The following is a 42,843-nucleotide window of genomic DNA, read 5'->3' as shown; positions in this document are numbered from 1 at the left end:
CCGCGGCCGCCGTGGCGGCGGCCGTCAGCCGGGGCATCGACGGCGGAGACCTGGAGGACGCCTTCGCCGCGGCGATCACGGCGGCCGAGGCCGGCGCCGAGCGGGGCCACTGGGTCGCCGGTGCCGATATCGCCGCCCGCATCCGCTGGGCCGTGGACCTGGTCCGCGGTCTGCCCGAGGACCAGGCCCTGGACCGCGTCTGCGACCTGGTCGGCACCAGCGTCGCCAGCCAGGAGTCGGTCCCCGCGGCCTTCGCCGTACTGGCCCTCGCCGAGGGCGCCCCCTGGCGGGCGTGTCTGCTGGCGGCGAACCTCGGTGGTGACTGCGACACCATCGGTGCCATCGCGGGCGCCATGGCCGGTTCCGTCAGCGGGGCCTCGGGACTGCCCGCCGATGCCCTCGCCACCCTGCGCTCGGTCAACGGCCTCGACCTGGAACCGCTGGCCACCGCCCTGCTCGCGCTGCGCGCCGGCCCGGCCGAGTGAACACGCGCCCCGCCGAAATGAACACGCACCCGGCCGAGTGAACACGCGCCCGCCCATCCACCCGCACCGGAGCGCCCCCCGTACAGAAAGACAGGTACCACCATGGCGGCTTCAGAGAAAGACCGCGTCGGCTCCGTGGAGACCCGTGGCATCGAGCCGGTTCCGGACACCGAGCGCCACGGCCACGCCGGACAGATGTTCTGGACCTGGTTCGCCGCGAACATCAGCATCCTCGGCCTGCCGCTCGGCGCGGCTCTGGTCAGCTTCCGCGGCCTGAACATCTGGCAGGCGGCCGTCGTGGCCGTGCTCGGGTCCTTCGGCTCCTTCGCCCTGGTGGGCGCACTCAGCATCGCCGGTAAGCGGGGCGGGGCGCCCGCCCTCACGCTGTCCCGGGCGGTGTTCGGGGTCCGTGGCAACGCGGGCCCCACGCTGGTCACCTGGATGAGCCGGCTCGGCTGGGAGACCATCAACACCACCACGGCCGCCTTCGCCCTGCTGGCGCTGCTCGACGTCGCGTTCGGCATCCGGCGCAACACCGTGCTCACCGTGATCTGTCTGCTGGTCTTCATCGGCTGCACTCTGCTGATCAGCGGCCTCGGACACGCCACCATCATGTGGATCAACAGATGGGCCAGCTATGTCTTCGGCCTGCTCAACCTGGTGGTGATCGGTTTTCTCGCGGCCACCGTCGACTGGGGCAAGGTGGGCCACGCGCCGGCCGGTCCGGTGAGTGCGATGGTCGTGGGCGTCGGCATGATCGCTGCCGGGACCGGGATCGGCTGGGCCAACACCGGCGCCGACTACGCCCGTTATCTGCCCCGGCGGATCCCCGGCGGGCGGCTCGTGGCCGCGTCCGCGTTCGGCGCCGGTATTCCGCTGGTCGTGCTGATCTCGCTGGGCTCACTGCTCGCGGCGGGTGAGCCGGATCTCGCCTCCGCCTCCGATCCGGTCTCGGCCATCAACGCGATGCTGCCCACCTGGATGTCCATCCCGTATCTGATCGCCGCCTTCGGCGGGCTGCTGCTCTCCAACCACCTGTCCGTCTACTCGGCCGGACTCACCATGATCACCCTGGGCATACGGGTCCGACGCACCCTCGCCGTCGGCCTGGACGTGATCGTCACCTTCGCGGGCGGGATCTACTTCATCCTGATCGCCAAGGACTTCTACGGCCCGTTCATCACCTTCCTCACCCTTCTCGCCGTGCCGATCAACGCCTGGGTGGGCGTCTTCGCCGTCGACCTCATCGTCCGCCGGTCGTACGACAGCGCGGCCCTGATGGACGTCGGCCGCTCCAGCCGCTACTGGTTCCGGGGCGGGGTCGCCTGGGCCGCGATGATCGCCTGGGCGATGGCCATCGTGGTGGGCCTGCTGTTCACGGAGGCGAGCACCAGCCCGACCGACGTGTGGTTCTCCGGGCCGCTCGCACACAGCTGGATCGGCTCCAACGGGCTCGGGTGGGTGGTGACGCTGACCCTCTCGGCCACCGTCTACGCGCTGCTGCGCAGGCTGGACGGCACCGTCCGCCAAGAGGCCGCCGGACAGCGTCCCCAGCAGCAGGTCCTGTCCGCTCCGGCCACGCGGGAGATCTCATGAACGGGCTCGTGAACCCCGCCGCCGGGCACGGCGCCACCGGCGAGCCCACGGACGGCCGGCTGGTCCTGGTCGGCAACGCCATCGTCGACCTGGTGATGCGCGTGCCCGCACTGCCCGAACGCGGCGGCGACACCGTGTCCCAGGACACCAACCTCACCACAGGCGGCGGATTCAACGTCCTCACCGCCGCCCGCCGCCTGGGCCTGCCGACCCTGTACGTGGGCGCCCACGGCACAGGGCCGTTCGGCGACCGGGTGCGGGCGGACCTCGCCAGGGAGGGCATCGAGATGGTGCTGGACCGGGTCGCGGAGGCGGACACCGGATTCTGCGTCGCCTTCGTCGACGACGGAGGCGAGCGCACCTTCGCCACCAGCCTCGGCGCGGAGGCCCGGCTGACAGAGGCCGATGCCACGGCCGTGCTCGCCGCGCTGCGCCCCGGCGACATGGTTCAGATCTCCGGATACGGGCTCGCCTACCCGGTCAACGGCCCGATCCTGGCCTCGCTCGTCGCGCGGCTGCCGGAGCACACCCGGGTCTCCCTCGACCCGGGTCCCCTGGTCGACCAGATTCCGCAGGAGGTGCTGGCACCGGTCCTGGCGCGCTGCGACTGGGTCAGCTGCAACCAGCGCGAGGGAAGGCTGCTGACCGGCCTGGCCGACCCCTATGAGGGCGCGGCCGCGCTCGCCGCCCGGCTCGGTCCCCGTACCGGGGTGCTCCTGCGGGCCGACGCGGCCGGCTGCTGGCTGGTCCCGCCCGGCGGCGAGCCGCTGCACCTCCCCGGCCGCCGTGTGACCGCGGTCGACAGCAACGGCGCGGGCGACGCCCATACGGGAGCCTTCCTGGCCTTCCTCGGCCACGGGCTCGACCCGATCGCCGCCGCACAGGGCGCCAACGCCGCGGCAGCCTTCGCGGTCACCCGGCACGGCCCCGCCACCGGACCGACCTTCGACGAGCTCTTCGACTTCCTCGATGGCGATCCGCCCGCCGCGCTGCTGTCCGCGGCGCTCCGGCGGTAGTGCGTCGTCCCTCTTCTCAGGCCACTTCTCAGGCCACGGCCGCCACCGGGCGACCGCGGAGGGCGAAGGTGTTCCACAGCTGGACGAGCAGACGCATGAGAAGCGCCTCGAGTACGGCGACCGCGGCCTTGGTGAGGAGAGTGGTGAACAGCTGCGACATGACAGCGGCCTTTCTTGTACATGCTTCACTTACCGCTCCTTTGTGCGGTGCCGGAGCTTCGTACACATGGAGCACAAGGGGCTGTCAGGTGAACCGTCGGTGTCATTCCGGGGCCGGTGAGATCACGCGCGAGAAAGTGCCACACGGCGGGCAGTACGACGGGGGCCGCCGCCGCTGCCAGCCCGATCGTCCAGCCGACCGGGCCGAGGGGCCGACTGCCGAAGAAGTGGCTGAGGCCGGGGAGCGCCACCACCAAGCCGAGGGCCACGAGGGATCCGACGGCGGCGAGGGCGACCACGGGATCACGGCCCGCGTCGGCGAGTGTCTGCAGCAGCTGGGAGGCGACGAGCGCGACCAGGGAGACGGTGTCGGCGCGGGCCCTGGTGCCGGTCGCCCGGGCGACGGCCCACGCGCTGCCCGCGGCGAGCGCCGTGAGGGTGGCGCGCAGGCGGATGTGCCGGGTGAGGGCTCTGCCCAGGGACACCTCGGGCCCTTCGGCGAGCAGTTTCTCGGCCCTGCCCGCCGGAGGACGGGCGGCGATGGCCATGGCCGGCAGCATGTCCGTGAGGAGATTGACGAGGAGCAACTGGCGTGCGTTGAGCGCGCTTCGTCCGGTGAACATGGAGGTCGCCAGGACGAAGGTGATCTCCCCGAGGTTCCCGCCGAGCAGGATGCCCAGCGCCTTGCGGACCGAGGCCCACATGGCCCGGCCCTCCACGATGGCATCGACGACGGTCTCGATACGGTCGTCGGTGACCACCACATCGGCGGCGGTGCGCGCCGCGGGGGTCGCCCGGGAGCCGATGGCGATGCCGACGTCGGCGAGCCGGATGGCGGGGGCGTCGTTGGCGCCGTCGCCGGTCACGGCCACCACCCGGCCGACCGAACGCAGCGTGGTGACGATGCGCACCTTGTGGGCGGGGGTGACCCGGGCGAAGACCGAGATCTGCGGCAACGCCTCGGCGAGCGCGGCGTCGTCGAGCGCGTCCATCTCCACTCCGGTCATCATCCGCAGCCCCTCGTCCGGCTGCAGCTCACCGGCGATCGCGGCGGCGGTGCTCGGGTGGTCTCCGGTCAGCATGACGACCCGTACGCCGGCCCGGGTCAGCCGGCGGACGCTCTCGGCGGCGGTGGCCCGTACCGGGTCCGCAAGACCCAGCAGGCCCAGCAGCCGCAGCCCCTTGACGTCCGTGCCGTCGAGGGCCGGGGGAGTGGCGGCGACGGTGTCCGGGCCGATGCGTTCGGCGACCACCAGCACCCGCAGGCCGCGGCGCGCCAGGCGGTCGATGTCCCGGTCGATCGCCTCCCGCAGCCTCGCGGTGAACGGCATGGTGGTGTCATTGCGTCTGACCTGTACGCAACGGGTCAGAACGACCTCGGGTGCGCCCTTGACCACCAGCCGCGTCCGCCCCTCGGCACGGCCGAGTACGGCGTGATATCCGCGCCCCGGTTCGAACGGCAGCTCCGCCAGCCGCTGCCAGCCGTCCGCCGCCTCCCGCCCCTCCGGGGCCGGGGCGGCGCCGACCCGCTCGGCCCCGGAGGCGATGGCCCGGTCCGTGGGGTGGGTGAGCGCCGACGTCGGGCCGACAGGTCCCGCGAGGGCCGCGGTGGCGACGATCCGCCGCAGCCGTGGGGTGAGCGCGTCGAGCGTGCGCCGCTCAAGGCCGTCGGACACCTGCTGGAGGCTGATTCTGCCTTCGGTGAGCGTGCCGGTCTTGTCGAAGCACAGCACATCGGTGCGGCCGAGCGCTTCGATGGTGGGGGCGCTGCGCACCAGGGTGTTACGGGTGGACAGCCGGCGGGCCGCGGCCAGTTCCGCGACGGTGGCGACGAAGGGCAGACCTTCGGGTACGGCGGCGACGCACAGGCTGACCGCCGAGCCCAGGGCCGCGCCGAGGGGCCGCCTGCGGGTGAGGTCGGCGAGGAACAGCGCGACACCCGAGGCGATGGACAGGGGCAGGAACCAGTGGCCCAGAGTGTTCAGGCGGTGTTCCACACCGCTTTCCGGGAGCGCGCCCGCCGGGGCGGCCTGAGCGGCGCTGCCGGCCTCGGTGGCGGTTCCGGTGGCGACGACAACGGCGAGCGCGCTGCCGGCCGCCACCGTCGTGCCCTGGTACAGCATGGAGTGCCGGTCCGCGACCGCCCTCGCCGCGGTCGGGGCGGGCGTCTTCAGCACGAGCTGGGATTCGCCGGTGAGGCTTGATTCGTCCACCTCCAGGCCCGTCGCCTCGAGCACCCGGCAGTCGGCCGGGACCGCGTCACCGGCGCGCAGCTCGATGACATCGCCGCTCACCAGATGGTCGGCGGATGTCTCGGCGAGGCCGGCCCGGCCCGCCCTGCGCAGCCGGGCCCGGGCCGAGGTCGCCTCGACAAGCCGCTCCGCCGCGCGGTCGGCGCCCAGCCGCTGGGCTCCGCCCACCAGCGCGTCGACGGCGAGCACGACACCGATGAGCACCGCGTCCAGGACGGAGCCGAGCGCCGCCGAGATGCCGCCGCCGATCGCGAGCACGGGCGTGAGCGGATTGGCCAGTTCCTCCGCGACTCTCCCGACAAGGGTGACGGCGGCGGTCGGCCGCTCGTGCCCGTCGAACCGACGGCGCCGCCCGGCCTCGGCCTCGTCGAGCCCCCGGGACGATGTGCCGAGCCGGGCGACGACCTGACGTACCGTCATGGCATGCCAGGGCGTCCGCTCGACGGCGGCGGGGGCCGGATGGCCGCGCAGCGCCCATCCCGCCCATACCCCTGTCCCGATCCCGGCGATGGCCGTACCGTCGCTCACGACGCGCGCCCGCGCCCAGGCGCCACGCCGGGGAAGTGCGAGAGCCAACGTCGCACCGGCAAGCGCGCCGACCGCTTCGATACGGACACACAGCCGACTCAGCCTGCGGGCGTCCGGAACAGCGGTCAGCAGCAGATACGCCACATCGGGCGGCGCGGCGACATCCGCGTCCCACGCCACCCGGCGCAGACCACCGGACACCCCGATGCCCAGATCGGCCTGGGCCAGGGCGCGTCCGCTACGGGTGGCGACCACGGCCACACCGCGGCCCTCGCCCTGGAGGGAGCGGACCAGAGCCGCCGTACGGGTCCCGCCGGTGGGCACGGCCTCGTCCAGTCCGAAGCGGCGGTGCAGGCCGACCGGACCGCCCGCGAGCACCACTCGGCCGCATTCGCGCGCCGCGCGCACCAGGTGTTCGGCGAGCGGCTGCAACTGCGGCACCAGGCCCGCGACCGCGACGGGGCGGCCGTCCCGGACGACCAGGAGCACCCGCGCACCCTGCTCGGCCCACTCCTCGGCCAGGGCGGCCGCCTCCCCGGGCAGCTCCGTTTCCGCGTCCTGGCGCTCGGTGAGTGGCCGTAGTGCCCAGCCACCGTGTTCCAGGGGCTGTGCCGGGTCGGTGCCGTCGATCAGCTCGTGGATCACGGCGTGGATCTCATCGAGGTCCGGACCGGCGACCGTGGTCCCGCCAGGCGCCAGGGGCGCCACCGTACCGACCGTCCACGTACCGGTGGCCAGCACCCGGGCGTCGAGGACGACCGTGTCGATGCGGTCGAGCCGACGCAGCGCCTCCGGGCGCAGCACGAGGGCTCCCCGATCGGAGGCGCACTGTCCCACCGTGGCGGCGAAGGTCTCAAGCCCGGACCAGGCAGCTCTGGGGATACCCGCGATCATCGAGGCCAGCGCCCGGTCACGGCTGCGGGTCAGGGCCCCCGTGACGCCATAACCCGCCACTGCCGCCGGGACAGCCGCATGCGCATACCGCCCGGCCGGCCCCTGCGGCAGCGGCATCGGCCGCTCATCGGCCGGAGCGGCATCGTGGCGGTACGCCCCGTCGCGCCCGCCCAGCCGCAGCGCCCAGTCCTGCCACGCCCGGCGCCTGGCCTTCGTCTCCGTGTACCGGACGGCGGCCAGAAGACCGGAGACGACCGGGCCCAGTGGGCGGAACGTCAGCGTCGTGGTGATCAGGTTCGCCGTCGCCCAGCCGACATCGGCAGCCGCCGCGCCGAGCTTGCGGGCGGCGGCGTCATGCAGCCGTGGAGTGGCCTCCGTGAGCTCGAGCAGGGCCGGTACGGCCGGTGGCAGGCCCGGGATCCTGGCGATCCGCCCCACCACCGCCACGCCGAAGGCCACCAGACTCCCGGCGACCTGGACCGCGGCACCGACCTGCGCCTCGGGGCCGCCGGGGAAACCGACCGCGCGCGGGATCCGCACCCTGTCGGCGCCGGCCTTGCCCGCGCCCTCCCCGCGGGCCGTCTCCCGGGCGGCGGCCTCGGCCTCCGCCTCGGCTTCCGCCACCAGGCGGACGACGGATTCCAGGTCGCTTCCGTCCGGTTCACAGCCGACGAACACGCAGCCGAGCGTCCCGTTCACCTCCGCCCGGACCACTCCGCGCACCTCACCCAGCCGGGCCTCCAGCCCACGCGCGAGCTCGGCTGCTCCGGGCCGTCGCACGTACCGGAGCTCGATCTGCACCCCGCCGGGCACCTGCCACATACGACGCGTCCGCGGCGTCAGCATCCGCCCGAGTGCCGAGAGCACTACGGGAGTTGCCGCCACCGCCCCCGCGGCACTCCGGACGGTCCCGGAAAGCAGGCTCACGATCACATGGCCTCCGCCATTGGTGGCCACTGGCACGGCACCGCCCCGACGGGCGGTGCCCTTCGTTCCCTCAGTATGTGCACATCCCCGCCCCGCTGTCCTGCCGGAGCCCCGGTGGCCGCTCGGCTCAGTTGGCGGGGCCTTTCAACATGCGGCGTACCCTGCGCTCCACGAGGACCGGAATGAACGCGCGCACCGGCCGGTCGCGCAACGCGGCGTACGCCGTGGCCACGGCGGCATCGATCTCCTCCGGAGCACACCTGCCCGCGTATACGGCCTTCAGCCGTTCGGCGACCGTCAGGACGGCGTCGCGCTCCGTTTCCTCGGGAGCTTTGTGTCCATGCATGGGCGTCACCAACCAGGAGGGGCCCAACAGCGCCCGCGCTGCCTACGTTCCCATGTTCACCCGGGGGCCGGATCGCTACCAGCGGTCGGCAGCCGGCCCCCTCCACGGACACCATTCCGGTAGGAACCCTTCCGCGTCGTCGGCGGCTCCTAGTGGGTGAGGGGGCAGACGACATGGGGGGTTCTGTTGAGCAATGACGTACCTGCGCACCCTGACCGCATCAGAGCGAGCCACTGGATGGCCGTATTGGCGCGGCAATTCCCGGAGTTGCGGGCGGAGTTGGCTCCCTCCCCGCACCGCCCCGGGCTCGGGCGTCGGCGCGGGGGCGCCGACCGGCACGGGCCCTCGGCGCCGTTGCGCATGCGGGTCTGCGACACCGTACGGGACATCACCGACGGTGTGGTGGAGCTGGAGGAGGCCGTCCACGACCGGCTGGGGCTGCCGCCCGCCGGCAAGGGATCGGTCGAGGTCAGGCTGGGCCGCCTCGCGGGGCTGCTGGACCGGGTCGAGACCGACCCGGTGCTGATGCGGCATCTGCTGGACGAGGTCGGCGGAATGGCGCGACGCTGCTCCGACGCGCTCGGGGACGCGGAGCCCGTGGTGCGGCTGCGCGACAGATGTCCGCTGTGCGCGTCGGTCTCGCTGCGGGCCTTTCCGCTGCGCGGGGCGGTGCTGTGCATCAACCCCGGCTGCCGGTGTCCGCAACCGGACTGCGGCTGCCATGAGGACCGCACACATCGGCACTCCTGGCCGGAGGCCGAGTGGGGAGAGCTCGTCGGGCGGGGCGGGACGGCCCTGGAGGAGATCACCGCCGCCCTGGACTGCCGGTCCACCGCCGGGGCGGTGGGCCGATGAGGACCGCTCGGGCGCCCGAGGGCGCGCTGGTGACCGCCGATCTGGCCGCCCTGGAGGTGGGCGTCACTCCCGCCACCATCCGCAAGTGGGTGCAACTGGAACGGCTGCGGCCCGCGGGCCGCCAGGGCAAGGCGTTCCTCTACCGGCTGGAGGATGTGTTCGCGGCCGAACGTGCCACCCGGCGACGCATGTGACCTGCGGGCCCCTTGATCATATAGCGACAAGTGGCAATAAGTGGTTGTGAATAGACACGAGTTGCGTCACACTTGGCGACAGCGGCGGAGCTGTGTCCGGGAATCGGGCCACGGTCCCGCCGCTTTTCGCTGTGCGCAGCCCCTGACAACAGCAAGGAGTGCGCGCATGACCGAGCCCTTGGTGATCTTTCCTGACGTCGAACGCCTCGTCGTCGAGCATCTGAAGAACCGCCCCGAACTGGCCGGGGTCCTCGTGGACAACCGGACCCCGCCCGACTTCGACGGGACCCAGAAGGCCGTTCTGGTGTCCCGCGCGGGCGGCGTCTGGGTGGAGGACATCCATCTGGACCAGCCGCTGGTCGACCTCGAGGTGTACGGCCCCGACAAACCCACCGCCCACACCGTGGCCACGGCCGCCCGTACGGCGCTGTTCACCGTACGCGGCACCACGTTCGGCACCGCGTTTGTCACCGACATCACCGAGGTGGACGGCCCCCGCTGGCTGCCCGACCACCTCCACGCCGCGGCCAGCCGCTATCTGTCCACGGCCCGGCTCTCCATCCGCCCGGCGTAGCCGCCCGCTTGCCGCTCTTCCTCATCTCGTTTCACAAGGAGCCACGCATGCCCGGAATGAACCCCAACGAGATCCGTGTAGCGGGGACCGGCCGCATCCTGACCGCCCCGCTCGGCACCACCGTCCCGGCCGACGTGTCCACGGCGTGGGCGGCGGCCTGGAAGGACCTCGGGTACACCAGCACCGACGGCATCAAGTTCAACAAGAAGGACAAGATCGACCCGGTGGACACCTGGCAGTCGGTCAGCCCGGCCCGCTTCGTCTACTCCGACCGCGACCTGACCGTGAAGTTCCAGCTGCTCCAGCTCAACGAGGACACCCTGCCGTTCTTCTTCGGCGGCGACGCGGTGACGGAGACCGCGGCCGGCTCCAAGGTGTACCGCTATGAACTCGACTCCGAGCCGAAGAAGGACGAGCGGATGCTCGGCGTCGAGTTCGCGGACGGCGATGTCATCAAGTACCGCTTCATCATCCGCAGGGGCCAGGTCACCGAGACAGAAGAGCTCCAGCTCACCCGCACGGCCGCAGTCCGCCTCGGCGTCACCTTCACCGCCCTGGCCGTGGACAACGACACCCCACTGGCCACCTGGCTGATGAACGACCCGGCCTTCGCCGGGTCCTGACCCCGGTCCTGATCCTGGTCCTGACCCTGGTCCTGACCCCACCACCTCCACAGCGAAGGAGTCGCCGTCGATGCCCCCGTTCAATGTCAACGCCGCACGCGCCCAGCGTCTCGAAGCCCTCGGCCAGACCTGGGACTTCGAGGTCGACGGGGAGACGTTCTCCCTGCCCACCGAGATCCCCCGCCGCTCGGCGCACGCCCTCGCCGAGCTCAAGGACAACGACCTGGACGGGCTGCTCGCCCTGCTCATGGGGGAGGAGAGCTACCAGCGGCTGTGCGAACACGAGGTGAGCGTGCAGGACATCGCCGCGATCCTCGAGGCGTACGGCCAGGACACCGGGCTCGGCGTGGGGGAAGGCTGAGCCTCGGCGCGCTCGTGGAGGAGCACGCCGAGGCGCTGGAGGCTGATCTGCTGCGGTACTACGGCGTCGATCTGCTCGACTGGCACCGGGAGACGCTGTCCTCGCGGCGGCTGTCGGTCCTGGTCCGCCATCTGCCGCCGGACTCGGCGTTCGTACGGGCCCGGGAGGGCGAGGCCGCGGAGTGGCGGCTGACGGACCATCTGCTGGCGGCGGTGGTCGACCACCTCGCGATCGCCAACTGGATGTACGCGTCGGTCAACCGCGACGAGTACGCGGACCCGCCGGAGGCGCCGGTGCCGGTGCCCCGGCCGGGCGCGGGGGCCGCGGGAGCATCCGACGCGCCGGGGCCGGCCGCCACTGACCGTGCGCCGACCGCGGCGGAGCTGGCGCGGTTCTTCGGTTGAAACGGTCCGTTCGAGCCCCCTGGGAGGGTGCGTGAGCATCGGTGAAGAGGCGACGAAGGTCGCCGTGGCGGTCGTGGCGAGTTGGCTCGACCGCTACTGGGCGGGGTTCCAGAAGAAGTTGCACCAGGAGGCGATGACGCTCATCAACTCCGAGGCCAACGCTCTCAAACTCGAGGCCACGGCGTTCAAGGGCGAGGCCAACCTGGCCACCTATTCCTTCAAGGTCGCGGGAAAGGACATCAACCTCCTGGAACTCTTCCAGGAGAGACGCGCCGAGCGGGAAGCACAGCAGACGATCGACGGCATCAAGTCGTCCATCGCCGAGCTCAAGGAGCGTGTCGATCACCTGCACGACTTTGTGAAACAGGATGTCGAGTCACCCCTGAAGCAGCTCCACAGCCATGTGCACCAGGCTCTGACCGAACGTATCAACCAGGCCGTCAACCAGGCCCACCGGGCGAACAGCCGCCTGGACGCCCTGCGTACCCAGGTCAGCCGCAGCGCCCCACAACAACAGGCGCACATCGGCAACACCAGGTCCTTCAGCGAAGCCGCCGAGCGCATCAACCACCTTGAGGCCCGCATCGACAGCCTGGCCCAGGCCTTGGGCTGAGGGGACGGAGGGAGGCATCCGCCATGTCACTGCTCGCTGCACTCAACAGGTCCTCGTCCGCGCTGCTGAGGCTGAAGAACGGCACCGGCCAGACCGATACCACCGTCTCCAAGTTCGCCCGGACCGCGACCCAGGCCGGCGGCGCCGTGGGCCGTATCAAGGACGACGTCGACAAGTCGGCCAACTCCATGCGCACCCTGCAGCGAGAAGCCAACGCCGCCGAGCGCAGTGTCGCCAAGAGCGGCCGTTCCATGACCACCGCGGGCCGCGGCGCGGCGACCGGCGGGGGGCTGATGGGGCGGATGAAGACGGGGCTCCAGGGGGTGACCACGGCCCAGAAGGGCCTGAACACCGCCATGAAGTCGAATGTCTTCGGGGCTGTCATGGCGCTGCTGATGCCGCTGATCATGAAGCTTGTCGACATGGCCATGCAGTCCAAGACGGTCCAGCGCATCGTCCAGGCTGCCTTCAGGATCGTCGGCCAGGTCATCGGCAGCACGATGCGGGTGGCGAAACAGGTGGTGCAGGCGACCTGGGATGCCATCAAGGTGGCGTTCACGGTCGTGCTGAAGGTCATCTGGACCGTGGTGAAGACCTACTTCAACATCTACAAGACCATCATCACCACGGTGATCCACGCCATCATGGCCGTGATCCGCCCGCTGCTGTCCTTCTTCTCGGAGAAGATCCCGGCCGCGTTCCGGGCCACCAGGAACGGCATCCAGCACGCGTTCAGCGGGCTGGCCGGGGTCGTACGGGGCGCGTTCAGTGCCGTGCTCGGCGCCGTGCGGGGGCCGCTGAACGGGGTGATCGGGCTGGTCAACCGGGCGATCGGGGCGCTGAACCGGGTCAAGGTGTCGGTCCCCTCCTGGGTGCCGGGGATCGGCGGCAAGTCGTTCGGGGTGAACCTGCCCACCATCCCCACACTCGCCCAGGGCGGCATCGTGCTGCCCCGCCCCGGAGGCACCCTCGCGCTGCTCGCCGAGGCCGGGCAGGCCGAAGCCGTACTGCCGCTGAACCGGCTGAACGCCCTGCTGGCCCGCACCGGGCCCGCGCCCGGGCTCGCCATCGCGGGCAAACCGGGTGGCGGGTTCGTCATCGAGCACTACCACGAGGCCCCGGGCGCCAGTGCCCGGCAGACCGCCGAGGATCTGATGTTCCTGATGAAGGCGAGGGGGTGACATGGCGAGCGAGACCACCACCGCCGCCGCCGAGCCGGGACCGCTGATCACGGCCGATGGGCAGGTGCAGTGGGCCGGGCTGCTGATGGGCCCCGGCACCGACTACTGGATCGCCGCAGAGGGACTGACCGGCTGGGAGGAGTTGCCCGCCCTGGACACCTCCGACGCCGACCGCCCGGTCGGCCACGGCGGCTGGCCGGGTTCGCAGTGGGCGCAGGCCCGTACGGTCACCGCGCAGGTGTGGTTCGCGCCGGACCCGGACTCCGGGCCCGAGGGTGTACGGGAGGCCCTGCGCGCGCTGCGCGCGGCCACCGCCGTGCGCGACGAGGAGGAATGGCTGGCGGTGCGGTTGCACGGCGAGACGCTGGCGGTGCGGGCCCGGGTCACCCAGCGCGTCGTCCCCACCGACCGGCAGTTCGCGGCGAGCCGCCTGGCGAAGATGACGCTCCAGTGGAAGGCCAGCGATCCGCGCCGCTACGAGGCGGTGGGGCGGCGCGACACCGTCGGCCTCCCGCAGCGGGAACCGGGCCTGACCTGGCCGCTCGTATGGCCGCTTGTCTGGGGTGCGCCCGGTGCCACGGGCGACCTCACCGTGGAGAACGACGGCAGCGCCCCCGCCCATCCGGTGATCACCTTCACCGGGCCGTGCACCCGGCCGCGCCTGGCCAACCGGGCCGGCGGCGACTGGCTGGAGTACGCGATCGCCCTGGCCCCGGACGACGAACTCGTCGTGGACACCGCCGAGGGGACCGTGATGTTCAACGGCACCGCGTCGCGCCGCCACACCGCCGTCCCGGGAAGCGCTCCGGAGGAGTCGTTCACCTTGCCGCCCGGCACCTCGCAGCTGTCGTTCCGGGCCGCGTCGGGAGGGGCGGGCGCCACCGCCACGATCGCCTGGCGGCGCGCGGAGTGGTGAACCGTGGCACCACGCCCGGCCACTTCACGCGCACATCACACGCCGCACACCCACACGAGAAAGACAGAAGCCCTGTGATCAGCATGGGAGCCGTTCTATGACCGTTCGTTCCGCCTGGCATCTGCCCACCGGCCAGACCCGCGAGGACACCCGGCTCGCCGTCGGCCTCGGCATGGCGTCCGCCGGGCCGCTGCTGACCCGCGCCGGGTGCGTGTTCGGCGGGCTGCAGCTCGCCGGCACCGCCGCCGCCGGCATGCAGGCCAAACTCTCTCCCGGGCAGGTGTGGATCGCGGGCACGTCCACCGGCTCGCAGGGTGGCTACCCGGTCACCGTCGACTCCGACACCCTGCTGACCATCACTGACGGGCACGCCAGCCTGCCGCGCGTGGACGCGCTGGTCGTACGGGTCTACGACAACGACTACGACGGCCTCGGCAGGTACGAGGCCACCCTGGAGCTCCTGCAGGGCACCCCGGCCGGTTCCCCCACCGCCCCTGCCGTGCCCAAGAACACCGAACTCCTCTACGAGATCGCCGTTCCCGCCGGGGCGTCCGCCGCCAAGGGCATCACCTGGGCCTCCGCCATCACCGACCGCCGCCGCTACACCGCGGCACTGGGCGGTATCGTCCCCGCGGCGGGCGGGGCGCCGCACAACGGGGCGTACGTCGGGCAGTACCGTGACGTGGGCGGCCGGCTGGAGCGCTGGGACGGCGTCCAGTGGACGAAGTTCATTCCGAACGCGGTGCTGATGCACACCGCGGACTGGGGCGGCACCACCTCCACCTCGTATGTCGAAGTCCTTCCCATCGACACCACCGCCCCCCTCGTCGCCACCTTCACCGCGCCGGCCTCGCGGTGGGTGTCCCTCACCTTCGGTGCCTTCACGGGCGCCGATGGGGACGCCACCGCGTACATCTCCTTCAGGATCAGGCTGCAGAGCGGCACCGAAGTGCTCGCTCCCTCCGACGACCGCGCGGCGATCCTCGTCGGCGCGGGCAAGGCATCCATCTCCACCTGCTTCCCGGTGGGCAACCTCACCCCCGGCGCCGTCTACACCGCGACCGCCGCCTACCGGTCCTCCGTCGCCGGGACGCGTGTGCACTTCGACAGCCGTTTCATCCGCGTCGACCCCGTGGCATGAGTGCCGTGGACGCCCGCTACCGCGCCGTGTTCACCGATCTGCGCACCGACCAGGCCATCGATGTGCTGCCCCTGCAAGGCGTGGAGTACGACGACTACCTCGGCAAACCCGGATCGCTCAGCGCGACCCTGCCGGTGCCCGACGCCCGGATGGCCCGGCGTGTCCGGGAGTTGGTGGAGGGGCGCACCGCCGTCTATCTGGAGCGTGGGGACGAGGTGTGCTGGGGCGGCATCGTATGGACCCTGACCCCGGCCACGGACGACCGGGGCAGCACGACGGTCGGGCTGCAGGCGGCCACTTTCGACTCGTACGCGGGCCGCCGCTACATCCGCGCGAACCTGAACTTCTCCGCGGTCGACCATCTGGAGATCGTCCGTGGGCTGTGGGAGTACATGCAGGGGGCCGAGGGCGGCCGGATCGGGGTGGAGTACGAGACGACGGCCCCGACCACCTCCCGTACGGTGGCCTACCGCGACGGGGACGAGACCCTGGTGGAAGAGGCGATCGGGCAACTGGCGGCGATGGAGCCCGGCTTCGAGTACCGGATCGCGGTGTACCGGGATCCGGTGACGGGGCGCCGGGTGAAGCTGCTCCAGCTCGGCTCGCCGAAGATCCAGGCGGGCAGCCAGCCCGTGATGCTGGATCTGCCGGGTGATGTGCTGTCGTACGCCTTCCCCCGCGACGCCACGCGCGGCGGGACGACCACGCGGGCCAGGGGCGGTACCCCGGGGGGCGGGGCGAGCGGTCCGGTCCTGTCCGGGGAACAGGTGGCGCAGGACCTGATCGCGGCCGGGTTCCCCCGGCTGGACACCACCTCCGACCACAGCAACGTCACCGACAGGGCGACGCTCGACGCGTTCGCCCGCTCCGAACTCGCCGCCCTGCGCGGCCCGGTGGTCATCCCCTCGGTCCGGATCCGTCTCGGCTCCGACACCACGCCCGCGCTGCTCGGCACGACCGTGCGGCTGCGCATCAAGGACGTGTGGTTCTCCGAGGGCCTGGACGCCCGCTATCGCGTGGTCGGCATCAAGGTCACCGCCCCCGAGCGGGGGCGCCCGGAGACCGCCGATCTGTATCTGGAGGAGACAGACTGATGGCGAACCTGCCCGAGGACATCGTGGACCGGATCAGGGCCCTGGAACGGCAGGTCCACCGGCTCACCACGTACGTCAACAGCAAGCCCGGCACGATGCCGGCGGCCCTGGCGGCAGCGGAGCCGCCGCCACCCTCCGCCCAGGAGGACCCCGCGGACGAGCCGCCGCCACCTTCTCCTGCGTCAGGGAACCCGTGACTGTGATGTGTGCCGCTGCCGGTCTTCGCCGCCTCGACGTGCCGTGACGGTGGCCTTCATCTTTCCGGGGTTGAGGGTGAGCTGGGGCAGCCGGGGGAGGGAGAGGCTGTCGGGGTGGAAATCGATGTGCCAGTGGCTGACGAGGGAGGCGAGCAGCAGGACTCCTTCGACGAGGGCGAACTGGTCGCCGATGCATTTGCGGGCGCCGCCACCGAACACGGTGACCGGGACCTCCGGCCCCCGCTCGGCCGGCTTCCAGCGGTCGGGATCGAAGGTTTCCGGGTCCGGGTAGAGGCCGGGCAGGTGGCTGATGAGATAGGGGCTGTAGGCGATCGTCGTGCCCTTCGGAAGGTCGTACGAGCCCAAGCGGGTGTCCGATTCCGTCCGCCGGGTGAGGAACCAGCCGGGCGGGTACATGCGGATGGCTTCGGTGAACACCTGCCGGGTGTAGATCAGACGGGGAAGGTCGCTCCAGTCGGCTGTCCGTCCGTCCAGCACCGTGTCGATCTCGGTGATCAGCCGGTCGTGGACCTCGGGGTGCAGGGCGGCCAGGAACAGGGCCCAGCACACCGCGCTCGCCGTCGTCTCCGTCCCCGCCGAGTACATGGTCACGGCCTGGTCCACAAGTTCGTCGTCCGTCAGGGCGGGCGAGTCGCTTTCCGGGTCGCGGGCCGAGATGAGCAGGGACAGCAGGTTCGTTTCGCCGGTATCGCCGTGGGCGCGGTATGTGGTGGTGAGATCGGCCATGGTCCGGCGCACCCGGCGGGTGGCGCGCTCGTAGCGGAGGTTGCCCGGTGTGGGCACCTTGCGCAGCGGTTTCGGGGTGAGGGTGTGCCGGGTGAAGCCGGCCAGCAGGGTGTGGAAGTCGGTGGCCAGGCGGGTGTGGACGGCCGCGTCCAGGCCGGTGCCGAAGATGGCGGAGATGACCACGTCGGCGGCGATCCTCCGGGTCTCCGTGGTGAGGTCGAGGGTCTGGCCGTCGTGCCAGCCGCCGAGGAGGGTGTCCATCCGCTCGGCCATGACGTGGGCGTACCCCGGGAAGCGGCTGTGGTGGAAGGCCGGCTGGATCAGTCGGCGCTGTCGGCGGTGTTCTCCGCTCGGGCAACTGGCGAGGCCCTGTCCGCCCGCCTCGCGCAGCCTCTCGTAGAGGGGCCCGCCCTTGTCGAAGACCCGGTCCTGCACCAGCACCGTACGGGTCAGCTCGGGATCGCACACCACGATGACACGCTGCCTGCCGAGCCGGATCGTCACCAGCGGACCGTGTGCGGGCAGGCCGCGCAGAAACGGCAGTGGTGCCCGCAGGAACGCGGTCAGGTGTCCCACGACAGGTATCGCACCGGGCGCCTGAACCACCGCGGAACCGCTGTCCATGTCACCATCTCCTCTTGGTTTCCCATTGCTGAGGCTTACGGTTGCCCGTCGAGGTCGTGTCCGGCGGTGGCCGCCGCCCCGCGTCCGCGTGGGCGCTTGGCCAGCAACCGGACGGCCGCGGCGACCGGGGCGAGCGCCACCCGGAGGCCGCGGGCGGCCGAGGGGCTGACCGTGCCGATGTCGTCGATCCGCACCCGCGGGGCGTCGGGGCGCAGCGCCCGACGGACCGATTCGGCGGCGGCCAGCCCCGATCGGACCGCGCCTTCCATACCGGCCACACCCGCCGGGGCGGCGCAGAAGTCCCCGGCGATATGCAGATTGGCCAGTGCGGTCGAGCTCACCGGCCGGTACTGATCGGAACCGGGCCCCGGGGCGAAGAACGGCTCCGCGAAGTGCGGCTGATAGCAGACGTGTTCGATGTCGTCCCAGGTGAGCACCGGCAGATAGCCCATCAGCTCCTCCACCAGGACCTTGACCGCCTCGGCTTCGGACAGCTCCGCGAGCCGCGCGACACGGCCGACCACGCAGTTGAGGAGGGTGGTGCGGTGTCCTTCCCAGACCTGACCGACGTCGATGAGGGTGATGGCGTGACGCGAGCCGACCAGACGTATGTGCTCGTCCGGCAGTCCCGGCAACCGCCGCCGCAGATATACGTGCAGCGCCCCGAGCGGACGGGAGCACAGCTCATCGACCCCATGGGGCGGTCGCAGCGCACGGGTGACGGCGCGGCCGAGCCCGGACAGACGCCCATGCGGGACTGCCAGCACGACGTGGCCGTTGACCTCCTCGATCACCGTGTCCCCATCACACAAGGTGATGGTGCCCAGACGGTCTCCGTCCACGGAGACCTCGAGCAGTTCCACACCGGTGCGGACCTCGACACCATCGGCTTCCAGGCGCCGACGGAAGGGGCCGATGAACCAGGTGTCCAGATCGCCCTTCGGCATCCGTACGCGACCGGGCTGCCGGGAGAACGCGGCGATGCTGCCGCGGAAGCTCGCCGCCGACGCCGCTTGGCTCTCCGCGGCGCTGGACGCGACGAACAGGTGCTCGATGTCGGCGATGGCCGTGTCGGTCAGATACCAGCGGCTGTGGAGAAAGCCGTGGAGGGATTCGTCGCGGCCTTCGTATCGCTGGGCGAGCAGATCGATCAGCCCGTAGTAGAACAGCAGCCGGTCGGCGGCCGGTGTGACCCCCGAGCGGATGTCCTTGACGAAGTCCCCCAGGGTGAAGAGCGAGCGGAAGGTGCGGAAGGTGGGGAACTCACCCGGCATCAACTGGTAGAAGTTGTCGCACTCGCGCAGGTTGTCGACGATGCTCAGCTCTTCGACGAGGCGGAGCGCATTGCCGTACCAGGCGGGGAAGATATGCACCCCGTGGTCCTCGACCCGGTTGCCGATCACTCGTGACCCGGCCATTCCGCCGAGTTCCGGTGCGGCTTCCAGCAGCCGCACCGGCACTCCGAGCTTGCGGATGGTCCACGCCGCCGTCATCCCGGCGAGGCCACCTCCGATCACGGTCACACCGGTCATCGCCACTCCGTTCCGTCGGCGCGTGCCGATCCGTCGGTGCGCACCGAGCCGCTGGTACGGGCCGATCCGCCCATACGGTCCCGGTAGGCCGACATGGCCATGACGGGATAGACAAGGCGCAGCAGGCTGTCCCGCCAGTACAGGCCGTCGTGGTGGACGACCCAGGTGTGCCAGGGTTCATCCCAGTCACCGTCGGTCTGCTGGGTGCGGATCAGGAAGTCGAGGCCGGCGCGTACCGGCTCGCTGTCGGCACGTCCGGCGGCGATCAGCGCCAGCAGCGCCCAGGACGTCTGTGAGGGGGTGCTGTCGCCGGTCCCGATCCACGCCGGATCGTGCAGCGCGCGGATGTCCTCGCCCCATCCGCCGTCGTCCTGCTGGTGCGCGACGATCCAGGCGCACGCCCGGGTCACGGTCGGGTCCGTGCCCGGGACCCCGCACGCGGTGAGTCCGGTGACGGCGGCGCTCGTACCGTGCAGGTGGTAGCAGGCCCACCAGCCGGGCCACGACCCGTCCGGACGCTGGTTGCGGCGCAGCCATTCGACACCGCGGCGGGCGGCGGGAGTGTGCCCTTGGCCCTCGGCGCCCAGCGCCTCCAGCACATGCCCGGTGATATCGGCGGACGGCGCTTCGAGGAATCCGATCCGGGCCAGTGTGTCGCGTCCCGGCAGCTGCCAGCGCATCGGCTCGAAGGCCGCCCAGCCACCGTCCTTGCCCTGCTGGGACAGCATCCACCGGCAGGCGCGCGCACACGCGTCGTCGACGGCCGCGTGGGTGCCGGGCGGATGGAGCCGGCGCAGCGCGGCCACCGCGAATGAGGTGTCGTCGGCGTCGGGGTTGGCGTCGTTGGCGAACTCGTACGGCCATCCGCCGGGGACCGGGTCCTTGGTCAGCACGGCCCAGTCGCCGAGTTCGGTGACCTGGTTGGTGAGCAGCCAGCGCACCGCCCGCTCGGCGGCGGACCTCGCGCCGGGGTCGCCCGTCATGGCGGCCGCGGACATGGCGAGGGCGGTGTCCATGACCACCGAGGTCCACATCTCCAGCCGGTGCTGCCCGTTCCTGGTGACCACGTACCGGTCGAGCGCCGCCATCGCCGACTCGACGACCGGGTGGTCCTGCTGGTAGCCGACGGCGTCCAGGCCCACCACGACATTCGCGGTCTGCGGCCAGTTGCCGCCCCAGCTGCCGTCCCGCTCCTGGGTGCGGACGAGCCACTTGGCGGCCTTGCGGATCGCCCGGCGGCGCAGGAAGCCGATCGGATGGCGGGCGTACCAATGGCTGAGCGTGGTCGCGATCCGTACCGCCCGGGGCCTCGGCAGCTGCCGGGCGGTGGCCACGGGGCGGGCGAACAGTTCTTTGATGTCGAATCCGGCCGGAGTGACCGGGCGGTGCGCCATGAACAGGCTGTTGGCGACGACGATGCCGCGGGCGGCGGCGCCGATCTGGTAGATGTTCCCGGGAAATCTGCTGGGCAGCAGGACGAGCTCCGGCGGGATGAGCGGGATGTCGCGCCACGGCCACAGACCGATCAGGGCCAGCCATGCGAGCATGGTCGGATTGTCGACCGCCTCGACGCCGCCATTGGTACGGATCGACTCGGCCGCCGCGCGCATCGCCGGTTCGTCGGGGTCATGACCGGCGAGCCGCAGCGCGACATAGCAGAAGACGGACAGCAGGAGTTCGTCCGGCCCCTTGTGATAGGCCGCCCAGCCGCCCGTGGCCGATTGCTCGGCGAGAATCGTCTTCGCGGCGGCGGTGGTCACGGCGTCATCCGTCAACCGCAGAAAACGATGCAGTATGACCTCGGCGGCCTCGCCGATCAGACTGGTCTCGAAATCTCCCTTCCAGTAGCCGGCGGGGTCCTGGCGTCGCCGGAGTGCGCCGACGGCCAGGGCCAGGGAGCGCTCGACGCTTTCGGTGAATTCGATGGCGTCAGTGGTCATCGCTGCCTTTCTCTTGTAATCCCGCGGACAGCCGTACGGATGGGCTTGGGCTTGGGGCGCCCTTCGCCGCGGACGCGATCTTCAACTGGCGGATGAACATGAAGAGCGGGAAGCTCACGCACAGCGCCAGCACCGGGGCGCCGATGATGTACGACCACACGTACCGGATTCCGAGCCGCCGTGCTTCGACGACCATGAACCCCGCGAGTGCGATCCATACGAGCGTCAGATCCGCGTAGATGAACCGGGACGCCGCATTGGTCACCGCATCGCGCAGAAAATCCCGGACGACGCCGGATGGACCGTTCTCACGGTGATTCAGCACGTAGGCGACGGCCATCGAAGCCATGACGAGGAAGCCACCGACGGTGAACAACCCGTAGAACAGGCACAGCGCGCGATCCCTGCCGCGCACGTCAGCCGACCACGTCGTAGCGGTAGTCGTCGAGGTCGAAGCGTCTGGCGCGCCGCGCGGCCTCGTACGTCGTGGCCGGCCGGACGGCCGGTGCGTCGCCGCGCTCGTCGAAGTAGTAACTGTTCGACCCCCTGCATCTGTCGCTGGCGAAGATGGTGTTCCGCTGCCGGCGCAGCGTTTCCTGGAACGACCTGTCGTGTTTTTCCGGCCGGATCGCCGCCTCCGTGGCGCGCCGTCGCCGGGCCTCCTTGATCACCCGCAGCGCATGCGTGACCTGGTAGTCGATCGCGCCGAACCAGGACCCACCGGTGAAGGAGTAGGGCCCGACGATGAACCACAGATTCGGGAAGCCCTTGACCGAACTTCCCTCGTAGGCCTGAAACCGTTCGGTCCGCCAGAATTCCCGGATCTCATGGCCGTCGGTGCCGTGCATCGGGAAGGGCGGCAGATTCTCCAGGACATGGAATCCGGTGGCCAGCACCAGCACATCGAGTGCTCGCTCCCCGCCGTCCACCGTGCGGATGCCGGTCTCGGTGATCCGCTCGATCCCTTCGGTGATGAGCTCGACATTGTCGTGGGTGAAGGTGCGCCAATAACTCTTGGCGAACGACGGCCGTTTGCAGCCCAGCGCGTACGCGGGCGTGAGTTTTTTCCGTAACGCACGGTCGCCTTTGACCTGGCTGCGCAGATAAAGCCGGGACATCGCCTCCCCGGCCCGCACCAGAAAGGGAAACCGGCGGTGGTGAACCATGGCGATCACAAAGCTGAGCTCGGTCACGGCATCCGTGAGCAGCCGTACCGTCCGCTGCGTCCACGGAGCGGTCCTGAACAGCCGGCGGACGGCCGCGGGCAGCGCGAAGTCCGGTTTCGGAAACAGCCATATCGGGGTGCGCTGGTAGACATGGAGCCGCGCCACCCGAGGGGCGATCTCCGGAATCACCTGCACCGCCGACGCCCCGGTGCCGATCACTCCCACGCGCCGGCCGGTCAGATCCAGGGACGGATCCCATGCCGCGGTGTGCACGACATCGCCCTTGAACCGGTCCAGCCCCTCGATATCGGGCGCCTTCGGCCGGGTGAGCCACCCGGTGGCACAGATGATGAACCGCGCCGTCGTCGAGGTGCCGTCCTCCAGGGAGAGCTGCCACAGGTGTTCCGACGCGTGGTACTCGGCCCGCACGACCTTCGCCTTCAACCGCAGATGGGGCCGGAGCCCGTACTTGTGGACGCAGTGATCCGCATACGCCTTCAGCTCCGCTCCGGGAGGAAAGACCCGAGACCACGACGGGACCGGCTCGAAGGCGAAGGAGTAGGAGAACGCGGTGATGTCCACGGCCACGCCGGGATATCTGTTGGCATGCCAGGTGCCACCGACACCGTCCTGCTCGTCCACCAGCACGAAGTCGTCGATACCGGCCCGGCGCAGTCCAATCGCCGCGCCGATACCGGCGAACCCGGCGCCGATCACCACCACTTCGTGCTCCGGTGCCACCGGTGTTCCCCTCCGGGCGGTCATCGGGCGAGGCCGATCGCCAGCAGGGCCCCGAAGACGAGCAGCAGCAGACAGGTGTGCTCCAGCGCCGCGACCAGATCGGCTCCGCGCGCCCCGGTCACCACCCGGCGCAGGGGAAACACGGCGAACGGAGCGGCGGCGAACACCAGCAGCGCCCACGGCCGTGCCACGGCCAGCGCCGGCCCCGACGCGAATGCGGCACCGACGCAGAACACGTAGAGCATGCGGGTCCGCCGGTCACCCAGCCGCACCGCCAGGGTGATCTTCCCCGCCGCGGCATCGGTCGGAATGTCCCTGAGGTTGTTCGTCACCAGCAGCGCGCATACGAGCAGGCCGATGGGGACCGCGGCGCCGAGCGCGAGCAGGGGCACCCGGCCGAGCTGGATATAGGACGTGGCGCAAACGGCGATGACCCCGTGGAACAGGAAGACGCTCACCTCGCCGAGCCCCCGGTAGCCGTAGGGCCGGGAGCCGCCGGTGTAGAACCAGCCGCCCAGCGCGCAGCACGCCGTCAGCGCCAGCAGCCACCACGAGATCGTCACGGCCATGAGCACCCCGGTCAGGGCCGCCAGGGCGTACAACACCATGCCGCTGCGCAGCACCTGCCGCGGCGCCGCCTGCCCGGATCCGACCAGCCGAAGGGGTCCCACCCGGTGGGTGTCGGCTCCCCGGACGCCGTCGCTGTAGTCGTTGAAGAAGTTGGTGCCGATGACAAAACAGAGCGCGAACACCACCGTCAGGGCGGCCCGCCACCAGCTGACCTGGCCGAGTGAATGGGCGACCGCCGTTCCCACCGCGATCGGCGCGAAGGTCGCGGGCAGGGTCTTCAGCCGCGCGCCGATCAGCCAGTTCCGTGCGGCGCTCCGGGCCGGGCGCCGCTGATCGGTCACCATTTCGTCCCCACACCGAGAAAGAGAACGGCGGTGGATTTGGTGCGGACCATACGGACCTCCTCGAGCCGCCGCGCCAGGAAGCGGATCCCGTCCCCGAAGTGCGGCCGCACACCGAGCAGTTGGAGCTCCACGCCATGCGCTCGCGCGACGCGGATCAGCCGCGCCCGGTTGACGAAGAGGCGGTGGTCGTGGGTGCCACGCGGCGGCCGGCCGGGTACGGGCAGGTTCTCGGCGATCGTGATGGACACCAGCCGGGCCGCCCTGGTGTCGGCGATGGTGTCGACGATCAAGGTGCCCCCGGGGCGCAGCACCCGGCACAGCTCACCCACCACCGCGAAGGGGTCCGGTACGTGTTCGAGGCACTGCCCCGCCGTGACCACGTCGAACGACTCGTCCGCGAAGGGGAGCGCGACGATGTCCGCCTGGGCGACCGCATGGAAGCCATGGTGGCGGGCCTCGCAGAGCGAAGCGGCCGACAGGTCCACGCCGATCACGCGGTATCCCTTGCCGACCAGATGCGGGCCGAACAGACCACCCCCACAGGCGACATCGAGGAGCATGGCCTGTTCGTTCCGCGGTACGGGGACGAAATCGGCCCGGGCACGGGCGATCCAGCCGAGCGGGGCAAGCGGCCCTCGTGGGTCCCACCATCGATCGGCGAGACTGTCGTAATCGGTGATGAAATTCCTTCGGAGCCCTGACACGACCACCATCCGGGAGGGCGCAGGCTAAGCCTGCTGGAGCCTTGGCATGACATGTTCGGCGAACAATTCGAGCGAGCCGCGTGCGAGTTCGGGATCGATATCCGAGAAATAGAACTGGATACTGGCTGTCTCGAAACCCCCGCACGCCGCGTGATAGTCGAGCAGCATCGTGGTGATCTCGTCGGGTGAGCCGACGAGCGCGGAGCCGCGCTCATGGAGCCGGTCGAAGTCGTCCTGACGCAGCTTTTCGATCATCTTCTCGTAGCCTGGATAATCGGTGCTCCGGACTCCGGTGGTCCATTCGCTCGCGGCCTCCGCCAGCATCCGCAGATAGCGATTGATCGGTTCGCGAGCGAGGGAGCGCGCCGTTTCGCCGTCGGCCGTGCACAGCATATGGAACGCGAGCATGACGCGACCGTCGCCGGGGTGCCCGGCCTCCTTCCACGCGTTCCGGTAGACATCCAGGTTTTCGCGCAGCGAATGGGGAACCACCGGCTGCGCCATGATGCCGTACCCGAGCTCACCGGCGAGCCGGAAGCTCTCCTTCGAGGACAGCGCCGCGATCCACAGCGGCGGATGGGGCCGTTGTGTGGGCCGGGGGAGCGATGTGGTCGGCGGGAAGTGGTGGAACCTGCCGTGGTGGGCGACCTCCTCCTCGGCCAGCAGCTCCCGGACGACCCGTATGCCTTCGTCGAAGCGGCCCCGGCTTTCGTCCATGTCCACGCCGAAACGCTGGAACTCATGGGGGAGAAAAGCCCGCGCGAACCCTATTTCGGCGCGGCCCCCCGAGATGGCGTCCAGCATTCCGATCTCGCCGGCCAGCTTGAGCGGATGATTGAAGGCGGGCAGCACCGCACCGGTGATCAGTTTCAGCCGACGGCTGCGCTGGGCGGCGGCCGAGAGAAAGACGATCGGATTCGGGGAGTATCCGCCATATCTGCGGAAATAGTGCTCGACGATCCGCACATGCTGAAAACCGAGCCGGTCGCCGAGTTCGACGAAGCCGAGGCAGCGCGCATAATACTCGGCAGCCCCCCGGTCGCGTTCGTCGACATCGGGGAAGAAAGCCAGGCCAACGTCGATCATTTCACCCCTCCGGGTGCGCTGGGCATACGTTTCCTCGCCGCGATCAGGCCGTGCGGAGTCCAGGTCTTCCCGGGCAGCCGCACCACCTCGCAGAACCCGGCTTCGGCCAGCCACTCTTCGTACTGCGCCCAGTGGTAGATCATGCTGTTCCCCGTCGGCAGCGTGGCGAAGTAGACGTTGTCGAGCGCGGCGTACAGCGGGCCGTCCCCGGTGTCATCGGACATCGCGCTGAAAATCAGCACCCGCCCGCCGTCCGGCAGCGCCTCATAGGCCTTGCGCAGCAGCGAGCGGTTCTCCTCGGGCGACCAGATGACGAGCTGGTTGGCGAAGAGCAGACAGTCGTGTCCCGTCGGGAAGGGATCGGCGAACATATCGCCCTCGACGACGCCGACGCGGTCACTCAGACCCTGGAGCCGGATCTTGTGCTGTGCGATGGCCGCCGTCCCGGGCAGATCGAAGACGGTGAACGCGACACCGGGGTTGGCCATGGCCAGCGCGATCGAGTTCACACCGTCACCGCCGCCGACGTCGAGGACGTTTCCGACCCCGGAGAGATCGGCGTTCTCCACCAGGATCGGATTCGACAGCGTCGACCAGGACTTCATACAGCGGTAGAAGAGCTGTGACAGCTGGGGGTGGCCGGTCAGCCGCCGGTACAGATCGTCGCCGTCGCCGGGGATGTGGCGCAGCCCGACATTGGTGTTCTGTCGCAGCGACGCCACGAAATCGAGGGCGGCGGGGCCGGTGACCTTCTGCTGGAACTCGGCAAGGTCCTCGATGATGTCCCAGGTGCCCTCCTGGAACAGCTCTTCGACCAGCTCGCCGTTGCGGTACCGGCCGTCCGTCCGGGCGGTCAGGCCGAGCGCGGTCGTGCCGAGCAGCAGGATCTGAACCGGCCGCGCGTGCAGGCCCAGTTCCTTTGCCACCTGCGACGGGGACAGCGCGGGGCGTCGCCGCAACAGCCTGAACAGCCCCAGCTCACAGCCGGCGTGCAGCATCTGGAACGCGCCCGCGCCGAACAGGATGCCGACCAGGTCGTCCTTCGTCAGTGGGCTCTTGGCGGTCACCGATCATCCCTCTCAGGTCACACGGGACATGTCGACGGGCAGTTGCTCATAGCCGCGGCTCTCGACGAGGGCGCGCAGCCGGTCGAGACCGTCCCAGACGTCGACGAAGCGGGTGTAGAGCGGGGCGAACCCGATCCGCAGCCGATCCGGGGGACGGAAGTCGCAGATCACCTTGTTCTCCGAGCGGAGGCCACGGGAGATACGGGACGCCTCGGGGTGCGCCAGTGCGATATGTGAACCGCGCCGGGCCGGGTCGCGCGGAGAGGCGAGCCGGAAGCCGTGCGGAGCCAGCCACTCCTCAGCCAACCTGACGGCGAGCGCGCCCAGTTGGACGGACTTTTCGCGTAGCCGGCTGATCGGCACCCGCTCCATGACATCCAGGGCGGGCTGGATCGCGGCCAGGGAGAGCAGCGGGGGAGTGCCGACCAGGAAGCGGTCGATGTCGCCCACCGGGTCGTACACCTCACCCATCCCGAACTGGTCGCGCTGTCCGAACCATCCCCAGATCGGCTGCCGCAGTTGTCGCTGGAGGTCCTTCCGCACATAGAGGAAGGCGGGTGATCCCGGACCGCCGTTCAGATATTTGTATGTGGAGCCCACGGCGAGATCCCCCTGGGCCGCGCCGAGTCGCACCGGAATCACCCCGGCGGCGTGGCTGAGGTCCCACAGGACGAGTGCCCCGGCGCGCTCGGCGGCGCTGTTCACGGCCGCCATGTCGAGAAGCGCTCCGGAACGGTACGAGACGAGCGACAGCACCACCAGGGCCACGTCGCCGCTCAGCGCCCGGCGCAGTACGTCCAGGTCGAGCCCGTGATCGGGATCGGAGCGCAAGGTCACCAGGCGGAGCCGCCGCTGCTCGGCCAGGCCCTGCATGATGTAGCGGTTGGTGGGGAAGTCGCCAAGGTCGGCCACGATCGTCCGGCGCCCCGGTCTGGCGTCCAGCGCCGCGGTGGCCAGCTTGTAGAGATTCACCGATGTCGAGTCGGAGATCACCACTTCGCCCGGTTGGGCGCCCAGTGTGTGGGCCGCGAGCCGGTCGCCGAGTTGCCGGCTCCAGTTGATCCAGGTTTCCCAGGAACGCACCAGCCCGGCACCCCAGCCGTCACGCACCACCTGCCCCAGAAAACCGGCGGTGGCGGTCGGCAGCCGGCCGAGTGAGTTCCCGTCGAGATAGATCGTGTCCGGCTCGGGGCAGACGAACTCGCGCCGAAACGCCCGCAGTGGATCGGCGGCGTCGAGGTCCGCGGCTGTGTCGCGAGCCACCTTGGTCTTCATGCTCATGCCGTCGTACCTCCCTCCCTCACTCACCGGTGGACCTGATCGACCAGAGCTCAGGGAAGAACCGGTGTTCCGCGATGGCGGCGAGCCACGGTGAACCCTCCGTCCCGCCGGTGCCCGGCCTGTTCCCCAGCAGCCGTTGCACCGTCACCAGGTGGGTGTAGCGCCAGCGCGCGAACAAGTCGGCCGTGTCCATCAGCGCCTCGGCGAGCAGAAACAGACCGGGGTGGCGGCCGGGCTGCTCGTAGATCAGCCGCCAGGCGGCGGCAACCTTTTCGTCCGGCTGGTACGGCAGCGAAAAGTCGCGGTCCGCGTGGACCGGCGGGATGTCCAGGCCGCGCCTGGCCAGGTGGCGGATGGCCTCGTCATACAGGCTCGGCTCATACAACTGGGCCAGCACCTCGCCATACCTCGACGTGTTCCGATGCGGCTCGAGGAGTTGGGGGTTCTTGTTGCCGAGCAGAAACTCGAGCCGGCGGTACATCCCGGACTGAAACCCGGACGCGGGGCCGAGTGCGTCCCGGAACGACGCGAACTCCCCGGGGGTGAGTGCGCCGAGGGCGTCCCAGCAGGACAGCAGCAGCTGTTGTACGCGCCGGGCGCGACGCAGCGTCCACAGCACCTCGTCGAGCCGGTCTGCCGCAAGGTGGTCGCGGGCCGTGCTGAACTCCGTATGGCAGAGCTTGAACAGCAGTTCCTTGACCTGGCTCAGGATGATGAACCCGGGCTCGGTTTCGGCGCCGGTCCGGGGATGCTGCAGCGACAGCAGGGTGTCCATGCGGGCGTACGCCGCATAGGGAGTCTCGCCGTCGCTTGCGGGCTGGTGGGTGTTCGGGCGCACGCTATCCCTCCTCGATGTCATCGATGCGCGTCAGCACGGCCTTGCCGAGCGCGGTGTGCTGATTCCCCAGGTCGTAGGGGAGGTCGAAGTGGTTGCGCGTCGGGCATACGAGCTCGGTGACCGCGTTGCGCCGCCGTAGCAAGGCCGCCATGGTGTCGTGCTGGCGGATGAACTCCCCCGTTTCACCCCCGCCGCGCGCGATGACGATCGGCGGAAGCCGCTCGGGCAGATGATGGATCGGGCTGTTGCGCAGCGCGGCATCGGCATCCAGCCCCAGGGCGCCGTTCACGTACGTATGGCGCAGCGGCTCCAGGTCATAGATACCGCTCAGCAGAGTGGCGCCTGCGATCCGTTGTGCGTCGTCCCGGATGAGCGCCATCGCCACGAGGTGTGCGCCCGCGGAGCTTCCGCTGAGATGGATCCGCTGGGGGTCGATTCCGAAGCGAGGGGCGTTGGCGTGGAGCCATGCCACGGCCTCACACACCATCGTGACGATCTCATCCAGGGAGTAAGCGGGCGCCAACCCGTAGTCGAGCGCCGCGAACGCGATGCCCTCGGCGACGAAGTCCGGGGCCGCGAAGGCCGACTGCTCCTTCGTGACGTCCTGCCAGTAACCGCCGTGTACGAACACCTCAAGGGCCGATGCGCCGCCCTCCACGGGGAACAGATCGAGCCGCGCTTCGGGAGACGCGCTGTAGCGGAGGTCGGTGAGCGGGGTGTGCTCGTTATGCGCGGCGGCGCTGAGGGTGGCGTACTCGTTCAGATAGAACGGCAGGCTCGGGACGACGGAGCTGGGGGAATACTCCCGGTCGAGATCCGCGCGGCTGAAGCCCCTGTAGCCGTTGCCGTTGCTCATGCGCCGACCCCGTGTTCCGTACATGCGCGCTGAAACAGCTCGACGAGCAGCGGCTCTATGGCACCCCTGCTGGGCTTGTAATGACTGCCGAAGCGCCGGTGATACTCCTCGAACCATTCCTTCCGGTCTTTGAGGAACAGAACGTCGTGCAAGGCCATGGGCCGGATCGCCACCAGCGGCACCGGTGAGCGATTGACCGGAAACTCGGGATTTCTGACGGTCGGCACCTCGCACAGAGGATGGAATTGACCGATCATCATGCCCTGACGCACCGCCGCCGACTTGACCGCCCGATGTGTTTCGTCGAGTAGATGACATTCGGCCGGCGCCAGATCGGGCATGGCCACGAGCAGGCTCCGTAACGCCGGGTTCGAGCCTTCCCACTCGATCAGATCGAACTCGTCGAGCGCGTGGCGGACCATGTCGATGACGGTCCCGACGACGGGGGCCGGCCCCACCGTCCGCACCCGAATCTCCAGTGACCCCGCCCGCAGCGACGGCGCCACGAACGGGCACACGGCCCCGTCTCGTCCAAGCTGATCGTTCGGCTGGGTGATGTATCCGTTCAGCCAGTCGTGGATCAGCGCCTTCGTCGCACCGTACGACGGAAGGGCCTCCGAGTCGGAACGAGCGGTGCCGGAACGGGCGGTGCCGGAACGAGCGGTGCCGGGCTGCGCCCGGAGTGCGGGATGCTGGGATGCGAGCCGGTCGACGAGGCTGCGCAAATAGCGCCCGATGATCGGCGCTCGATGGACAAAGGACGGATGTGACTCCACAGCGCGCAGCGCGTCCGTCACATGCCGCTGTGCCACATCCGCAGCCCGACTGATCGCTCCGGACTCATGGATGAGGGAAAGAATTTCCTGGCACCGGTCGGCGGAGAGTGGCTGCTCGCACAATGTCGGAAGCAAGCGATCCGGGAAATCCTCGATGGCATAGATCACCGGGAGTGTGTACACGCCGTTGAGCAGATCCTTCGCGACTTGCTTTCCGGTTTCCTCGCTGCAGATGTCGAGGATGTCGTCCCAGATCTGAAACGCCATGCCGAGATTGTGACCGAAACTCTCCAGCGCGTCCTGGACGTCGTTGCTCGCATTGCACTGCAGGGCGCCCATCGTGGTGGCCGTCCGCATCAGGCGCGCGGTCTTTCCCGAGACGGCGGTGAGGTAATCCTCTTCGGTGCGGAGTGGGTCGAAGAGCTGACTGGACTCGAGCATCTGCCCCACGCATACGTCGATCAGCGTTTCAGCCATGGACATCATGGGCGAAGCGCCGAGGGACGCGGCGGCCTGCATACAGCGGGCGAGGAGATAGTCGCCGGTGAGCAGCGCGATGGCGTCCCCGTATTTCGCGTTCGTGGTGGACCGCCCGCGCCTGACCTGCGCATCGTCGATCAAATCGTCATGGTGAAGGGTGGCGATGTGCAGGATCTCGACGGCAGCAGCCGCATCGATTACGCGGTGGTGCGTGGCCGCGCCGGTTTCATCCTCGAGGAGATACGAGGAGAGGAGGACAAGAGTGGGCCGCAGAAGGCGACCCGTATGCTCTACGGCATACATGATCGGGTCCTGAATTTTACGATGCGGCGGCGCCACCAAAGAGCGGAGTCTCTCTCTGACCTGCGCCAAGTCTTCCTGTAGCCGTTCTTGAACCTGAGCGAATCTGTCGTCCACCGGATATTCTTCTGCGATCAGACCCGGAGTGTCCGTCATCGATACTTCCTTCAGTTGCGACACCGTGGAAGTCGTGCCACGGGCCAGGGGGCATCGACAAGACCGCACCGGGGTGTGGTGATCGTGGTGCGGGAAATAAGGAAAGCGTTTTGGCAGGATTGTGCTCGGCTGTGCGTGGCAGCGCCTCCCCCTGTGCGGCCCACAGCGAGAATTATCCGCACCGGAGTTCCGGGCTGTCATTGACCATCGGCGCACAGACATTTGGCATTCCGCGCAACGGCGCCCGCAAAGGCGGACGTGCCTCACCCGACGCCACTAGGTGGTCACACTGGGTCGTGGACCCCGTTGCGCACTAGACCTCGAATAGAGTCGTGGTCTACATTAGAAACCATCACCACTCTGCTCGAGGTTAGGAGCCCCGATGTCCTCATACGTCCTTCCGCAGCCGCGCGTCGCAATCGCCTTTCACTCCGGCTACGGGCACACCGCTGTCCTCGCCGAAGCGGTACGGCGCGGCGCCGAGAAGGCCGGTGCGCACGTCGCCCTCATCCCGGTGGACACGATCACCGATGAACAGTGGAGCGAACTCGACGCCGCCGATGCCTTGATCTTCGGAACGCCTACCTACATGGGTGGTGCGTCCGCCGGCTTCCACGCGTTCGCAGAGGCCACCGGCGGTCGTTTCGTCGACGGCACATGGGCCGACAAGATTGCCGCCGGCTTCACCAACTCGGCTTCGAAGAGCGGCGACAAGTTGAACACGCTGACCTTCCTCTCCGCCTTCGCGGCGCAGCACCGCATGATTTGGGTAACCCTCGGCCTCGCCCCGGGCTGGAACGCCCTGGAGGCCAGTGAGCACGACCTCAACCGACTCGGCTTCTGGATCGGCGCGGGTGCTTCGACCCCGCAAGACGGTGGAATCGACACGGTGCACAGCTCGGACATCGCCACCGCTGAACATCTCGGGGCGCGCGTCGCGGAGCGGACCGCGGTGTTTGTCGCGGGCCGTGCCGCCCTGGCGGGTTCGGCTGACGCTTGAGCGAGCTCACCGGCGAGCGTTCGTCGCACACATGCGTGAGGCACCTCGCATGCGCGGCTGCCCGGACGGACGGAAGCCGCGCGCCGCGGCCTCGGTCTTCCTGGTCGACGGCCTAGCGGCGGTCGTAGGCGGCGCGGGCCTCGTATACCGTGGCGGTCCGCTTCTCGGTCCAGGTGCACAGGGCCCGCGTCTCCTCGGCGATCTCACGGCCGAGTTCGGTCAGTTCGTACAGCACCAGAGGCGGAGCCATCTTGACGTCGACGGTGCGCAGGACAAGGCCGTCCCGTTCCAATGTCCGCAGGGTCTGCGACAGCATCTTGCGGCTGATGCCGCCGAGGGATCGCTGCAGCTCGGAGTAGCGCTGGACACCGGATTCGCGAAGACTCGCCAGCATGAGCAGAACCCACTTGTCCGCCAGGTCCACGAGCACGTCACGACTCGGGCAGAGCGCGTCAAGAATGTTCATCGGCCGGTTCGGGTCGATGCTCGCTGATTGCTCTTCTGCGGCCATGACAATATTCTATACCATGCCTTAAAACGGAGCTATTACTCCTTTTGAGGTATGGTCTCCTCTGGAGACGACTCGCGGGTGTGTTCCCAGGCCGTCGCTCACACGGCCTGGCTGAGCGCCTGGAACTCGGCGTCGCTCAGGGTGATCTGCGCGGCTCGGGTGTTCTCCTCGACGTGAGACACGCTGGAGGTGCCAGGAATGGGCAGCGCCACGGGGGAGCGGCGAAGCAGCCAGGCCAGGGCCAGCTGGGAAGGGCTCGCGCCGTACGTCTTGGCAAGCGTGTCCAGCGGGCCACCCGGACGCGCCAGCTCGCCGGTGGCCATCGGGAACCACGGGATGAAGCCCAGGTTCTCCTGCTCGGCGTAGTCCAGTACATCCTCGGCGTCGCGATTGGCGAGGTTGTAGAGGTTCTGCATCGAGACGATGTCCACGATCGTCCGGGCTTCCTGGATCTGTGAGACCGTCACCTCAGAAATGCCGATGTGGCGGATCTTGCCCTCTTGCTGCAGCAGCCGCAGCTCGCCAAGCTGGTCGCCCAGCGGCACCTTGGGGTCGATGCGGTGGAGTTGGTAGAGGTCGATGCGCTCCACGCCCAGGTGGCGCAGGCTCAGCTCGGTCTGCTGCCGCAGGTATTCGGGTCGGCCCAGGGGCCGCCAGTCGTCGGGGCCTGAACGGGACAGTCCACCCTTGGTGGCGATCACCAGGCCCGCCGGGTATGGGTGCAGTGCCTTGTGGATCAGCTGTTCGCTGACGAAAGGGCCATAGGAGTCTGCGGTGTCGATGAAGTTCACGCCCAACTCGACAGCCCGGCGCAACACGCGCACAGCCTCCTCGGGATCCTTCGGCGCCCCCCACACGCCGGGTCCCGTCAGCTGCATCGCTCCGTATCCGAGCCGGTTGACGGGCAGGTCGCCGCCAAGCTCGAAGGTCCCGGCAGCGTCGGCAGGACGTGAGGCTTCCTGTGTCATGGTCGGTACTCCCTGTTGCTGGTTTCTGAAGTAGACCAGATGCCTATGGGGTCCAGTGGGTGGGCGCGAGTGTTGCCGAACACCCTGCCCGTGCCGTGGGAGAGAGAACTTTCGGGCCGGCGTAGCGGGAGAAGCCCCTGGTGGAGCGGTACGAGCGGGGCGACGGCCCGGAGGGTCCGGAGGAACGAGGCGCCGAAGCCCGCACCGCCGATGATGCCTTCCACCCACAGCGGGGGAGCATGCCGGCGGCGGCACCGGCCGCCCTGCGGAAGCTTCCTCTCCCGGCGGCTGCGGCAGCAGGCGGCGAACAACTTCGCTGGAGCCGCCCTGCCAGGGCGAATGCCTATGGGCAGGCGTCCCCGCCCAGCCACGCTAACTCGGGCAGGCGGCAAGTGCATCCCGAGCGTGCTGGCAGTTGCCGCATTCTCGAGGAGGTACTGACCCGATGAGGACACTGTTGCGTGGCGGCAAGGTGGTCAGCATGGACCCGGCCGTCGGCGATCTCCCGCAGGGTGACGTGCTGATCGAGGACGGCCGGATCGCCGCGGTCGCCGCCACCGTCGACGCGGCCGACGCCGAGGTCGTGGACGCCACGGGCTGGATCGTGATGCCCGGTTTCGTGGACACCCACCGGCACACCTGGCAGACCGCGTTCCAGGGCTGGCCGCGGGGTGTTGCGGTGCGTTAGAAATTCCGTCATGGGGGATGCCCGCGACGAGTTCAGCGGAATGGATTTCGGCCCGGTCGTTCAGGCGGGCGGCATCAGCAGTGTTTTCGTCACCGCCTTCCCGGCCTCTTCCCGGGAGGCCGACAGCCTGCCGCCCGGGCCGGAAGTTTTCTTCGGCCGTGCACGCGAACTTGAGGCGCTACTGGCGGACCTCAGCCCCCGTAAGGCTCCTAAGGCCCCGAGAACGCCTCCGCATGCGCGTACCACGCGCGCGGCCAGGCGGCAGGCACAGCGGGCCTGGGCGGCAGAACACAGCGTGCTGATGTTGTCCGGTCAGGCCGGGGTGGGGAAGACGGCGCTGGCGCTGCGTGCTGCCGGGGAGGCGGTCCGGCGCCACTGGTACGTCAAGGGCATCTACGCGGATGTCGGCCGCGCCGCGGAAACTTCGGCGGAGACCGCCGTGTTCACCGCGCTGGGCGGCCTGCTGCACTCGCTGGGAGTGTCTGAGCCGCAGGTCGCGGCGGTGGCCGACGGCCGCGTGGCCCAGTACAGGTCCGTGGTGAGCGCCCTCGCCAAGCGGGGCAAGCCGGTGCTGGTGGTGCTGGACAGCGTCTCCTCGCTCGCCGAGGCGGAGCCGCTGCTGCCGCCGCATCCACGTAACTGCGCGGTCGTCATCGGCCGACACCGGCTGACGGGTGGCGGGCTTGCGGGGGCGTGTCATCATGCTCTGGGCCTGTTCGAGCCCTCGGAGGCCGTCGAGTTCGTGGTGCGTGCGCTGGCGGCCGCGGACGAGCACGACCGTCGGGCGGCCACCGACCCGGAGGCGGTCCGCGCGCTGTCAATGGCCTGCGGCCGGCTCCCGCTCGCGCTGGACCTGGCCGTGGGCCGGCTGGTGACGGACCGACGGATGCCGGTGCCAACGCTGGCCGACCGGTTGCAGGACACCCCGCGGCCGTCCGCGCCGGAAATACAAGTGGACCCTGTCCGAGCGGTATTCGCACGGTGCTGCGGCCGACTGCCGGCCGGACAGGCCCGGCTGTTGCGGCTGCTGTCGCTGTATCCCGGTGCGCACTTCGGGGCTGAGGAGGCCGCGGCGCTCGGTGGGCTGCCGGTTGCCGAGGCGGCGGACGTGCTCATGGAGCTGTCCCGGGCTCGCATGCTGGCGGCAAGCGGACCGAGGTTCGGTGGTCACCGCTTCCAGGGCCTGCTGTGGTCCTACGCCACCGATCTGGCCCAAACCGAGGAGTCCTGCACACAGCGCAAGGACGCCGTCGAGCGGCTGCTGCGGTTCCACGTAGCGGCCACCACCGAGGCCGACACGTGGCTGGACCCGGCCGCCGCGCCCGCGGAGGGCGACCGCTTCACGGGCGTTGGGGAGGCCGTCCGGTGGCTGGACGAACACCGCCCGATCCTGATCGAGTCGGTCCGGACCGCGATAGCCCTGGGGTCACACGGCCTGGCCGTACGGCTGGCCCTCGGGCTGACGAGGTATCTGGAGCTTCGCGACCGCACCGCCGACCGGATGACCGTCCTGGAACTGGCCGCGTCCGCGGCGCACTCGGCGGGGGACCGGGGCGCGGAGGCGGAATGCCGGCGCCGACTGGGCCACATCCACGCCCAGTCGTACAGTGCTTCGTCCGCCCTGCCGTACTACGGCAACGCCATGACGCTCTTCCTGCTGGCCGGTGACGGCAGCGGGGCCGCGGCGGTGGTCGGCGACGTGCTCGCGCTTCTCGACCGATACCGTGCGCGTGAGCGGGACACCGCCACTTTGATCATCCGGTACGAATCGGGGCTTGCCATCTGCCGACGCGGCGGCGATCCGGCCGCGGTGGCCGCCATCCTCGACACCCTGGGCAACCTCCATCAGCGCACAGGCGCTCACCACCGGGCGGCCGACTGCCACGCCGAAGCCCTGGTGCTGCGCGAGCAGACGCACGACGTGGACGGTGTCGCCGAGTCGCTGGCGAACCTCGCCGACGCGCAGCGTGTCGGTGGCGACGGACAGAACGCCGCGGCGAATTACGAGCGGGCCGCCGGGCTGTCCCGTGACCGGGGAGACAGCCGCCGGGAGGCCCAGGCATGGGAGAACCTCGGCCTGGTGCACCTGCGGGCGGGTCGCATGCGGCCCGCGCGGCAGGCGTTCGAGCACGCTGCGGAGGTCTTCAACCGCGGAGGTCCGGCGCAGGACGCCGAGCGGGTACGGGGCCGCCTGCGTCAGCTCCGCGGCTGGGGCTCTCGCCGCCGGGCCGTCGACGCGGCCCGGCGGCAGACCGCCCATGCGCCTGACAGCCAGGGGGTGTGGCGCGCGAGTGGCGAGGGTCGCCACGAGGGGTCCGCGGGGACGGGTGCCCGACGCCCGGACCGCGCCGACGCCGATGTGTCCGATGTGCCCGACACGGATGGTGTTATCGACTTCGCCGTGCTGTGGACCGTAGCGGACTTCGGGCTGGACTACGGCGACGACACTTTCGACGACGGGTTCGGCGACGACTCCGACGACTCCGACGACTTCGGCTTCGACGACGACTAGGCCGTTTCGCTCGGAATACGGCCTGCCGCACGCGGGATACGTGGCAGGAGCGGAAATATGGCCGCGAGCTGGGATGCCGAGCTGGTTAGAGTGGCCGCTATGAGCGATCACTCCGGACCTCAGGTCGTATCGCCGGTGCTGTTCGGCGTGGGTGGCGGTGACTGGTTGTCTGTCACCGCGGGCGAGTCGGGAGCCTCCGTCTTTCGCAGTGCGGACACCACCCGGTATGCCAAGTGCGTACCCGCTGCGGATGCAACCGATCTGGAGGCCGAGCGCGACCGGATCGCGTGGCTCAGCGGTCAGGGCGTACCTGGCCCCCGGGTGCTCGACTGGTACTCCGGTGACTCGGGCGCCTGCTTGGTGACAAGTGCGGTCTCCGGCATACCTGCTGATCAGGTCTCCGCTGAGGATCTGCGGATGTCATGGGAACGTATCGCGGACGCGGTCCGTCGGCTGCATGAGCTGCCCGTGTCGGAGTGCCCATTCCGCCGGGGCCTGGATGCCATGGTCGCCGTGGCGGGCGACGTCGTGGCCCGTGACGCCGTAAACCCGGAGTTTCTTCCAGTCGAGCAGCAGCACACGCCCGCTGTGGAGTTGCTGACCCGCGTCATCCGGCAGGTACCCCGGCGTCGGGAACAGGAGGTCGCCGACACGGTCGTCTGCCACGGGGACCTGTGCCTGCCCAACATCATCCTCGACCCGCAGACCTTGGACGTGTCGGGCTTCATCGACCTGGGCCGCCTCGGACTGGCCGACCGCTATGCCGACTTGGCACTGGTGCTCGCCAATGCGCGGGAGACGTGGACGGACGAGGAGCGGGCACGGGCAGCGGACGTGGCGTTTGCCGAGAGGTACGGCATCGCCCTGGACCACGACCGCCTGCGCTTTTACCTTCATCTCGACCCGCTCACCTGGGGCTGAAGGGTCCCTGAGGACGCTCGCATGGGCCACCTCGCGGCTCGCATGGGCCACCTCGCGCGGGGTGGTGAACTGGGTGCGGTCGTTGGTGTTGCCGCCCGTGACCACCAGCGCGAGCGGGTGACTGGGGGGACCGGACCGGCTCGCGGCCGGCTGTGGGCGCCACGATCGAGTGATGCTCGATCGAGTGATGCTTCGATCCTACGGTTCGCATTCGGAGTGTTGCTGCCGGGCGGGGGACAATTCACATGAAGGGGAATCTGTGATCTCGAAAAGCAAGCGGGCCGTCTGTTCCATGGCCGTGGCGCTCGCCGCAGCAGCCGCGTCAATTGTCGGCGTGTCGAGCGGCACCGCCTTCGCCATCGACCACGTTCAATGCGTCGGCGGCGAAAACTTCTTGAAGATCTGGTCGCACCTCGACGGCCGCCAGAGCGTCGACTGCTACGCGAACGCCGGCAAGACCGACTTCGGCGGATGGTGGGTCGACCGTATCTCCACGGGCAACAACGACCTGATCTATTACGACGCCAACGGCGACTCGGTGAAGATCGAGCGCTGGCACGACATCACCTTCCCGAACCGCCCGCCGAAGGTCGTCGCCATCCAGATCCTGTGACCACCTGACATCCGGCTGCCGGAAAGCGGGCTGGTCACGTCCTTCCGGGCGTGACCAGCATCGGTACGCGCGACAGGTCAGCCATAGCGCGGCCGTGCCGGCCTGACCAGCAAGATTCATCTGGCCTGCGACGGGCAACACGATTCAGACCAGTTCGGGTTGCGGTTCCGGTTGCGGCGCTGGTGTGGTCTTCTGCTCCCACAGTTTGGTGGTCCGTACGTAGGCGTAGATCACTGACGTCATCGCCAGGATGAGAAGCGGGCCGAACACCCACGGATATTTGGCCATTTCCATCGGCAGATAGCGATACGACACCAGGAGCGCGGCGAAGACCGCTGTGCCGTAAGCGACCAGCTGGAGTCCTGACCGGTCCCAGCCACGTTCGTGCGAGCGCAGAGCTGCCTCGATCGTGAGTGTGAACACCACACCGGCGATGAGATCCACGCCATAGTGGTAGCCGAAGCCCAGCGTCGCGGTGAGCGTGGCAATCAGCCAGAAAGTGCCGGCGAATCGCAGAATGCGTGGGCCCTTGCGGGAATGAATGAAGATCGCGGTAGCCCACGCTGTGTGCAGGCTGGGCATGCAGTTGCGCGGGGTGATGTCGTCGTACGGCACCGGGTGCGGGGGATTGAGCGGCGGTGGTGTGTCCGGCCATAGGTCGGCCACCGCCCAGTGCAGGCCGCCGGTGCCGTAGGCGCCCGGGCCATAGGCGAAGATCGGCCCGACCACCGGGAAGATCATGTAGATGGCCGGCCCGACGAGGCCGATCACCAGAAAGGTGCGCACCAGATAATGGCTCGGGAAGCGGCGCTCGACCGCCACATGGCGCAGCTGGTACAGCGAGACGACGACCGCGGCCACCGCAAGCTGTATGTAGACCCAGTCGAGAAGGTGGGTGCCGATCGGGTCGGTGGCCCTGACAATCCGGCCTACCAGCCACGACGGGTTGCCCAGTGCATGATCGGCGGTTGCCACATACTCGTCGAGCACGGTTGGGCGGGTCTTCGACGTGATGAGGAGCCAGGTATCGCCGGTCTTGCGGCCCGCCACCAGCAGTAGCCCAAGACCGACGCCCTTCAGCAGCAGGGCACGCTCCCGGCCGGTGCGGCGAGTGACAGCGATGACCCCGTAGCCCAACATCACCCACAACGCGCCGTTCCCGAAGGGGTGGCCCTCGGTGATCTTGGCGCCGACCGCCCATCGCACCAGCACGAAGACGACGTCGATGCCGATCGCGGCACCAAGCGCGATGAACCGTTGCCGCCAGGTGAGTACCACCATCATCAATGCCATACTGGCGTACAGCAGCGGCCCCGATTTGGGGGCGAATATCACCTCTTGCGCCTGGGTGGTCATCGGCCCCGGTAGGCCGTAGTGACGCGCGGCGATCTCCAGCGTGATGAAGAATCCGAGGGTCACCACACCCGCCGTTGCCCACAGTATCGCCCGTGGTTCTCGCAACGCGGCGAACGTAATTCTGTTGTTTATTCGCGAAAACACCCGCGGTGGTATGGATATCAATTATTTGGCCGATTTGCTAGATTTGGTTGAATAAGTTACTCGGTGTGCTGGATGGCGTGTTTTTCTTATGTAGGACGGGCGATGAGGGTGATCGTCGTGAGTCGAACATGCTACCGGAGCGGTACGGGTGGGTTTCGCTGGTCACGGGTGGTGCGAGGGTCGGCCGATCCTGCGCTCAACGGTCCAGTATCTCTGGGATGACCATCCTGGGCGGGATGTTGGCGTGCTTGCCGCAAATACGTCGAATACAGCGCGCGGCCCGCACCTCCCGAGGTCGCCTTCGGACCGCTTTCCAAGCGAGTGAGTCGGCCCGCAGGTGCCCGGGCGCCCTATGAACCGTTCGGAGTGGGTGTGATGGTGGCGGGCGTCGGACCGTCGGGGCGGACGGTGAGCCCGAAGACGGCCGAGGGTGGGGTGGTGTGGAAGGAGGGGGTGAAGGCGGGCAGCAGGTGCTCCAGGAGCATGGTCATCTCGCGCATGGCGAACTGCGCGCCCAGGCATGCTCGTGCGCCGAGGCCGAAGGGGGAGTACGCGCCGTGCCGGGAGGAGGGGCGGCCCTCGTCCGCGGTGGTGAACCGCTCGGGGTCGAATCGCTCGGGCTCCGGCCACAGCGCCGGGTCGCGGTGGGTGAGGTACGGGCATACGTAGATGTCGGTGCTGGCCGCGATGTGGTAGCCGGCGAGGGCGTCGTCCTCCGTGGCGTGACGGGGGATCAGCCATGCCGGCGGATAGAGCCGCAGGGTCTCCGAGGCGAGAGCCCGGAAGGCCTTCTCGCGCTCGGGTGAGCCCGCGGGGCCCGCGTTCAGGGCCCAGCGGCGGGCTTCGGGGTGGCGGTCGAGCAGTAGATACAGCCAGGACAGCGTCGTGGCGGTGGTCTCGTGACCGGCGGCGAGCAGGGTGACCAGTTCGTCGCGGATCAGCTGGTCGGTGTACTCGGCGTGGGTCTGACCGGCCTCCACCAGGACGCGCAGCAGGCCGGGGCCTTCCGGTCCCGCCTCTCCTCGGCGGGCGGCCGCGATCGCGTGTTCGGCGACGGCGTCGATCCTCGCGAGGTCCGCGGCCACGGCGGCGCGCAGCTCGGCTACGTCGGCCGACGCGGAGGGGGTGGCAGGTAGGGCGGCCCCCACCGCCTCGACCGCGGCGAGTTCGCGGTTCGTGGTCTCGTCGAGGGGGTGGCCGGTGAGGGAGCGCCAGATGGTGTCCAGAGCGAAGAAGCGCATGTCGTCGCCGACGTCGGTCGGCGTGCCGGTACGGGCGCACTCCGCCCAGTGGTCGGCGGCGCGGCGTGCGGCACCGACGATCCGCTGCTCGTAGCGGCGGATCCCCGCTCCGGTGAACTGGGCCTGGAGAAGGCGGCGCTGACGCTTCCACGGTTCCCCGACGGCCGAGAGCACCCCGTCTCCCACCAGCACGCGGGCCCGATGGGAGCGCTTGACGTAGCGGTCGGGGTGCAGGGCGAGGACGTGCTGCACCGCCTGAGGGTCGGTGACCAGCACGGTGGGGCGTGGGCCGAGGCGCACCGCGCTGACCCCGCCGAGCTCGCGCGCCTGGGCCAGCAGGTCGACCACTGCCCCCGAGGTCGAGTGCCACCGCTTGACGGCCTCCGGGGCGAGCTCCGGCGGCAGGGGCCTGGCACCGGGACCGGGCCTGGGCGACGGGGAGGGGACGCCTTGTGGGGCTGTGGTGGCCAATGTGCTCTCCTGCTCGATGACTGCGTCTGTGGACATGAGGGACAACGAGGGCGGACCCCGTCGGTCCGGTGCGGGGCCGATGGTGCATCACTGCGGGTGGCGCACGACCAGCAGCGCCTCGACGTCTCCGAATGGTGCCTGATACAGGTGCGGCACGTCCGCGGCCCAACTCCCGTGCATACCAGGACCGATCGAGACAGGGGCGGAAAGGCTACCGACTCGTGCGGTGCCCGCGAGTACGACGATGTGCTCCGTGGTGCCGGGGGAGTGGGCGGCGGACTCCTGTGTCGTTCCGGCGCGGATGCGTATTCGGTAGGTTTCCGTGACCGCGGAGGCGTCTTCGAATCGCTCGGTGAGGACGGCGTCCACGGCGCGACCGGAGATCTCGGCGGGAAGCGCGAGTCCGTGCAGTGCTGTGCTGAGGGGCACGTTGAGTGCTGTCGTGAGGGCGTAGAGCGTTTCCAGCGTGGGGTTGCGCCGTCCGCCTTCCAGTTCGGAGAGTGTTCCCTTGCCGATGGCGGACCTGCGCGCCAGCTCGGACAGTGACAAATCCTGCGCTTCGCGCAATTCCCGCAGGCGCAAGCCGACGCGAGCGGCCAGATCCATGGCTACCCCTTCTCGCCACCGAGGCTCGGTTGATCTGGTGCCCCGCGAGATCTATCGTTCCACATGCAGAACGTTCTGTATATGGAACGCACGATGGTGCAACGCTGCATGGAGGAGTCACATGGCGTCCCAGGAAAGTACGTCCCTGCCCGTTCGCAGCATGCAGGTGGCCCGCGCCCTCGCCGCGGCCGGCATCGCCGGCCAGGTGCGCGAGCTGACGGAGTCGGCGCGCACGGCGGCCGAGGCCG

At 69.6% G+C, this 42,843-nt stretch carries 40 protein-coding genes and 1 pseudogene; 20 read left to right on the top strand and 21 right to left on the bottom strand.

What is annotated here, in order from left to right:
- From CCN51_RS02485 to CCN51_RS02475, 3 genes are all read left to right on the top strand, one after another.
- On the top strand, nt 1–485 hold a 485-nt coding region (locus CCN51_RS02485; RefSeq protein WP_211303200.1), incomplete at its 5' end, for an ADP-ribosylglycohydrolase family protein.
- A gap of 102 nt (nt 486–587) precedes the next feature.
- Entirely contained in the window at nt 588–2,081 is a 1,494-nt protein-coding gene (locus tag CCN51_RS02480; RefSeq protein WP_014172839.1) for a purine-cytosine permease family protein, read from the top strand.
- Complete coding sequence (locus CCN51_RS02475; RefSeq protein WP_014172838.1) at nt 2,078–3,097, top strand: PfkB family carbohydrate kinase; 1,020 nt, start codon at nt 2,078–2,080, stop codon at nt 3,095–3,097. Before CCN51_RS02480 ends, CCN51_RS02475 begins: the two co-directional genes overlap by 4 nt.
- A gap of 28 nt (nt 3,098–3,125) precedes the next feature.
- Here the strand turns inward: CCN51_RS02475 and CCN51_RS59115 are convergent, their stop codons facing one another.
- The 3 genes from CCN51_RS59115 to CCN51_RS02465 all read right to left on the bottom strand — a co-directional run bounded on the left by CCN51_RS59115 (nt 3,126) and on the right by CCN51_RS02465 (nt 8,203).
- Nucleotides 3,126–3,257 (bottom strand): hypothetical protein, encoded by a 132-nt coding sequence (locus CCN51_RS59115; protein WP_014172837.1) that lies wholly within the window; start codon nt 3,255–3,257, stop codon nt 3,126–3,128.
- A gap of 25 nt (nt 3,258–3,282) precedes the next feature.
- Entirely contained in the window at nt 3,283–7,731 is a 4,449-nt protein-coding gene (locus tag CCN51_RS02470; RefSeq protein ID WP_238545244.1) for a cation-translocating P-type ATPase, read from the bottom strand.
- Between the two features lie 253 nt (nt 7,732–7,984).
- Nucleotides 7,985–8,203 (bottom strand): three-helix bundle dimerization domain-containing protein, encoded by a 219-nt coding sequence (locus CCN51_RS02465; protein WP_014172835.1) that lies wholly within the window; start codon nt 8,201–8,203, stop codon nt 7,985–7,987.
- Between the two features lie 237 nt (nt 8,204–8,440).
- On the opposite strand from CCN51_RS02465, the gene CCN51_RS02460 reads away from it, so the two are divergent.
- The 12 genes from CCN51_RS02460 to CCN51_RS02405 all read left to right on the top strand — a co-directional run bounded on the left by CCN51_RS02460 (nt 8,441) and on the right by CCN51_RS02405 (nt 16,356).
- Nucleotides 8,441–9,058, top strand: a complete 618-nt coding sequence (locus CCN51_RS02460; RefSeq protein WP_055413828.1) for a hypothetical protein — start codon at nt 8,441–8,443, stop codon at nt 9,056–9,058.
- Nucleotides 9,055–9,252, top strand: coding sequence for a hypothetical protein (locus CCN51_RS02455; protein WP_014172833.1), 198 nt, complete (start codon nt 9,055–9,057; stop codon nt 9,250–9,252). Before CCN51_RS02460 ends, CCN51_RS02455 begins: the two co-directional genes overlap by 4 nt.
- Before the next feature lie 166 nt (nt 9,253–9,418).
- On the top strand, nt 9,419–9,826 hold the full coding sequence (locus CCN51_RS02450; RefSeq protein WP_014172832.1) for a hypothetical protein: 408 nt from the start codon (nt 9,419–9,421) through the stop codon (nt 9,824–9,826).
- Nucleotides 9,827–9,873: 47 nt separating this feature from the next.
- On the top strand, nt 9,874–10,449 hold the full coding sequence (locus tag CCN51_RS02445; RefSeq protein ID WP_014172831.1) for a phage tail tube protein: 576 nt from the start codon (nt 9,874–9,876) through the stop codon (nt 10,447–10,449).
- A 70-nt stretch (nt 10,450–10,519) separates the two neighbouring features.
- Nucleotides 10,520–10,810: a hypothetical protein gene (locus CCN51_RS02440; protein ID WP_014172830.1), complete on the top strand. Its 291-nt coding sequence runs from the start codon at nt 10,520–10,522 to the stop codon at nt 10,808–10,810.
- Nucleotides 10,811–10,824: 14 nt separating this feature from the next.
- On the top strand, nt 10,825–11,214 hold the full coding sequence (locus tag CCN51_RS02435; protein WP_014172829.1) for a hypothetical protein: 390 nt from the start codon (nt 10,825–10,827) through the stop codon (nt 11,212–11,214).
- A gap of 31 nt (nt 11,215–11,245) precedes the next feature.
- Nucleotides 11,246–11,827, top strand: a complete 582-nt coding sequence (locus CCN51_RS02430) for a hypothetical protein (RefSeq protein ID WP_014172828.1) — start codon at nt 11,246–11,248, stop codon at nt 11,825–11,827.
- A gap of 23 nt (nt 11,828–11,850) precedes the next feature.
- The gene (locus tag CCN51_RS02425; protein WP_014172827.1) at nt 11,851–13,008 is read left to right on the top strand and encodes a phage tail family protein; all 1,158 of its coding nucleotides are present in this window, start codon (nt 11,851–11,853) and stop codon (nt 13,006–13,008) included.
- A 1-nt stretch (nt 13,009) separates the two neighbouring features.
- Nucleotides 13,010–13,924, top strand: a complete 915-nt coding sequence (locus CCN51_RS02420) for a phage distal tail protein (protein WP_086859212.1) — start codon at nt 13,010–13,012, stop codon at nt 13,922–13,924.
- 97 nt (nt 13,925–14,021) lie between these two features.
- Nucleotides 14,022–15,065 (top strand): hypothetical protein, encoded by a 1,044-nt coding sequence (locus CCN51_RS02415; protein WP_014172825.1) that lies wholly within the window; start codon nt 14,022–14,024, stop codon nt 15,063–15,065.
- Nucleotides 15,062–16,159 carry a hypothetical protein gene (locus CCN51_RS02410; RefSeq protein ID WP_043485936.1) on the top strand — a complete coding sequence of 366 codons (1,098 nt, stop codon included), beginning with the start codon at nt 15,062–15,064 and terminating at the stop codon, nt 16,157–16,159. Before CCN51_RS02415 ends, CCN51_RS02410 begins: the two co-directional genes overlap by 4 nt.
- Complete coding sequence (locus tag CCN51_RS02405) at nt 16,159–16,356, top strand: hypothetical protein (protein WP_014172823.1); 198 nt, start codon at nt 16,159–16,161, stop codon at nt 16,354–16,356. Before CCN51_RS02410 ends, CCN51_RS02405 begins: the two co-directional genes overlap by 1 nt.
- Here the strand turns inward: CCN51_RS02405 and CCN51_RS02400 are convergent.
- From CCN51_RS02400 to CCN51_RS02340, 13 genes are read right to left on the bottom strand one after another with little or no spacing between them, the layout of a single operon-like run.
- Nucleotides 16,342–17,727 carry a cytochrome P450 gene (locus CCN51_RS02400; protein WP_014172822.1) on the bottom strand — a complete coding sequence of 462 codons (1,386 nt, stop codon included), beginning with the start codon at nt 17,725–17,727 and terminating at the stop codon, nt 16,342–16,344. The genes CCN51_RS02405 and CCN51_RS02400 overlap by 15 nt on opposite strands.
- 35 nt (nt 17,728–17,762) lie before the next feature.
- Nucleotides 17,763–19,259, bottom strand: coding sequence for an FAD-dependent oxidoreductase (locus CCN51_RS02395; protein ID WP_014172821.1), 1,497 nt, complete (start codon nt 19,257–19,259; stop codon nt 17,763–17,765).
- Complete coding sequence (shc, locus tag CCN51_RS02390; protein WP_014172820.1) at nt 19,256–21,199, bottom strand: squalene--hopene cyclase; 1,944 nt, start codon at nt 21,197–21,199, stop codon at nt 19,256–19,258. The genes CCN51_RS02395 and shc overlap by 4 nt, the downstream gene beginning before the upstream one ends.
- The gene (locus CCN51_RS02385; protein ID WP_014172819.1) at nt 21,189–21,614 is read right to left on the bottom strand and encodes a DUF2834 domain-containing protein; all 426 of its coding nucleotides are present in this window, start codon (nt 21,612–21,614) and stop codon (nt 21,189–21,191) included. Before CCN51_RS02385 ends, shc begins: the two co-directional genes overlap by 11 nt.
- 1 nt (nt 21,615) lies before the next feature.
- The gene (locus CCN51_RS02380; protein ID WP_014172818.1) at nt 21,616–23,106 is read right to left on the bottom strand and encodes a flavin-containing monooxygenase; all 1,491 of its coding nucleotides are present in this window, start codon (nt 23,104–23,106) and stop codon (nt 21,616–21,618) included.
- A gap of 20 nt (nt 23,107–23,126) precedes the next feature.
- Nucleotides 23,127–24,020, bottom strand: coding sequence for a 1,4-dihydroxy-2-naphthoate polyprenyltransferase (locus CCN51_RS02375; RefSeq protein WP_055413827.1), 894 nt, complete (start codon nt 24,018–24,020; stop codon nt 23,127–23,129).
- Complete coding sequence (locus CCN51_RS02370; RefSeq protein ID WP_078610275.1) at nt 24,014–24,733, bottom strand: methyltransferase domain-containing protein; 720 nt, start codon at nt 24,731–24,733, stop codon at nt 24,014–24,016. Before CCN51_RS02370 ends, CCN51_RS02375 begins: the two co-directional genes overlap by 7 nt.
- Nucleotides 24,734–24,748: 15 nt before the next feature.
- A complete protein-coding gene (locus tag CCN51_RS02365) occupies nt 24,749–25,810 on the bottom strand; it encodes an LLM class flavin-dependent oxidoreductase (protein WP_014172815.1) in 1,062 nt (353 codons plus the stop codon).
- On the bottom strand, nt 25,807–26,877 hold the full coding sequence (locus tag CCN51_RS02360; protein ID WP_014172814.1) for a methyltransferase: 1,071 nt from the start codon (nt 26,875–26,877) through the stop codon (nt 25,807–25,809). Before CCN51_RS02360 ends, CCN51_RS02365 begins: the two co-directional genes overlap by 4 nt.
- Nucleotides 26,878–26,889: 12 nt before the next feature.
- Nucleotides 26,890–28,158, bottom strand: a complete 1,269-nt coding sequence (gene kynU, locus CCN51_RS02355; protein WP_014172813.1) for a kynureninase — start codon at nt 28,156–28,158, stop codon at nt 26,890–26,892.
- Between the two features lie 19 nt (nt 28,159–28,177).
- Entirely contained in the window at nt 28,178–28,996 is an 819-nt protein-coding gene (locus CCN51_RS02350) for a tryptophan 2,3-dioxygenase (protein WP_014172812.1), read from the bottom strand.
- 1 nt (nt 28,997) lies between these two features.
- Nucleotides 28,998–29,852, bottom strand: coding sequence for an alpha/beta hydrolase (locus CCN51_RS02345; protein WP_014172811.1), 855 nt, complete (start codon nt 29,850–29,852; stop codon nt 28,998–29,000).
- Entirely contained in the window at nt 29,849–31,564 is a 1,716-nt protein-coding gene (locus CCN51_RS02340; protein WP_043485932.1) for a polyprenyl synthetase family protein, read from the bottom strand. The genes CCN51_RS02345 and CCN51_RS02340 overlap by 4 nt, the downstream gene beginning before the upstream one ends.
- Nucleotides 31,565–31,946: 382 nt before the next feature.
- Here CCN51_RS02340 and CCN51_RS02335 point away from each other — a divergent pair, with 382 nt between their 5' ends.
- Nucleotides 31,947–32,564: a flavodoxin family protein gene (locus tag CCN51_RS02335; protein ID WP_014172808.1), complete on the top strand. Its 618-nt coding sequence runs from the start codon at nt 31,947–31,949 to the stop codon at nt 32,562–32,564.
- 112 nt (nt 32,565–32,676) lie between these two features.
- On the opposite strand, the gene CCN51_RS02330 is transcribed toward CCN51_RS02335, so the two are convergent.
- Nucleotides 32,677–33,075: a winged helix-turn-helix transcriptional regulator gene (locus CCN51_RS02330; RefSeq protein WP_238545243.1), complete on the bottom strand. Its 399-nt coding sequence runs from the start codon at nt 33,073–33,075 to the stop codon at nt 32,677–32,679.
- 98 nt (nt 33,076–33,173) lie between these two features.
- A complete protein-coding gene (locus tag CCN51_RS02325; RefSeq protein WP_014172806.1) occupies nt 33,174–34,043 on the bottom strand; it encodes an aldo/keto reductase in 870 nt (289 codons plus the stop codon).
- Between the two features lie 445 nt (nt 34,044–34,488).
- Here CCN51_RS02325 and CCN51_RS02320 point away from each other — a divergent pair.
- From CCN51_RS02320 to CCN51_RS02305, 4 genes and pseudogenes are all read left to right on the top strand, one after another.
- A pseudogene (locus CCN51_RS02320) lies at nt 34,489–34,704 on the top strand (amidohydrolase family protein); the annotation flags it as partial.
- A 37-nt stretch (nt 34,705–34,741) separates the two neighbouring features.
- On the top strand, nt 34,742–37,243 hold the full coding sequence (locus CCN51_RS02315; RefSeq protein ID WP_143675708.1) for a hypothetical protein: 2,502 nt from the start codon (nt 34,742–34,744) through the stop codon (nt 37,241–37,243).
- A gap of 99 nt (nt 37,244–37,342) precedes the next feature.
- The gene (locus tag CCN51_RS02310; protein ID WP_043488497.1) at nt 37,343–38,164 is read left to right on the top strand and encodes an APH(3'') family aminoglycoside O-phosphotransferase; all 822 of its coding nucleotides are present in this window, start codon (nt 37,343–37,345) and stop codon (nt 38,162–38,164) included.
- Nucleotides 38,165–38,423: 259 nt separating this feature from the next.
- Complete coding sequence (locus CCN51_RS02305) at nt 38,424–38,777, top strand: beta/gamma crystallin domain-containing protein (protein ID WP_014172802.1); 354 nt, start codon at nt 38,424–38,426, stop codon at nt 38,775–38,777.
- 144 nt (nt 38,778–38,921) lie between these two features.
- Here the strand turns inward: CCN51_RS02305 and CCN51_RS02300 are convergent, their stop codons facing one another.
- The 3 genes from CCN51_RS02300 to CCN51_RS02290 all read right to left on the bottom strand — a co-directional run bounded on the left by CCN51_RS02300 (nt 38,922) and on the right by CCN51_RS02290 (nt 42,595).
- Entirely contained in the window at nt 38,922–40,253 is a 1,332-nt protein-coding gene (locus tag CCN51_RS02300; RefSeq protein WP_405385184.1) for a phosphatase PAP2 family protein, read from the bottom strand.
- Between the two features lie 374 nt (nt 40,254–40,627).
- Nucleotides 40,628–41,866, bottom strand: coding sequence for a cytochrome P450 (locus CCN51_RS02295; RefSeq protein ID WP_014172800.1), 1,239 nt, complete (start codon nt 41,864–41,866; stop codon nt 40,628–40,630).
- A 210-nt stretch (nt 41,867–42,076) separates the two neighbouring features.
- Nucleotides 42,077–42,595 (bottom strand): helix-turn-helix domain-containing protein, encoded by a 519-nt coding sequence (locus CCN51_RS02290; RefSeq protein ID WP_014172799.1) that lies wholly within the window; start codon nt 42,593–42,595, stop codon nt 42,077–42,079.
- Nucleotides 42,596–42,843 lie beyond the last annotated feature (248 nt).

It is taken from the genome of Streptomyces milbemycinicus (assembly GCF_002154605.1).
Lineage (GTDB): Bacteria > Actinomycetota > Actinomycetes > Streptomycetales > Streptomycetaceae > Streptomyces > Streptomyces milbemycinicus.
Note: the sequence above shows the minus strand (reverse complement) of the source record. Positions and strands in the feature narration are given on the sequence as shown.

Excerpts from the sequence above, each read along its gene's own strand:
- CCN51_RS02480 (WP_014172839.1), top strand. The coding sequence starts at position 588 with ATGGCGGCTTCAGAGAAAGACCGCGTCGGCTCCGTGGAGACCCGTGGC.
- CCN51_RS02475 (WP_014172838.1), top strand. The coding sequence starts at position 2,078 with ATGAACGGGCTCGTGAACCCCGCCGCCGGGCACGGCGCCACCGGCGAG.
- CCN51_RS59115 (WP_014172837.1), bottom strand. The coding sequence starts at position 3,257 with ATGTCGCAGCTGTTCACCACTCTCCTCACCAAGGCCGCGGTCGCCGTA.
- CCN51_RS02465 (WP_014172835.1), bottom strand. The coding sequence starts at position 8,203 with ATGCATGGACACAAAGCTCCCGAGGAAACGGAGCGCGACGCCGTCCTG.
- CCN51_RS02460 (WP_055413828.1), top strand. The coding sequence starts at position 8,441 with ATGGCCGTATTGGCGCGGCAATTCCCGGAGTTGCGGGCGGAGTTGGCT.
- CCN51_RS02455 (WP_014172833.1), top strand. The coding sequence starts at position 9,055 with ATGAGGACCGCTCGGGCGCCCGAGGGCGCGCTGGTGACCGCCGATCTG.
- CCN51_RS02450 (WP_014172832.1), top strand. The coding sequence starts at position 9,419 with ATGACCGAGCCCTTGGTGATCTTTCCTGACGTCGAACGCCTCGTCGTC.
- CCN51_RS02445 (WP_014172831.1), top strand. The coding sequence starts at position 9,874 with ATGCCCGGAATGAACCCCAACGAGATCCGTGTAGCGGGGACCGGCCGC.
- CCN51_RS02440 (WP_014172830.1), top strand. The coding sequence starts at position 10,520 with ATGCCCCCGTTCAATGTCAACGCCGCACGCGCCCAGCGTCTCGAAGCC.
- CCN51_RS02425 (WP_014172827.1), top strand. The coding sequence starts at position 11,851 with ATGTCACTGCTCGCTGCACTCAACAGGTCCTCGTCCGCGCTGCTGAGG.
- CCN51_RS02420 (WP_086859212.1), top strand. The coding sequence starts at position 13,010 with ATGGCGAGCGAGACCACCACCGCCGCCGCCGAGCCGGGACCGCTGATC.
- CCN51_RS02415 (WP_014172825.1), top strand. The coding sequence starts at position 14,022 with ATGACCGTTCGTTCCGCCTGGCATCTGCCCACCGGCCAGACCCGCGAG.
- CCN51_RS02410 (WP_043485936.1), top strand. The coding sequence starts at position 15,062 with ATGAGTGCCGTGGACGCCCGCTACCGCGCCGTGTTCACCGATCTGCGC.
- CCN51_RS02405 (WP_014172823.1), top strand. The coding sequence starts at position 16,159 with ATGGCGAACCTGCCCGAGGACATCGTGGACCGGATCAGGGCCCTGGAA.
- CCN51_RS02400 (WP_014172822.1), bottom strand. The coding sequence starts at position 17,727 with ATGGACAGCGGTTCCGCGGTGGTTCAGGCGCCCGGTGCGATACCTGTC.
- CCN51_RS02395 (WP_014172821.1), bottom strand. The coding sequence starts at position 19,259 with ATGACCGGTGTGACCGTGATCGGAGGTGGCCTCGCCGGGATGACGGCG.
- shc (WP_014172820.1), bottom strand. The coding sequence starts at position 21,199 with ATGACCACTGACGCCATCGAATTCACCGAAAGCGTCGAGCGCTCCCTG.
- CCN51_RS02375 (WP_055413827.1), bottom strand. The coding sequence starts at position 24,020 with ATGGTGACCGATCAGCGGCGCCCGGCCCGGAGCGCCGCACGGAACTGG.
- CCN51_RS02370 (WP_078610275.1), bottom strand. The coding sequence starts at position 24,733 with ATGGTGGTCGTGTCAGGGCTCCGAAGGAATTTCATCACCGATTACGAC.
- CCN51_RS02365 (WP_014172815.1), bottom strand. The coding sequence starts at position 25,810 with ATGATCGACGTTGGCCTGGCTTTCTTCCCCGATGTCGACGAACGCGAC.
- kynU (WP_014172813.1), bottom strand. The coding sequence starts at position 28,158 with ATGAGCATGAAGACCAAGGTGGCTCGCGACACAGCCGCGGACCTCGAC.
- CCN51_RS02345 (WP_014172811.1), bottom strand. The coding sequence starts at position 29,852 with ATGAGCAACGGCAACGGCTACAGGGGCTTCAGCCGCGCGGATCTCGAC.
- CCN51_RS02340 (WP_043485932.1), bottom strand. The coding sequence starts at position 31,564 with ATGACGGACACTCCGGGTCTGATCGCAGAAGAATATCCGGTGGACGAC.
- CCN51_RS02335 (WP_014172808.1), top strand. The coding sequence starts at position 31,947 with ATGTCCTCATACGTCCTTCCGCAGCCGCGCGTCGCAATCGCCTTTCAC.
- CCN51_RS02330 (WP_238545243.1), bottom strand. The coding sequence starts at position 33,075 with ATGGCCGCAGAAGAGCAATCAGCGAGCATCGACCCGAACCGGCCGATG.
- CCN51_RS02325 (WP_014172806.1), bottom strand. The coding sequence starts at position 34,043 with ATGACACAGGAAGCCTCACGTCCTGCCGACGCTGCCGGGACCTTCGAG.
- CCN51_RS02315 (WP_143675708.1), top strand. The coding sequence starts at position 34,742 with ATGGGGGATGCCCGCGACGAGTTCAGCGGAATGGATTTCGGCCCGGTC.
- CCN51_RS02310 (WP_043488497.1), top strand. The coding sequence starts at position 37,343 with ATGAGCGATCACTCCGGACCTCAGGTCGTATCGCCGGTGCTGTTCGGC.
- CCN51_RS02290 (WP_014172799.1), bottom strand. The coding sequence starts at position 42,595 with ATGGATCTGGCCGCTCGCGTCGGCTTGCGCCTGCGGGAATTGCGCGAA.